Here is a 43,453-nt window from a genome sequence, read left to right as displayed (position 1 = left end):
CTTCGCGTCGGCCCTCCCCGTATGCCTGTTGCTTGGCGGCGTTAAAATCTAAACCTCACCGGGTTTCCTGTAAAATTTCTACCGGGCCCCGGCCTTTGCGGCTGGCGCGCTTTTTTTGTGCTGAAAAGGGTTGTGCGATTCTGCTCAGGCGCAGTAGCCGCCGTCCAGCAGGATGGTGTGGCCCGTGACATAGGCGGAAGCCTCGGAAGCCAGGAAGACCACCGATCCCTTGATGTCGTCGTATTGAGCCATGCGGCCCAGGAAGGTGTTGCTGCAATACTGGGAGAGGAAGGGGTCCTTCTCGCCCCCAAGAGCCAGGCCTCCAGGGGCGATAGCGTTGACCCGGACTCCCTGGGGACCCGCCCACGCGGCCAGGTACTTGGTCAGCCCGATCATGCCGTGCTTGTGGAAGTGGTAGTCGGGCGGCGTGGTCATGTCGGTGCCGGCGTAGTTACCGAAGTTGGGCGCCACCACCGACTGGATGGAGCCGATGTTGACGACGGCGCCCTGTCCCCGCTCCATCATCCGGTCCACGAACGCCCGGGAGATGGCGAAGAAACCGGTGGAGTTGACCACCATGGATCGCTCCCAGGTTTCCAGCGGGTCGGTGTAGGCTCGCATGGTCCGGGCCACCGAGTTGTTGACCAGCACGTCGACGGCGCCGAACTGTTTCCAGACCCGATCACAGAACTCCAAGATTGACGACTCGCTCCCCTGGTCCAACCCGTCGCCGCTGGCCGAGAGCCCCCTCCCTTCCAACTCCTGAGCCCAGCCCTCGCATCGCTGCCGGTTTCTGGAGGCGATAACAACGTGGGCTCCGGCCTCGGCCAGTCCCTCGGAAATGGGCTTGCCGTAGAATCCGGTGCCGCCGGTGACGACCGATACCTTGCCGGTGAGATCCAGAAGCTGCTTGACGTTCATGACAGCGCATACTTATATCACCTCATGCCTTCGAAACGGAGATTGATCCCCATCGCCAAATCTACAAGCAGAGAAGCCGTAGCAGTGGTCCTGCTCCAGATATTGGTTGCCGCAGACGTCTCGGCCGAGGAGAAACAGGGCACTGAACCGGCGGAGTGGACGACCGCCCAGAAGCTGGCCGGAAAGTACGGTTGGCCCTATGTGGCGGGGCACAAGGGGCTCTCCCGCCAGGAGATCGTCTTTCCCCGGGTCCGGGGCCTGCAGGTGATCAAGGCGGACCTCCACATCCACACCATCTACTCCGATGGCCAGGTCCTGCCCGAAACTCGTGTCTGGGAAGCCTGGCGGGACGGTCTGGATCTGATGGCCATCACCGATCATCCTGAGTACATGAGGCTGGCCCTGCCCCAGGACCGGGAACGAGCCTACGGCCGGGCCCTTCCGCTGGCCCGGGCCCTGGGTCTGATGCTGATTCGGGGTGCCGAGCTGACGACCCTTTCGGGACCGACATACAAGGATGAGGACTCGGATCACGTCGTCGCTTTCGTTCAGGACGAGAGTCCCTTTTTCGACGACTTCGACACGGCGGTTCGGTCGGCCCGCAACCAGGGAGCCATCATCATCTGGGCCCATCCCGGCCCTCGATGGGTCCGGGACGCCACCCGCCTTCTGAAGTTGGGGTGGCTGGACGGGATCGAATTGAGGAACGGCGGCCGAAAAGGGGGGAAGGGGATTGGATACCACCGGGGAGAACCGTACTTCTCCGAGGTGATGGACTGGTGCCTCGAACACGACCTGGCCGTCATCGCCTCGTCGGATGCTCACTGGCCCATCGACCAGATGGTCGACCGGAGCCGGGGAGAACGCCGGGAAATGACCCTGGTCCTGGCTGAGCGCCGGGGCGAGACGTCGATCCGGGAAGCCATCAAGGCCCGGCGCACCCTGGCTTATTTCGGCGAGATGATCTGGGGGCGGGAAGAGTGGCTCCGCGCTCTGGCCGAGAGCTCACTCCGTTTCAGTGTCACTCCAAGCATCCAGGAGAATCGGAAACGCCACTTCCTGTCCGTTGCGAACTCCTCCTCCTTCCCCTTTCGCATGAAGGTCTCCAGGGCGGGAGATGAATCGGCCGCGGGTCTCCGGGAGGTGCGAATTGCGGAGCGGGGACGGACCGTGGCTCCCGTCAGCGTGAAAGAGGGGGAGACAGGGGTTCGGCTCGTCATCACCGTCACCAACCTTCTTTCCGGCGCGGACCGGCCGCTTGTCCTGGAACGGCGACTGCAGGTTCCGGGAGGACTACCATGAGTTCCGCGTACCCCGTCCCGGCCATCGCCGCTCTTGTGGGACTCCTGCTTGCGTGTGCCCCTCCCGCAGAAACGCCCCGGATTCCTGTGCAGGAAGGCCGGGAGGTCTGGAGGGAGTCCAGCTTCGCCGATTTCGCCGACGGTACCCTGACCGACGGTGGGGCCAACACATACGTGGGGGCGGATGGGAGCGTCCGGCTCATCAACGAACTGGACCTGAACCAGGACGGGCTTATCGACCTGGTCCTTCCGGGAAGCCATGACAACAACTTCGACATGGAAGCCTGGATCTACTGGGGACGGGACGATTTGGACGCCGGCAGCCGGACCGCGCTCCCGGGGGAGGGCGGCCAGGACGTGGCCATTGCGGACCTAAATCGGGACGGCCATCCGGACCTGGTGGTGGCCAAGGGCTACAACGGCACGCGCACCGAGAACCGGTCGGCCCTCTATTGGGGAAGCGATTCCGGGTTCGATGCCGAGCGGAGGACCGATCTGCCGACGGTTTCGGCACAGGCCGTGGCCACTGGCGATCTGAACGGAGACGGTTACCCGGAAGTGGTCTTCGCCAGCAACGGCCTCTCCTACCAGTTCACCCGGGAGGGGAACGACTTCAGCGTGGTGCGGCCGGTTTCAGACATCTACTGGGGCTCGGGGGACGGCTATTCTCCCCGCCGAACCACGCAGTTGCCCACCCGCTTCGCCCGCGACGTGGCCATTGCCGATCTGAACCGGGACCGGGCGCCCGATCTGGTCTTCGCGGTTCAGGACTACAAGGGCGAACCGGGCGGAGTGCTGGTCTACTGGGGATCCGAATCCGGCTACTCGGCGGATGCCTCCCTTTGGCTGGAAGGGTTGGGAAGCGTGGCTTTGATCGCCGCCGACTTGAACGGCGACGGCTGGCCCGACCTGGCGGTGGCCAACGAGACGGCGCCCGGCTTCGACGCAGATGCCGGCGGGATCGCCGTCACCCCGATTCCCAGTTACGTCTACTGGGGGGCTTCCGGGGGTTTCGATCCGGAGCGGCGGACCGAATTGCCCGGCTGGCGGGCCCGGGGCATCGAAGCCGCCGATCTCGACCGGGATGGGCATCCCGATCTGATCCTCTCCAACCAGGCGGGCCATGCGTCCTTCATCTACTGGGGGTCGGCAGACGGATTTCGGCCGGATCTCAGAACGGCCCTGCCCACGCTGGCCGCCGGCGCCAGCACGGCTGCGGATCTCAACGCGGACGGCTATCCGGACCTGGTCTTCGCCAACGAGAAGAGCGACGAGAGCTACGACGTTTCCTCCACCGTCTACTGGAACGGGCCCGGAGGATTCGATCCCTCCCGCCGGCTGGATTTGCCGACTCGAGGCGCGTTGTCGGTGGCAAGCGGCGACCTGGACGGCGACGGCAAGGGCGATCTGGCGTTTGCTCAGAGCAAGGACGGCTATGCGTCCAACAACGCTCCCAATGCCTATATCTACTGGGGACGGCCCGAAGGGGACTATTCTCCTGAAGACCGCTGGACCTTGCCTTACTCCGGCCTGAGCGCGGCCAACATCGCCGACCTCGACCGGGACGGCTGGACCGACCTGGTGCTGGCGGGCCAGATCGACATCTTGTGGGGGACGCCCGAAGGACTCTCCCGGACCGGCGCCACCCATCTCCCCACACGGAGGGGCTTCAGCGTGGTGGTGGCGGACTTCAACCGGGACGGCTACCTGGACCTGAGTCTCAGCGAGTGGACCCACGGCCGGGACGAGATGAGCCTCTTCTGGGGCGGTCCTGCAGGCTACCGGATGGACAACCGCTTCATCCTCAAGTTTCCCGACGTGCGGCTCCACAAGGCGGCGGACCTGGACCGGAACGGCTATCTGGACCTGTTGTTTACCGGGACCAGCGACCGCGTGGCCATCTTCTGGAACGGACCCGGCGGATTCGACAACCGCAACGTCCAGTATCTTCCCTCCAAGATGGCCGTCGGAGCCGAGATCGGGGACCTCGACGGGGACGGGTACCTGGATATCGTGATCTGCAATCTGTACGACCTGGAAAAGCTCCGGACCGATGAAGGCGAGCGCGCCATCGACGCGGAGCCCCAAGCGGCCCCTTTCGCCGCCGGCACCGCCGTTTACTGGGGAGGGGAAGCGGGATTCTCGGAGAATCGCATGCTGCTCCTGGACACGGTCGGGAGCGAGGATGCCTCCATCGCCGATCTGAACCGGGACGGCCGCCTGGACCTGGTGGTTTCCAGCTACCATGCCGGCGTCAATCGGCACCACCCGTCCTATGTCTTCTGGGGCGCCGAGTCGGGATTCGATCCGAAACCGGTCCTTTTACCCACCGATTCCGCCTCCGGAGTGATGGTGGCCGACTACAACCGGGACGGGCACGACGACATCTTCTTCGTCTGCCACACCAAGGGAGGAAATCATCGCACCGACTCCTTCCTCTATTGGGGCTCGGAGGCGGGATTTTCCACCGGGAGGCGGCTCCCGGTTCCGACCCGCGGCGTGCACTGGGCGATTCATCACGACGTGGGAAACGTCTACGACCGCGCTCCCCGCTACGATTACCTCTCGTCGCCGTTCCGTCTGCCTGAAAACGGCCAGGTCGAGAGCCTGAGCTGGACAGCGAGGACGCCGCATGAGACCTCGGTTGTTTTCCAGGTCCGGGGTTCGGAGACGCGGGAGGGGCTGGATTCCACCGAGTGGTCCGGTCCCGACGGGCTGGAAAGCCACTACACTCGATCGGGCAGCCGTCTGAACGGACTGGGGGACAATCACCGCTGGGTCCAATACAAGGCGACGCTGCTTTCACCCGGTGGCGTCAACTCCCCAGTATTGGAGGAGGTGGAGATCAGCTACCGGAGCGAGTAGGCGGCGTTGTCCGCAACACCTTGGAAAGGAACATTCTTATGGACAGGGAACTGCTGACCTGGTTCAACGGCCGGCTGGTTCCGGATTCCGAGGTCCGGATACATCACACCGACTCCGGCCTCAGCTTCGGCCACAACGTGACCGACTCGGCGCGGACCTTCGGGTACCGCCCCTTCAAGCTGAAGGAGCACATCGGCAGGTTCTACCGCTCCATGTCGGTGGCCCGGATCAATCCCGGCATGACTCCCGAGCGGATGGAAGAGATCGCACTGGAGGTGCTGGAGGCGAATCTTCCCGTTCTGGACCCGGACGGTGACGTCTGGGTCACCCAGACCGCCACCGGCGGGCGGATGCGCAGCACCATCGGACGTTTCGAGTTCGACCGTCCCGGGTTGCTCATCGCCACACTGCCGCTGGGCTTCGCCGATTACGCTCACCTCTACGAGAAAGGGGCGCACGCCGTGACCCCCTCGACCCGGCATATCCCGCCCCAGTCGCTGGACGCCAAGCTCAAGCACCGGAACCGGATCTTCTTCACCCTGGCTGAATTCGAGGTCAAGGAGGTGGACCCGGAGGGTTTCTCTCTCCTTCTGGACATCGACGGCAACGTGACCGAGAACAAGGGGGCCAACTTCTTCATCTACCGTGACGGGTGCCTGAGGACGCCGCCGACCCGGAACTGCCTGGAGGGAGTCAGCCGGGCCACGGTGCTGGAACTGGCCCGGGAGGAAGGGATTCCCGCGGTGGAGGAGGACTTCCAGCCCTACCATGTGACCACCGCGGAGGAGGCCTTCTTCTGCAGCACCTCCTATTGCATGCTCCCGGTGACCCGCTACAACGGCAATGTGCTGGGCGAGGGCCGGCCGGGACCCGTCTATCGCCAATTGATCGATGCTTGGAGCCGCCGGGTGGGAATGGACATTCCAGACCAGGCGCTCCGAGGAGCGGCGACTTGGAGCGGCGGTTTCTAACCGCCGGCCAGGGGGGGTAGGGGGGACGGCAGTCCCCCCTTTACGCTTATCCACCGCCGACTCGCACGGAAAAAGGAAAAATGGGGGACTAACAGTCCCCCCTCCTAGACCTTCTCGGGAACCTCGAACGGCTTCCGGTACTCGCGCCGCAACAGCCGGCTCGCCTCCTCGTCTCCCGGGATGGTCTCGGTGACCGGATCGAACCGGACTTCCCGGCCCACCCGGTGGGAGATGTTGGCCAGCTCGCAGAAGATGCCCGACCGGTGAGTCACCTCGATGTCCGCCGTCAGGACGTTTCCGTCTCCGGCCCGCAGGGCGTTGACGAAGTTCTGGTAGTGTCCCCACCCCTCCAGATCCGGCGGGTTCGGCTCCGCCTTCTTGTTCCGTCCCAGAAAGACCTGGTAGTCGCACCCGGCGCCCCGCTTCTGGATCCTGTGTTTCATGTGGATGTAGCCGTCGGTGCCGTAGAGGTCCCAGGTGAATTCGGCCATCCATTGCAACCTGGGCTCGGGATAGATGGCGCGCCGGGGCACGACGCGGCCATGGTCCGAGTAGAGATTCCGCAGGTCGCAGGTGAGCAGGGAACCGTCCTGGAACTCGAAGGTGGCCCGATGCGTGTTGGGGGTTTCGGCCTGGTCCTCCGCTCCGAAACGGCCACCTCCCGAATGGGCCCGGACCGGAACCTCCTGGCCCATGATCCAGCGGCAGACGTCGATGATGTGGATCCCGTTGTTGCCCATCTCGCCGTTGCCGAAGTCCCAGAACCAGTGCCAGTTGTAGTGCACCAGATTCCGGTGGAAGGCCTGGTCCGGCGCCGGTCCCAGCCAGAGGTTCCAATCCAGCCAGGAGGGAGGCGGTTCCGCAGGCTTGAAGCCCAACGGATCCCTGGGACGGGGGAACTCGCAGCGCGCCCAGTAGACCCGGCCGATCAGCCCGTCCCGGACCAGTTGGGCCACCCGGCGGAAGGAGCCGCTGGAGCGGCGGTTGGTTCCGCCCTGGACGATGCGGTCGTATTTGCGGGCGGCCTCCACCAGCTTGCGGCCTTCCCAGACGTTGTGGGCGATGGGCTTTTCCACGTAGACGTGCTTGCCGGCCTGGCATGCCCAGATTCCGGCCAGGGCGTGCCAGTGGTTGCAGGTGGCGATGGTGACGGCGTCGATGGACGTATCGTCCATGATCCGTCTCAGGTCCTTCTCGATCCGGGGCCTCCTACCGCTGATTTTCTGAGCCTGTTCCGCCTTCTCCAGGGCCCGCCGTTCGTCCACGTCGCAGACCACGGCCAGATCCACGCCCTCGTTTTCCAGGATCTCTTCCACCAGGCGACGGCCGCGGCCGCCGGCCCCGATCAACGCCACCCGGATACGGTTGTTGGCGCCGGCCCAGGCCTTGGCGGTTCCGATCAGGGAGGCTCCCGCCCAGGTGGAGGACTTGAGGAATTGTCGACGCTTCACTTCTGCCATGATCGTTCTCCCTGCGGACGCTGCTCAGACGGCGACCCGCAATGAGGGGGCCCCTACGGTCCCCATAATCCCCGGCGGAACGGTTCAGACCGGCTGGCTGACGCCGGTTTCCGCTGCCTTGTAGGCGCTGAAGACGACTTTCAGGACGTGGAGAGAATCCTCTCCCGTGAGCGGCGGATTCCCCATGCCGCGTCCCAGGTCCACCAGAGATTGGACCAGGGGGTAGTAGCTGCTCGGCCCGGTCTCGAAGTCGTGAACCTGGATTTTCCGAGGCGCGTCCGGGTGGGTCGAATACCAATGCATGGGACCCTTCAGGAGGTTCATCCGGAGCCAACCCTTGGAGCCCCAGAGCTTGACGCCCAGGTGATATCCCCGGTCCAGGTAGTAGCCGCCATGGTAGGTTCCCACCATCCCCCCCTTGAACCGGAGGGCCAGGGCCACCGAATCCTCGATTTCCACCGGTTGGCCGCCCACGTTCCGGGTGACGGCGGAGACCTGCTCGATGCGGTCGCCGGTGAGGTATTGGACCAGGTCCAGATAGTGGATCCCCAGCCAGATGAGCTGGCCGCCTCCGGCCTTGTCCTTGAACGCCAGCCAGGACTCCTGGTATCGGGGCCGGGTCAGGCGGGTCTGGTCGGCGACGAAGACTAGGTGGGCGCCGAAGGGATCGCCCAGAAAACCGGACTGGATCAGCTCGCGGGCCTTGAGAACCGCCGGGTGAAGCCTCGACCCCAATGCCAGCATCAGGTTCAGCTTCCTGGAATCGGCGAGCCGGACCAGTGGCTCGAAGTCCTCGGCCCGGACGCAGGCCGGTTTTTCGGCCAGGACGTGAGCGCCCGCCTCCAGGGACTCGCGGATCGGCGGGGGCGACAAGTGGGCGGCCAGACTGACGAGGACCGCGCGCGGCTTCGCCTCCCGCAGCATCTCGCCGTGGTCCCGGAACGTCGTCAGCTTGTCGCCCAGGACTTCACCGGCCCGGTCGAAGGTGGTTCCGCTCTCGTCCGACAGGGCGACGGAGGCGACGCCCTGGGCCTGGGCCAGGGCTTTCAGGTAGATACCCAGGTGAGGCCCTCTCTCCTGCGTGATGACGCCCACCGGGATACCCTCTCCGGCGGCCCCGATCCGGGTCGCCGCGGAGAAGGCCAGGGAAGAAACCAGGGTTCCACCAGCAGTTTTCTTGAGGAATGTTCTTCGTTTCATGGTGCAGGCCGTTCCCGTGATTGTGGCTCAGTCTAGCATGGCGGGAGCGGCCCGGGCTGCTAGAGTCTCGCCAACCGCACGTCTCCCGGCTCGGTCCGCAAAGTCCACAGGTCACGTCCCCGATCCATCCCCACGACGATCAGCCGGGACCCGTCGTTTTCGAGCGAGCTGGCGGCGATTTCGACCTTTGGCTTCCTGTTCGCCCCGCAGGAAGCGAAGACCGCAACGAAGGTGGCTTCGGCGGCCCTGCGGCGCCGGATGCAGGTGGAGAGCGTCTCGGATGCCGGGTTGGACGGGGCCGAACCCAGAAACATCGGGCCGGAAGGCTCCAGTGGAAACAGATCCAGCAGTCCACCCTGATGCCGCCAGCTAAGCTTCCAGTTGTCCGCTTCCGGGACCTGGCCCTCCAGCCGGACGTGGGCGTAACCGCCGTCGCCGGTCAATGGAGAGGCCGGAGACAGGTCCAATGGTTCACTGATCCGTTCCCCGCGCACCTGACAGGCCCAGTCCAGGTCTCGAACCGTGGGACACTGCACCTGGAGCAGGTCCACGAAGTAGTGGTCCCGCCAGAGCAGGATTCTCCGCATCTCGACCCCGGCGTAGGCCCCCTCGTCCCAAGAGACGGAGGCGTCGCAGACCGAATAGTGTTCGTCGGTGTAGTAGTAGTGGATCTTTCCCTCAGCCAGCGGCTGGGACAAGCCGTCCACCAGTCCCGTGGCGTGGCTGGCCGTCTGCTGGTACCAGGTGTCGTTGAGCTCGATGCCGTATCCGGGGGTTCCCAGATCCGGCAACCAGGGGGCCCCGTGGGCGAAGAGCTGAATCCTGAGCTGGTCATGGTGTCCGTGAACCCCTCCGTCCGGACCCGCCTTGAAAATCAGATGGCTTCCGTTCTTGCGGTCCCCGCCGCGCAGCACGGCGAACCCCAGATCCTCCATGTGCAGGCTCTTCCATTCCGGTTCCCTTCCGGATGGGATCTCCCGGGCGCCGTCCAGGAGCGCCTCGAAGCAGGTTCGGGGGGTGTCCTCATAGTTCTGCTGCAGGACCCAGGCGAAAACCGGGTCCCGCAACCAGCCGTAGGCGGTTTCGTAGAAGCCGTCCGCTTCCGGGATCCCGTGGCCGACCCGTTGCTGCAGGCCGATGAAATACCAGCAGTCGTTCACGGCCGGAAGCTTCAGGTCCGGGAAGGAGATGAGGATCGGCGCCAGGAACATCCGCTTGAGGATTCCGCCGTCGTCGAAGGAACGGCCCGAAGCACGCAGGACCCGGAGGGTCCAGACCACGGCGTCCAGCATGTAGTAGTGATAGCTCAGTGAGCCCTCCCACCAGATGCCGTCCTGGGAGACTCCCTGGGTCAATTGAGGCTCCAGGCCCAGGTCGCCGCCCAGCGCCACCTCGAGCAGGTCCTCGTCCTCCAGCACCAGCGCCAGAGTGGCCAGCGCCGCATTGTTCCAATTCGTGGCGTTGTGGATCTCGGGCCATCGAACTCGCTGGATGTGCTCGGCGCCGGGCCGAAACATCTGTTGGGACAATTGTCCGGCCGACCCTTCCGGAAGCGCCTCCTCCAGAAGGGCGAAGGCCCAGCACATGCGAATCAGCCAGACCGACTCGTCCAGTCCCGACCAGGCGACGATCCCGGGATGGTTGGGGTGATCCAGGGGAGGAGGCTCCATGTGCCGGTAGCGCTCGGCGTAGGTGAACAGGATCCGGCTGGACAGTTCGCGGTCGGCTTGGGCCTGTTCGCCTTGTCCGCCGGTGAGATGGCTCCGGAAGGCGAGCTTCAGGGCGGCGTCGCTGAGCATGTCGTTCACCGACCACCGCCAGGCGCTGTCGTACGGCTCGCCGCTGTAGACGGCGCCACACACGGGACAGAGGTGACGGTGCGGCTCCCGTGGGTCGTAAACGAATTGGGCGGCGCACTCGGGACAGAAAAATTCGTGGTAGTAGCCGGCCTGGTGCGTGGGGACCTGGGGCAGGAACCGGTGGTAATCGGTGAGTCGTTGGTCCAGTGCCTCTCGGGCGGCGGAGAAGGAGGGGTCCGAGGCGCGCCGGCGCAGGTCCCGGCTCCATTCCGGTGTCAGAAGAGTCATCTTCGATAGGCCTCCAGGGTGATCTCGGCGATTCGGTCCCAGTCGTAACGTTGGATGCTCGCCAGTGCGGTCCGGTATGCCTCTTCCAGGTCCCAGCCGCGGATTCCCTGCATGGCATCCAGGAGCGCGCCCGGCCGGGCCGGGTCGTAGAGCAGACCGCCTCCCGGAAGGATGACCTCCGGCAGGCAGCCCATGTTCGGCGCGATCACGGGGCGGGACTCGGAAAGGGCCAGGGTGACGGTCCCCGACGACATGGTGGCCAAAAACGGCAGCACGACGGCGTTGGTGGCGCGCAGCACCCGGATCATGTCCGGCGTCGGTACCCGCGGCTCGACAATCTTGTCCAGGATCCGCGGGTGTCCGGCCGCCAGCTTTCGAATCTTGTCCAGGTAGGGCCTGTAGCGTCCCCCGCCGGCCAGCAGGAGCCAGGAATCCTCTCCCGGCACCCTGCGGAAGGTCTCGATCAGAGTCTCCAGACCCTTGTAGGGCAGGACTCCCCCGATGAAGCCATACGCGAAGTCCCTGGCCGGAATGCCCAAATCCCGGCGGGCCTCCCTCTGGGTGGCGATGTCCGGGTAGACCCCGATGAAATGACCGTGGGGCGCCAGGAAGATGTCGTGGGAACGTCCGAAAGTTGCCCGCACGCCCTCGGCGGACGCCGCGCAATGGGCGATGATGGCGGTGCAGAGCCGGCACATGTGGAGCCGGAACTCGTGATCGATGTATTGGTGGGTCCGGTTGTGCGGGTAGATGTTATGGGCGGTCCAGACCACCTTGTAACCCAGTTCCCGGGCCAGCTCCAGGGAGGCGGCCATTTCCTCCATCTGCCGCTGCATGATTCGCGCATCGTCGTTGTAGTAGTCGTGGTGGGGCCAGTGGAGGTGCAGGACCTGGATCCTGCCCTGGTTCCTGCGGAGGTACTCAAGACTGTAGTCCGTCTCGAAGACCATCTCCACGCCGCGCCGCTCCAGGGCTTCCGCCAGGAGCGCCCCGTAGGGGTTGTTCCCCTCGTGGTTGGCGGGAAGGCGTTTCTGCTGGTGATAGTAGAAGGCGACGCGCAAGATGAACCCGGGAGTCCGATCCGGCCGGCAAAAAGATGGCTCAGCGCGGGTCGGGCTCGATGAAGAAGACGTATTCGTTGGTGTCCCGTCCGTCGTAGATGATGCTGTATTCCACCATCAATTTGAGCGGCTCCTGGTCGTTGTACCGGTTGATGATGCAATTGTGGCTGTAGCCGTCGGGGTGCCGGGTATCTCCGCTGACGATGATCCCGCCGCCCCAGTCGATGCCGTCGTCGGACTGGTAGAGGACGAAACGGCGGCTGCCTTCCCCCTCCTGGCCCGACCGTCCGTGCAGGTAGTATTTTCCCCCCAGATAGGCCAGCTCCGGATCGCGGATCATCTTGTCCACGTAGGTCTTCCGCTGCTCGCCCCAGGTATGCCCCTGATCCTGGCTGATGCAGTAGTAGAAGTGGTGCTCGTCCTTTTCCGTGTAGGCGCCGGCCAACAGGCGCCCGTCCGCCATAACGACCATGGTCCCGTACCACTTGTCGTCGTCGAGCGGCAGCGTGCTCCTCCGGGTCCAGCTCAGTCCGTCGTCGCTGCTCGAGTAGAGGACGTGGGGACCGCCGTCTTTGCTGTCATACAGGACGTAGTTGGTTTCGCCGGACACCGCCACGGCACAGGGATACCCGACGAAGTCGCCATCGATGGGCTGGTAGTCGCTCCAGGTGGCGCCGTGATCCAGGCTCCTCATGAATCCGCTGTCCCTTTTGCCCTCGCCGAACCTGAAATGGGTCAGGAACAGGACTGCGCTTCCCTTTTCGGTGACCAGACCCTCCTCGACCCAGACGGATCGCTTCCGCTCCGCGTCGTACTGGTCGTAGGAGTATTGGAACTTGTTGTACCTCTTCCAGGTCCGGCCGCCGTCGGAGCTCTCGGCGTATTCGGTCCAACCGTCCACGTTGTGGTCGGTGGTGTTGGTATGGAAGGCCACGATCCGGCCGTCGGCATACTCCATGCAGACGGGCCCGCCGTGGGTGCAGCGTCCGGGAGCGTCGTTCTCGAGATCGGCAATGATGTCCCCGAAGATGTCATCGCCAAGCTCAGTGGACGGATCGTAGTCGTAGATTCGCGCGCCGTCGATTCGCCCCGGATCGACAGCCTCATCGGGGGATGCGTCCTGGACCACGTCGCCGGTTCCGCAACCGAAGACGATCATGACTGCGATCACGGAGACTGTTGCTCTGATGATCATCCTGCTCCCCGTCCTCTCGGGCGTCCGCATCGGTTCGCGAGATACTACCACTTCGGAAGGGAAGTGAGGAGTCGTTTCTCGCCGCTCATCTTCCGTGTAGACTTGGCCCGCAACGTCAAGTCGAGGCCGGAAAACCATGATGCATCGGCGTGATTTCTTGAGACCGTTGGGAGTGGGGGCGATGGTTGCGGCGGGAAAGGTCCGGCGCCTGTTCCCGGGAACGCTGCCGGCCGGATCGGGCCAACCGTTTTTCGAGAAGACGACCGTCTTCTATCCGGGCAAGGGTTTCGGAGTCCGGCTTCCCGGACTGTTGGCGACGAGCCGAGGCTTCGTGGTCGCCATTTGCCAACGGCGGTGGGACAACATGCTCGACTTCGGCCACGACACCGACGTCCTGGTGCAGCGGAGCACGGACGGGGGGCGGACTTGGGGGAAGCAGCGAGTCCTCTTTCGGGAGCGGGGGACCTTCTGCCTCGTCGGTCCGCTGTTCGAGGACCGGTTCAGCGGGACGATCTTCTCCGCCTTCTGGAAGCTTCCGACGACGGCTCCTCACGACTTGCGGTATTTCCCCACCTACGCCAGGACCGATGGGCGCTTCTGGCTGGCCAAGAGCACCGACCAGGGCCAGACCTGGTCTGAGCCCACTCCCCACAAGGCTCGGACCAGCGCGGACGGTTGGGACGGTTGGACCAACAACTCGGTCCACGGCATCCAACTGACCCGGGGTCCGCACAAGGGCCGGCTGGTGATCCCTGGATTCCTCTACAAGGAGGGAGAAGAGGGACAGATCCCAGGAGTCCGGGGAGGCGTCCTCTACAGCGACGACCATGGATCGAGCTGGCGCGTGGGGGGCGTCCTGCCGGTGGGTTCGGACGAGGTCACCGTGGTGGAGACGGCGGACGGGGGCGTTTACGCCAATTTCCGCAAGAACCGGCCCTATCACAATGAATGGCGGTGGCACGCCTGGAGCCGGGACGGAGGCGAGAGTTTCGAGCCGCAGGAGACGCAGCCCAACGATCTCACCACTGTCATCTGTCACGCCGGGCTGACCCGCTACCCCACCGGGAAGAACGGGGGGAAGGACATCTTCCTCTTCTCCAATCCGGCGGGTCCCGATCCCTCCAATCCGACCAAGGGACAAAGACAGCGGCTCACGGTTCGGGCCAGCTACGACGAAGGCCGGACCTGGCCGCTGTCGAAGCTGTTGGATGACGGTCCGTCCGCCTACTCCGACTTGGCCGTGCTGAAGGACGAGACGATTCTCTGTCTTCACGAAGACAGCCTCGACTGGCCCGAGTCGAAGCTCGCTGAGTGGTACGGCAGCTTTTCGAGCCTGGACCATCGCCGGCGCTGGTGCGAGCGGATCAGCATCGCCCGTTTCAACCTGGAATGGCTTAACAGCCCGTGGTAAAAGTCCTCACGGCATTCGACCGTCCCTGCATCCCGGCGGACTGTGTTGCGATTCGCTCACATACTCCCGGTATGCTCACGAATCGCGCCTTGTCCGGCGGGCGCAGGAACGGTCTCGGTGCTCGCGGGACTTTCACCACGGACTGTTAAAGAATGACGCGGAGGAAGACGTAACATGTACAGGATGGCCATCATCGGCGTGGGGATGATATCCACCAAGGCCATGATCCCGGGGATCAACCAAGCCAAGACGGCCGAGCTGACGGCTCTGGGGACCAGCTCCCCGGAGAAGGCGGAAGCGCTCTCCGCCAAGCACGGCGTCGCCCGCTGCTATCCCAACTACCAGGAGCTTCTGGAGGATCCCGGCATCGACGGTGTCTACATCGGTCTCCCCAACCATCTCCACAAGGAGTGGACCCTGAAGGCGTTGGCGCACGGAAAGCATGTCCTTTGCGACAAGCCTCTGGGGATGGACCTGGCGGAAGCGCGGGAGATGGAGGCGGCCGCCCGAGCGGCGGGCCGGGTGCTGATGGAGGGGTTCATGTACCGCTTCCATCCGCAGCATGCCCTGGTGAAGAAGCTGATCCGGAAGGGTTCCATCGGGCGCGTGTTCCTTTTCGAAGCCCACTTCCACTACTTCATGGAAGATCCGGACAACATTCGCCTGAAACGAGAGACCGGCGGGGGAGGCCTCTACGACGTGGGTTGCTACGGGATCAACAGCGCCCGGTACATCCTTGGCGCCGAACCCCGATCCGTTTCCGGCACCTGGCGGTTGGGGGCCGACACCGGAGTCGACGAGTTCTGTCACTTCACCCTGCGGTTCGACGGCGGCCCGGTGGCCACCGTTACCTGCGGGACCCATCTTCCCCGGGAGCAGGGGTACAGCGTCTACGGTGACCGGGGAATCATCAAGGCGCCCCAGGGCTACGTACCCGCGCCTCACAAGCGGGTCCACGTGACGGTCATCGACCAGGATGGCAAACACGAGGTGCACCGGGTCCGTGGCGTCAACCAGTATGCCGACGAGGTCGACGCCTTCGTCGCCGCTTGCGGCGGCACGGCGGACGACAGGATCGAGGCGGGCGTCGAGAACATGGCCGTGCTGGACGCGGTGCGGAAGGCTTGCCAATCGGGGGCCGTCGAGAGTTGCAGCGCATCCTCCTGAGAAAACAGATGGGGGCATCCTGGGTGGGGAGACAGTCTTGTCTCCGTCTTCAACACCTGATCATTCTCGTCGTCGCTATGGGAGCCTCCGCCCCGGGCGCTTCCGCGGAAACCGTCGACGTGGGCTCCCGTCTCGAGCTCATGGTGGATGAACATCTCATCGACCGCATGTCGGGAGGAGCCCGGCTGCAGGTCCACCGGCCGGTCCGGCGGAACGTGGCCCTGGAGACCGGTGAGCCCTGGGAGGGAAACGCCTCCTTCTACCGGACGGTGTTCCAGGACGGAAGCGTCTACCGGATGTACTACGGCGCTTGGCACTACGAGACGACGGAGACGGGAATGACCTACCCCCACCGTCCGTACCTCTGCTATGCGGAGAGCAGCGACGGCATCCACTTCCGGAAGCCGAAGCTGGGGCTGGTGGAGTTCCGGGGCAGCACGGACAACAACATCGTCCTCTCCGAAACCACGCTGAGCTCGGTCGAAGCCGACCCCGGCCACGCCGCCGTCTTCATTGACGACAATCCCGACTGTCCCGAAGACGCCCGCTACAAGATGATCATCCGGTCCCGGGGCGAAAAGGGCCTCTTGGCGCTCAAGTCGCCGGACGGATTCCGCTTCACCCCCATGTCGGACCGCGTCGTGATTTCGGAAGGGGCCTTCGATTCCCAGAACCTGGCCTTCTGGGACCCCGTGCGGCGAGAGTACCGGGCCTATTTTCGAGGATTCCGGGAGGGGATCAGGGACATTCTGACCGCCACCTCGGCCGATCTCCTGAACTGGACGAAACCGGTCTGGTGCGAGTATCCGGGGGCTCCGTCGGAACATCTCTACACCAACCAGTTGCGGCCCTACTACCGGGCGCCCCACATCCTGGTGGGTTTTCCCATGCGCTACAAGGACCGGGGACCCACCGAAGCGACTTGGCGGTTGCCGGGGCGTGAAGCCCGGGAGCACAGATCCTCCGTCAACCAACGCTACGGAACAGCCGTGTCCGACGCCCTCCTGATGACCGGCCGGGACCGGCATGACTTCAAACGTTGGGGAGAGGCCTTCATTCGACCCGGGCCCGCCCGGACCGACAGTTGGGTCTATGGAGACAACATGATCGCCTGGGGAATCGTCCAGACCCGATCGGATCGTGTCGGTTCTCCCGACGAACTCTCCATCTACGTGGTGGAAGGGTACTGGGTGGGGCGAGGCATCAACGTTCGGCGTTACTCCCTCCGGATGGACGGATTCGTATCCGTGCGGGCGCCGTTGGCCGGTGGGGAGATCGTGACCCGTCCTCTCCGCTTCGACGGCAATCGGCTACGCCTCAACTATTCCACCTCCGGCAGCGGCGGAATCTGGGTCGAACTCCAGGATGCGGACGGCAGGCCCCTGGAGGGTTTCAGCCAGGCGGATGCGGATGAGGTCTTCGGAGACCAGATCGAAGGCGTCGTGACCTGGAAGGGGAACCGTGACGTCAGGTCGCTCGCCGGCCAACCGGTCCGGATCCGGTTCGTTCTCAAGGACGCCGACCTGTACGCTTTTCACTTTGCCGCCGACTAGGAGGGGCGACTTTCAGTCGCCCTGTGGGGGGAGTAGGGGAGACGGTAGTCCTTCCACTGCAGTTGATGCACAATCGATTAGAGGGACGAGCCATGGAGAACGAGCCGATCATGAACGACCAAGGCTATCGCCGCACACTCAAGGCGATTGAAGGCCTGATGACTGCCAAGCGCGGCACTCCTGAAGGCGACCGGCTGGATGTTCCAGTAACGTCGGTCGAGGCTTGGGAGGCGCTAGATTTTCCTGCGGACACCGGGATCGAGACGTGATTAGAGAACCTGGCCGCGATGGACGCAGTGCGGAGGGCTTGCCACTCGGGGGCTATCGAGAGTTGATGTGCATTCTCCTGTGGGAATGCCGGCATTAGAACCAAGGAATTCAGGGAGGAATCCGAAAAATGCCGCTATTCGTGATCTTGCTCGTACTCGTCACCGGAACCGCCGTCATGGGCGCCTCCGACGGGGTCGCCGACGTGGGTTCGCGTCTTGAGCTCATGGTGGATGAACATCTCATCGACCGCATGTCGGGAGGAGCCCGGCTGCAGCTCCACCATCCGGTCCGGCGGAACGTGGCTCTGGTGACCGATGCGGCCTGGGAAGGGAACGCCTGCCATTACCGCTCGGTGTTCCAGGACGGAAGCGGCCACCGGATGCGCTACCGGATGTACTACGGCGCCTATCAGTACGAGGTGACGGAGACGGGCCAGACCTATCCTCACCGCCCGTACCTCTGTTACGCCGAGAGCAGCGACGGCATCCACTTCCAGAAACCGAAGCTGGGACTGGTGGAGTTCCAAGGCAGCACGGACAACAACATCATCCTCTCCCAGACGACGCTGAGCTCAGTCGAGGCGGACCCCGGCCACGCCGCCATCTTCAAGGACGACAATCCCGACTGCCCCGAAGACGCCCGCTACAAGATGATCATCCGGTCCAGGGGCGAGAAGGGCCTGTTGGCGCTCAAGTCGCCGGACGGACTCCGGTTCACCCCCATGTCGGACCGGGTGGTGATCTCCGAAGGGGCCTTCGATTCACAGAACCTGGCTTTCTGGGACCCGGCGCAGCGGGAGTACCGGGCTTACTTCCGTGGGTTCCAGAACAAGGTCAGGGACATCCTGACGGCCACCTCTCCCGATTTCCTGAACTGGACGGACCCGGTCTGGTGCGAGTATCCGGCGGCGCCCCGGGAGCATCTCTACACCAACCAGTTGCGGCCCTACTACCGGGCGCCCCACATCCTGATCGGTTTCCCCATGCGCTACAAGGACCGGGGCTCCACCGAAGCGACCTGGCGCCTGCCGGGCCGGGAAGCCCGGGAGAACAGGTCGAAGGTATCCCAGCGCTACGGCACGGCCGTGACCGACTCGCTTTTGATGACGGGCCGCGACCGGCTCCACTTCAAACGCTGGGCAGAGGCCTTCCTTCGGCCCGGTCCTGCCCGAATCGACAGTTGGGTCTACGGAGACAACAGCATCGCCTGGGGAATCGTCCAGACCCGCTCCGACCGCGCCGGTTCTCCGGAAGAACTTTCCATCTACGTGGTGGAAGGATACTGGATGGGCCGGAGCCTGAACGTGCGCCGCTACTCCCTGCGAATGGACGGTTTCGTCTCCGTGCAGGCGCCACTCGCGGGCGGAGAGATGGTGACCCGTCCTCTTCGCTTTGACGGCAATCGGCTGCGCCTCAACTATTCCACCTCGGGCAGCGGCGGGATCTGGGTCGAGCTCCAGGACGCGGACGGCAATCCGCTGGCGGGTTTCCGCCAGGCGGATGCGGATGAAGTCTTCGGAGACCAGATTGAGGGCGTGGTGACCTGGAAGGGGAACCGGGACGTCAGCTCACTGGCCGGCAAGCCGGTCCGGATTCGTTTCGTCCTCAAGGACGCGGACCTGTACGCTTTCCGATTCGCCACAGACTAAGCAACGATTCGGCCTCCAGGAGCGGCGGTTTCCTAACCGCCGAACTCCAGAGGAACGGCGCGTACGAATGATCCACGAAACTGACAAACAGACGACCCCAGCTTGTCCTGCGGGGTGACTTGCCAAGAGTCTCGACGGCATGCATCCTGCCTGTGGGAGGACATTCGAATGAGATCAAGTCGTTTCCTGGGATTCATCCTGTTGTTGCTCATTCTGCCGGCGCCGGGTCCGGCCTGGGCGGGGTCGAGCCACGATTCCGATACCCGTGAGATCGGCTCCCGCCGGGAGCTCTTCGTCGACCACTATCTGATCGACCGGCTGCGGGGGGTCCGGCTGCAACTGCAGGAGCCGCGACCCGCGGAGCAGGTGATCCGCATCGACCGTCCCTGGGAAAACGAGTTCAACTACGGGTACAAGGTCTTTCAGGAGGGCGGGGTCTACCACCTCTTCTACCTGGCCCGGACCACACTGCCGGCGGAGCAGAGGTTCCGCCGCGCCATCAGCTACGCCCGGAGCCGGGACGGTATCCACTGGGAGAAGCCGAACCTGGGACTGGTGGAGGTGGACGGCAGCCGGGAGAACAACGTGGTCATGCTGGGACGGCTGGTCCCCTTCGTGGACAACCGGCCGGGCGTGCCGGCCAACCGGCGCATCAAGGCCACCAGCTCCCATTACCGGGACCGGCCCGATTGGAAGAACGAGCATCCCCTGGACGGAAGGAGGTACGTGGACCTGTTCCTCTACGAGTCCTCCGACGGGTTGGATTTCCGCAAGGTGCAGGAAGATCCGGTCTTCATCACCACGCTCCCCAACGGCTTCGACGGCATTCAATCCATCTTCTGGTCCGAATCCGAGGGGAAGTATGTTCTCTACTTCCGATTCATGACCTCCAACAAAGGCCCCCGAAAACGCTCCGTGGCCCGGAGCACATCCCCGGATCTTCTGAGTTGGACCGATCCCGTCCCCATGGAGTACACTACGGGAGGCATCGTCCCGCCCGAACATCTCTATGAGCACCAGACGGTCCAGTATTTCCGCGCTCCCCATATCTACGTCGCCTTCCCGCCGCGGTTCATGTATGGCCGCTCCGCGCTCACCAGGGAACAGGGCGAGGCCGCCGGCATCGTCTCGGACGCCACCCAACCGAACAATCCGAACTGGCTGACCCAGGATTGCGCGGACGCCGCTTTCATGACCTCCCGGGGGGGCACGCTCTACGACCGCACCTTCATGGGGGTCTTCGTCCGTCCGGGTCCGGACACCCTCAACTGGGTGTCCCGCACCAACTATCCGCTTCAGGGCGTGGTCCGGACGGGGCCGGCCGAGATGTCCATCTACGTGGGCCGGCACTATGGGCATCCCACGTGGCACATCCAGCGGTTGACCCTGCGCCTGGACGGATTCGCCTCCGTCAACGCGCCCTACGCCGGCGGCGAGATGATCACGAAGCCCCTGAAGTTTTCGGGGAGCCGTCTGGAGATCAACTACTCCACTTCGGCCGTCGGCGGATTGAGGGTGGAGATTCAAGACGCCGAGGGGAAGCCGATACCCGGATTTTCACTTGCGGAGTGTCGCGAGATCATCGGAGATGAGATCGCCCGGGACGTGTCCTGGGAGAGTGGCGGGGACGTGGCCCGTCTTGCGGGGACCGCCGTTCGGCTCCGTTTCGTGATGAAGGACGCGGACCTCTACTCCATCCGCTTCCACGACTGACGCCGGAGCCCGAGTCCCGGGCGGCAGGGGGCATCGGTCAGTCCTCCAGCATGTCTCCGGCCTGGATGTAGGCGATGAGGTCCGCCATCTCCTGCAGGCCGATGTTCTCTTCCAGGCCCTCAGGCATGAGGGAAACCTGGGACGCCCGGATTTCGGCGATGCGGGCCCTGAGAATCGTCTCCTCCTCCCCGGGACCGCTGCGCAGGGTCAGGCTGCCGGGACCCTCCGCCGCCAGGACGCCGCCGTAGACCAGACCCTCGCGAGTGGTCACGATGTAGTTCTGGAACAGGCCCAGAATCTGGGCATTGGGGTTCAGAATGGCCTGGAGCAACTCCTCCCGGGTGTGTCCCTGCACCCCGACGCGTAGATCCGGGCCCACCGCGTCCCCTTCCTGGGGTTGGTGGCAACGGGCGCACTCCCGTTCGAAGACCTGCTCCCCCCGCGATGAGTCGGCAGCCAGGTCCAGAACCTTTTGGTAGTGCCGCACCACGCGGTCCCTCTCGTCCGGCGTGTCGGGCCGGTACAAGTTCAGAGCCCGTTTCCGAATCGTTTCATCCGGATGCTGGGTGAGCAGGACCCGGTGGTCCTGCTCCAGGGCTGCCGTCTCCACGGTCCCCCGTTCCAGCGCGTCCAGCAGACGGGACGCACGACCGCGGTGGGCGATCAGGGAGTGAAGGGCGGGTCTCCGCTCCCGGGGAGAGAGGGTGCTCCAACGGGGAAGGATCAGGCCGGCGGCCTCCACGTCGTCGTATCCTCCCACGACCTTGAGAACTTCGGAACGCAGGGCGGAATCGGAAACGGAATCCAGAAAGTGTCCGAAAATGGGACGCGCGTCCCGAAATCGGACAGTTGCCAGGGTGCGGACCGCCCCCATCCGATGTTGGTGCGGGAGGCCGGGGTCCAGGGCTCGACGGCGCGCCCGTGCCGTCAGCCTCGGCATCCGGAAGTACCGGGCCACGCGGACCGCCGCCGTTCGGAGACGTTCAGAATCACTTGCCAGGAGTTTGCGGAACATGGCTCGGATGCCTGCCGGATCCAGACCGGCGGCCTTTCCCATTTCCAGACCTCGAGCCAATCCGTCGAGTCCGGCTCGCTGCCAGGCCTCGTTCTCCAGACCGGATGATCGGAAAACCATTTCCAGGATTCGCCTGATTTCCGCCGGCCGTCGACGGGCGCCGGCCACGGCCGCGAGTTCCTCCAGGAAATCTCTCCTCTGTTTCCGATTCTCTGCTCCGAAGAAGTCCGATCTCAGGAGATGCTCCAGAAGATCCGGCGAGGAACCGGCCTCCGAGCTCAGGATGGCCGCACGAAGACCGGGCGTCAGGCTCTGGTGGAGAGCCAGATGTGACAGGGCCCGGGTGACGGCCTCGCCCTGGAACCGGCCGAGACTCAAGGCCAGTTGGAATCCGACCCGCGGCTCCTCTCCCGCCGCCATGTCTACGAGTCGCGGAAGCAGCTCGGGAAACTCCTCGGCCATTCGGACGGCATGTTCCCGGACCCCGGGACTCGAGTCCCGCAGGGCTGGGGCCAGGATCTCGGAATCGACGGCGGAGAGCCCTTCCAACGTGTTCAGCGCGTGCAGGCGGCCTTTGGCCGACTCCCCCCGGCGGACGACGTCCTTGAGCCCGGCGACCACCGAGATCTCCTGCCGTTGGACCAGAAGGCGCTGAGCCGTGAGTCGCCACCAGCGGTTGGGATGGGAGAGAAGCCGAACCAGGCTTTGGGGGTCCGTTCCCTCCAGAGCGGGTTTCCGGGGTGCCGGACCCGACGCTCTTGCGGGGACGACCCGATAGATTCGGCCCCGGTCCGTTCCCGCATAGAAATCCAGATCCCGCTTGATGGGTTCCGGAATCGACTCGGGGTCCTCCACCAGCTTGCGGTAGATGTCCACGATGTAGAGATTTCCGTCCCAGCCGGTGGTGAACTGAACCGGCCGGAACCAGGGATCGGTGGAGGCCAGGAACTCCCGCTGCTGCTCCTCCGGCGCCCGGCTGGCCACGAAACTGATGCCGCTCGGCGCCAGCAGATCCCGGTGAACCAGATTCCCGGCGACTCCTCCGGTGAAGAGATTCCCCCGGTACGGCGGAGGAAGCCGGTCGCCCGCGTAGACGGTGCCTCCGGTGGCTCCGGTGAAGAAACCTTGCACCCGGCGGGTGCGCCCCAGGCCCATCTCGTCGGAACGCTCCTGTCTCACCCGGGTACGGAGTTCGCGCCACTTCTCGGGGGCCGTCCGGGAATAGATGCGTCCGTCGTGGTCCGAGACGTCCCGGATGATGTCCCTGGGCGCCGCCAGATAGGGATTTCTCTCCAGGTAGCGGCGGGGCAGGAGCACGTGCAGGACGTGGGTCCCGGTGCGGGTGACGAAGCGATGGCCCCAGTCGTCGAAGGTCTGTCCGAAGCGGGCCGCTCCCGAAGCCGCTTCGAAGATGCCCCGGCCGGGGCGAAACCGGAAATCGGTTCCCAGGACCGAGACCGGGCCGGCCCCCGGCCGTTCCGGCGACCGGACGATTCCCGGGTGTCCGTCGTTGGAGACGTAGATCCAGTTGTCCAGGGAGTAGCGGAGGTTGCTGACCCGGCCCTGAGGCTGACCCACCTCGAAACCGGTAAACAGGACTCGCCGTTCATCCGCTCGGAGGTCGCCGTCCGTGTCCTTGAAGAAGAGGAGGTCCGGCGCCGCCGAGGCGATCACGCCTCCGTCCCACAAGGCCAACCCCTTGAGCTGGAGAATTCCGTCGGCGAAGACCAACGAGTGGTCCACTCTCCCGTCGCCGTCCCGGTCCTCCAGGACCCGGATCCGGCTCCTGGGCGGTTCGCCCGGCGGCGGATCGTAGGGGTAGTCCAGCATCTCGGCGACGAAGGCCCGCCCTTCCTCGTCGAAAACCAGGTCGACCGGGTCCCGCACGTACGGTTCGGCGGCGAAGATCTCGACCCGCACGTCTCCGGGGTGCTGAAAACTGGCCAGGGACTCCTCCGGCGAGAGCGGACCGGTGTCAGCGCGCTCGCCGCAGCCGGAGAGCAGCAACAGGCCGGGCAGGAGACGGTGCCATCGCATGGGCGCTGATTTTCTCCCGTGGGAGTCGGCTTCGGCAACAGACGGGCCGTCACGAGATTCCTGGGATGCCCGCAATTCGATTCTGATAGGCTGACCCCATGGTCAGAAGCGCTGCCGCCACCGTTGAGGATTATCTGCTGGAGCTCTCCCCGGACCGCAGGGAGGGCATTCAGGCCGTGAGACAGGTGTTCCTGGACAACCTGCCGCCGGGTTACGTCGAGACCATGAATTGGGGGATGATCACTTATGAGATCCCCTTGGAGCGCTATCCCAAGACCTACAACAGCCAACCCCTCATGTACGCGGCGCTGGCCTCCCAAAAGCGGCACATGGCTGTCTACCTGATGTGCGTCTACAGCCACGCCGAATCCAGGACCCGGTTTGTGGAGCGCTTCAAGGCGAGCGGGAAGAAGCTCGACATGGGAAAGTCGTGCGTCCGCTTCCGGAGGGTGGAAGACCTGCCGCTGGATCTCATCGCCGAGACCGTCGCCGGCACCTCGGTGGAGGACTACATCAAGTTCTACGAGGCGTCCCGCAAGCGGTAGAAGGACGCCCCTGTGATTCTGCCTCTGAATGCCGGACGGCTCCGTTCGGCCGACTTTCTGCTATCCTAACAACCCTTGGGGATGGGTCGTCGCACTCTGGAGACCTGTTTCAATTTCGTTTGGGACGTTTCCTCCCGGGCTTCCGGCCAGGAGCGGCGGTTTCCTAACCGCCGAACCGTGGAGCGATCGTGTGGAGTATGGAGGAAAGGGCGATTGGAAATCGCCCCTCCTTTTTCAAGGAATGGAGCGGCGGTTTCCAACCGCCGGATCCCCGTGGAGCTTGGAGGAATGGGCGGTTGGATATCGCCCCTCCTTTTTCGTAGAAGGGAAACCAGACTCATGAGCACAACCGCAGTCAAGAACGAGTACAAGGTCGCCGACATCCGCTTGGCCGGCTTCGGACGCAAGGAGATCTCCCTGGCGGAACACGAGATGCCCGGGCTGATGGCCGTCCGCAAGGAATACTCCGGCAGCAAGCCGCTGTCCGGCGCCCGGATCTCCGGGTCGCTGCACATGACCATCCAGACCGCCGTGCTGATCGAGACCCTGGCCGATCTGGGCGCGGAGGTGCGATGGGCGAGCTGCAACATCTTCAGCACCCAGGACCACGCCGCGGCCGCCATCGCCGAAACCGGGGTCCCCGTTTTCGCCTGGAAGGGGGAGACGCTGGAGGACTACTGGTGGTGCACCGACCAGATTCTGAAGTTTCCCGGGGGCGGACCCAATCTCCTGGTGGACGACGGCGGCGACGCCACTCTGCTGATTCACCTGGGATACGAGTTTGAGGAGGCCTTCGCCGCACAGGGGACTCTTCCCGATCCCGGAACCGCCGACTCGGTGGAGATGAAGGTGGTTCTGACACTGCTCCGGGACCGTCTGCTGGAAGATTCCCGGTATTGGCACCGGATGGCGGGACGGGTCGTGGGTGTCAGCGAGGAGACCACTACCGGCGTGCACCGTCTCTACCAGAGGCAGAAGGCCGGGACCCTCCTCTTTCCCGCCATCAACGTCAACGACAGCGTCACCAAGAGCAAGTTCGACAACATCTACGGTTGCCGTCACTCCCTGCCGGACGGCATCATGCGCGCCACCGACGTCATGATCGGCGGCAAGACCGTGCTGGTCTGCGGATTCGGCGAGGTGGGCAAGGGGTGCGCCCAGTCCATGAGGGGACAGGGAGCCCGGGTGCTGGTGACCGAGATCGATCCCATCTGCGCGCTGCAGGCGGCCATGGAGGGGTTCCAGATCGTGAGGACGGAGGATGTGGTATCGGACGTGGACATCTTCGTCACCGCCACCGGCAACTTCGGCGTCATCCGGCTGGATCACATGGCCCGGATGAAGGACAAGGCCATCGTCTGCAACATCGGCCACTTCGACAACGAGATCGACATGGCCGGACTTCAGGACTCCCCCGGAATCCGCAAGGAGGAGATCAAGCCCCAGGTCCACCAATGGCACTTCCCCGACGGCCACAGCATCCTGGTCCTGGCCGAGGGCCGGCTGGTGAATCTGGGCTGCGCCACCGGCCATCCCAGCTTCGTCATGAGCAGCAGCTTCTCCAACCAGGTCCTGGCCCAGATCGAGCTCTGGCAGAACCGGGAGAAGTACGGGAGAGAGGTCTACGTCCTGCCCAAGCACCTGGACGAGAAGGTGGCGCGGCTCCACCTGGAGAAGCTGGGGGCCAAGCTCACCGAACTCACCGCCGAGCAGGCCGACTACATCGGCGTCCAGGTGGACGGCCCCTACAAGCCGGATCATTACCGCTACTGAGACCGACCCGCTCCAGCGGCTTCATTCCCAATGGCTTGTCGACCTTGATGTCAGGCATAGGTCTTGGCATTTCTTTGACTCATATATTATGAGTCACATATACTAATAGGATATGACCAAAAGGATGCAGGTGTTGTTCGCCGATGATGAGTATGAAGAGATTCAGGCTGCGGCCCAACGGCAACGAATGACTGTCGCCGAGTGGGTCCGGCAGTCGCTTCGGAAAGCACGGTACGATCAAGCCCGTGACGTTGACCTCAAGTTAAGAGCCATCGCCGAAGCAGCGCGATACGAGCATCCCACTGCCGACATCGATGTCATGCTTGAAGAGATCGACGCCGGGCGAGGTCTTGAGTGATCTTCATCGACTCGAATGTGCCCATGTATCTGGTCGGCGCTTCGCATCCAAACCGGGAACGCGCAATCGAGATCGTGACCAGGCTCGTCCGTGAGAGGGAGCACCTGATTACGGACGTGGAGGTCTATCAGGAGATTCTTCACCGATACACGGCGATCAATAGACACGATGCTATTGACGCTGCCTTCCGGACATTGGACGCTATTGCCGACGAGGTTCTCAGTTTCGGCCTGGCCGAGGTGAGGGCCGCCCGACGGCTGATCAGCCTTGTTCCAAGGGTCTCATCGCGGGATGCGTTGCACGTTGCAGTGATGCGTCAGGCTGGCGCCAGCCGCATCCTCAGCTTCGATCGCGGTTTCGACTCCTGCCCCGGGATTGAGCGCTTATGTTGATTCTCAACGGCGACCGATACGGTTGAGAGCGCAGATTTTCAAATTAATTCTGTCACCGGCTGCCCGGTCTCGTCGTCGATGGAGTTGGCGATCTTCACGGGGCGCCCGATGGGGCTCATGTATTCCTTGTGCCAGTCGATGCCGAAGGCCTTGTAGAGGGTCGCGAACAGGTCTCCGATGGTGACCCTTCGCTCCGCCACGTAGGCTCCCCGGTCGTCGCTGGCGCCCACCACCTTGCCCCCTTCGATTCCGCCGCCTCCCAGCAGCAAGGACCAGCAGTGGGGCCAGTGGTCCCGTCCCGCCTTGGAGTTGTGGTGGGGGCTGCGTCCGAACTCGCCCATGACGACGACGATGGTGGACTCCAACAGGCCGCGCTGGTGGAGGTCCTCCAGCAGGACCGGCAGGGATTCGTCCAACTTTGCGGTCTGCTTGATGTTGCGGCTGTCGTTGTTCGAGTGGGTGTCCCAGCCGTTGAGATCGTGGCCGGCGGCGGTGATGAACCGGCTTCCCGACTCCACCAGGCGCCGGGCCAGAAGCAGGCTCTGTCCGAAGCTGGTCCGTCCGTAGGCGTCCCGGGTCTTTTCCGATTCCTGGCTCAGATCGAAGGCTTGCCGCACCTCCGGCGCCGTGATCATCTCCAGGGCCTGTTGGCTGAAACGGTCCATCTTGGCGTGCTCGGCGGTCCGGACCTTCTTCCGATAGTAGCTGTCCACCAGGTTCAGAAAGGTCTGCCGTTCCTCCAGGTGTTCCCGGGTGAGGGTCTTGGGAAGGCTGAGGTCGGGGACCTGGAAGTCCTTCCCATTGGGGTTCCCCACCAGCATGGGATCGAATTCGGGTCCCAGGTACTGCCCCTTCTGGTAGAGGTAGTGCTGTTTGCCCGCTTTGGCCGGGACCACGACGTTGGGCGGCACGTGGTTGATCCGTCCCAGCTCACGGCAGACGATGGACCCGACGCCGGGAAAGTCCATGGCCGGCGTGGGCCGGTGGCCGGTGAGGCCGTAGTAGACCGCCTTTTCGTGGTTGGGCTCCAGGGACTGCATGGAGCGGATGATGGAGACCTTGTCCATGTGCCGGGCCAGGTTGGGAAGCAGTTCCGAGATCCGGATGCCGGGCACGTTGGTGGATATGGACCGGAAGCTGCTGTTGGGCTTGGGGTCCCAGGTATCCATCTGGGCAGGTCCCCCCTCCAGCCAGATGAGGATGCACGAACTCGCCTTGGCCGAGTCGACGTCCTTTCCCGCCTTGGCCATGAGGTGGGCGGCTTCCAGGTAACGGTTCAGGGACATCCCCAGGAGGCTCAGCGAACCCACTTTGAGGAAGGATCGCCTCGCCAGGACCTCCGGAGTCGGCAACAGGCACCCGGTGTATTTCATGTCGCTTCCCTCAGTCCGTTCTCTCAGTGGTTGTGGGCGAATTCCCGCGAGGCCAGGAGCGCCCAGACCAGGTTCTTCAGGCCCTCGCTGCGGGAGGAGCTCCGCTGGACCAGTTGCGCCAACCCGTCCCGCTCTTCCGGACGCGGATAGCGGGACAGGCCCGCGAGATAGAGTTCCTCGATGATTTCCCCGTCGGACGCGCCCGCATCCAGCAGGCGCGCCAGGCGGCTGCCCTCACCGGCCAACCGCTCCGTGTAGGTCGATCCCACCAGGAGGTGGAGCGCCTGGTTGAGACTGGGCTCGACGGTCCGCTCCGGGACCTGCTGGCGATTGGTTCTACCGTACATGTCCAGAAAGGCCGACGGGTAGAGGTCCGGCATGGTCAGCTCGATGGCCCGGGTGCCCGGGGGCGCCAGTCCCTTGTCGGTGGTCTCGAAGGTCTGGGCCACCGCCGTCACCGAGGTCATGGCGTCCAGGAGGACCTCGGCGTCCAGCGGCCGGGGCAGGGAGTGGGAGTAGTTGATTCGGTCCCCTTCCGAGCCGGGATGGGGCGTGGAGGAGAGCTGGTAGGTCTCCGACAGGACCATTCGCCGGAGCAGTTGCTTCAGGTCGTATCCCTGCTCCCGGAAATCACGGGCCAACGCCTTCAGGAGGCGCGGATGCGTCGGAGGGTTGGACGATCGGAAGTCGTCCACCGGTTCCACCAGTCCTCGCCCGAAGAGTTGGCCCCAGAACCGGTTGACCGCGGCCTCGGCGAACCAGGGGTGATTGGTCACCCAGCGGGCGAAGGTCTGGCGGGGGCTGGTGTGGGTGTGAGCCGGCACCGGTGAACCGTCGGGCAAGGCCGGATCCGCTTCCCGGCCCGTCCGTGGATGGATGGTCTTCTTGCTGTCGGGACCGGCGCCGAAATCCGGATCGGGCCCTTCCGGGTCGTCGTAGATCAGGGCGGTGCCGAAGCCAGCCCACTCGGACCGCGTGACCCGCTTGAAGAAGGCGGCCAAACCCCAGAATTCGTCCTGACTCCACGACTCGTAGGGATGGTTGTGGCACTGGGCGCAGTCCAGGCGCCGTCCCAGGAAGACCCGGAACTGTTCGGCCATGGAGTTCTCGGCCCGGGAGATGACACCGTTTTGCAGGAAATGGCGCGAGGCGCCGTCGTAGCCCTGAGCCGTGATCCGTTCCCGGGCCATTCGGTCATAGGGCTTGTTGGCCGCCACCGAGTCCCGGACCCATTGCCAGTAGACGTGGCCGTGCTCGGCCATTCCGGTGGAGATGTGACCGACTCGGAACAGGTCGGCCAGCCGGAAGGTCCAATAGTCGGTGAACTCCAACGACTCCAAAAGGACGTCCACCAACTTCTCCCGCTTGTCCGGGTCCCGGCTGGTCAGAAACTCCCGGACCCGATGGGGAGGGGGCAAGGTTCCGGTCAGATCCAGGCAAATGCGCCGGAGAAACTCGGAGTCGGTGGAGCGGCGCGCCGGCCGGAGGTGGAACTTCCGCAGTTTGGCCAGGATGTAGTCGTCGATGTAGTTGCGCGGGACGTAGGAGGCGGAGTCGGTCACGGCATCGGCGATGACGCCGATCCGGGCACTCACCACGTGACCCGGAGCCCGCACCAGGATAGTGGTTTCCCCCGCGTTGACGGCCCGAACCGTTCCTTCGGAATCCACCTTCACGGTCTCCAGGTTCGAGGATTCATAGCGGACCTGGTCCGTCACGTCTTCACGGGTGCCGTCCGGAAGATCCGCCAACACCAGCAACCCGTGGCGGCCTCCGGATTCCAGGACCACTTCCGAAGGGAGGACCTCCAATCGACGGATCTTCCGCGCCGCCTCGGCCGTTTCGTCGCCGTAGCGGGCGCCCTGCCGGATCCAGTCCAGCAGCGTCCGGTAGTCCGGGGAGTCCGCGGTCATGCGTTCCCCGCCGCCGTGGGGGACCTGGAGCGACGGTTTCTGCAACAGGAGGCTCCGGTCCGGGGCGCTCATGTCCACGCGGGGCTCAATGGCGCCGCCCGCCTCCATGCTCATGACCTGATAGTCTCCGCCCTGGACGATCCACCGGTAGTCCTCGCGGGGATGAAGGGCATCGATGGAGAGCTTGAATCCGGCTCGGCCCTTGACTCCGCCGTGGCAGTCGCTGGCATTGCATCCTCGTTTGGTGAGGATGGTTCCGATGTCCCGGGAGAAGCTGAAGGGTCTTTCCACCCCGTCATTGGAGACACGAACGGGAACCTGGGCAGTCAGGCCGCCCAGGCGAGCCCTCAGGGTCGTCTCTCCATCCGTCAGGGAAGTCACTCGTCCCGCCGGGTCCACCTGGGCAATTCCGCGTGAAGCCAGGAAGAATCGGCTCTGGGAGGTGACGTCCCGCTCCAGTCCGTCGGCTCCCCGTCCCAGGACCAGGACGCGTTGAGTCGCTCCGGGACCTGAGAGAACCACCTCTTCCGGCAACAGACGCAGCGACAGGACGGTCGATGAGCCGGCCGCCGCCGGCGTCCAAGCGCCGAGGAGAACGGCCGCCGTCACGCAGGAGCACAGAATTCGGACCACGCTCGGAGATTTCATGGCGCCAATGCCACCTCCTGCTGGCCGGTGCCGGTTTCCGCGATCTCAGGAGAATCCAGGATCAAAAGGGGAATCCTGCCCGCCATGAGCGGGGGGCCGGTCCGGTTCGCCGACATGGGCCGGGCCCGAATCCTCAGGAACCGGGGCAGGGGAGTCGGTTGAACCTGGGGGCCTGCTTGCAAAACCAACGTGACCGCCTTCCGCTTGGGTCGATGGCTCTTGGGGTCGACGATGTGTTCGCCCGGCGGCCGGTATTGGATTCCCTGAACCAACAGCCCACTCCAACTGGCGGGAGTGGAGGCCTGGACCCGCATACCGGCGGGAAGGCCGTCGACTTCCACCAGGACCTCTCCGTCGAATCCTTCCTCCAGGTCGGCCACCAGTGTCAGGCGCCTGGATTCCCCCGGCTTCAGGTTGAGGCGGTCCGTCATTTCGATAAGCTGGGAGGACACCGAGAAGACGCCTAGCGACACCTCCATTCGACCCAGATGAGGAACCTGCGGCCGGATCAGAACCCGGTATTGGTATTCGTCTCCCCAGGCATGGTCGGTCACGTCCCGGACCAGCAGCCAGTAATCCCCTTCCTTGTCAAAGGTGTGCAGGGTCTTCCGCTCGATGGTCTTGTTGGGGTCGATGCCGTTGCCCCCGTATTCCCGGTAGATGTTGTGGGTCACCACCTCCCCCTTGGCGTCCAGCACCTTGAGCCAGGGGCTGAAGTGGGGGGGAGCGAGCCGGGGCGTCTCGACCTCTATTGCCACGGATTGACCCGCGCCGACCCGGAATCGGAAACGGTCCACGTCGCCGGGAAAGTCAATGCGCCCTTCGGCGAAGCTGGGAAGGGGCAGCTCCTGGGCGGCCTCCGCCGAGTCGTTGGGTTCTTGGTCCCGAGTGGAGGCCATGGTGGGGGAGGCATCGCTTCCGGACGAGGAGGCGGTCACCGAACGGGTTTTCAATTCGGCCAACCGATCGTCCCCGAGTCTCCGGTAAAAGCTTCCGAACTGACGCAGGGTCGTGGAGTCCCTTTCCAGCCAGTCGGCCGGGTCGGCGTGGGCCGGCTGGCCGAAGGCCCCGATCACACGGCGCGAGACAGTCTCGTTCCGGGCCGGTCCGACCCGCAACTGATAACTGTTGTCCCAACTCCGGCCCAGAAACGTGCCCACGGAAAGCAGATAACGTCCAGCCTTCTCGAAACGATGCTCCAACAGAGGGTAGAGGACGAACTGGGCCACGAAGTCACGCCGGTCGAACGAGGTGCTCCGAACCCGGATCGGTTCCCAGGAAAGCCGAGGGCCTTTCAGGACCAGAGGACGAGCCCGATCGGTCCCGAACCAGCTCTGATGAGGTTCGTAGAGCCGGATCTCGGTCTGGGCCCAATAACTGACGCCCAGCTCGAAGCCGGACAACACCTGGAAGGCCAGCGTCTCGCCTGCTTCCACCTCGAAGGAGTAGTAATCCAGTTCTCCCTTCTTTTCGATGGTGCCGTTGACGACGGCCGGGAGGCTGATTTCCTGAGCTTGGGAAGGTCGATGGTGAGGCGATTCGGCTTCATCCTGGAGTTTCTGATTCACCAGGTGGAGGCTCAGGGAGTTGGAGACGCCGGTGGGACTCACGAGCCGGAAGTGGTGAAGTCCGGGACGAGTTTCGGACGAAGTCGCCACTTCGAGCACGGCCAGAAACTCCGGTTCCTTCGCATCCTGGCCCAGGAGTTTCAACGCCCTCCTCCTGTAGTATTCGTCCTCGTCCTTTGCCTCGTTCTCCGTGACCTCGGTCACGGTAAGGAGACGGGCGCGCACGTCGTCACACTCAAACCAGACGGCGTGAGTCCCCTGCAGGCGTTTCCCGCGCACCTGGATTTTGAACGGAGATCCGATGAGCCCGCCGATTGGATGGTGCGAACGCATCTCAGGGTCCCGGGGCTGGGGCTTGTCATTGGCGTGGACGCCTTGAGGGCTCCACAAGGCAAAGCAGAGAACGGCGCAAGCTGGAAGAAGTTTCCGTTTCATTCGTACGAAACACTCCTGTCGGAAAAGCGTTGCACGATTATATCCCGCCACCGCGACTTCCTTCCACCTGGGCGGGGGACTGTTAGTCCGCCCGTCCCCTTTGCGCCAATCCTCCAATTGAAGTTCGGCGGTTGAAAACCCCCAGTCCCTCTCCACGGTCCCACTCCCGGGCCATGCGCTTCAGTTCCGCCACCACGCCGCCGTAGCCGGGGTTGCCGTACAGGTTGCGCTGCTCCCAGGGGTCGTTCAGGAGATGGTAGAGGGACCCGTCCTCGTCGGGCACCCGCTCGTCCATGAAGAAGACCAGCTTCCATTCCCGGGTCCGGACCATGACCCGCCGTCCCCCGCCGCGGCGAAGTTCCTCGTAGGCATCTTCGCTGTGATCGTGCTCCGAGAAACAGGCCCGGCGCCACTCCCGGACCTCGCCCCGGATCAAAGGCAGCAGGCTCCGGCCCCGAATCCCGGAGGGCGGGTCGAAACCGGACAACTCCAGCAGCGTCGGCAGGAAGTCCACCATCTCCACCGGCTCCGTCACCACCTTGCCCTGAGGCAGCAGCCCTGGAGCCCGAAGGATGAACGGGACCTTGACGTTGGAGTCGTAGAAATCCCGTTTCTTCCAGTTGCGGTGCTCTCCCAGTTGGAAACCCTGATCGGAGTTGACGACGATGATGGTTTCAGCCAGGCGTCCGGCCTGTTCCAGGACCGAAAGCAACCTTCCGACCTCCCGGTCCACGGCCCGGATCATGCCGTAGTAAGTTCCCCGGGCGAGCCCGATCTCTTCCCGGCTCAGGTGGGGAGCGCCGCTGTAGACATGGATGTTCTCCCGCTCGTAACGGGGCTTTCCCCGGGTCTCCCCGGGTGTCGGGAAAGGCAGATCGATGCGGCTGGGATCGACGAACCAGGAGGGCGTGGTGGAGCAGGCGACGTGCGGCGCGTGGAAGGAGACGCGCAGGAAGAAGGGCTCCGGCGATCGAACCAGTTCCCGCAGGCGGCCGAGCGCCAGGTTCCCCAGCCGGGCCGTGCGGATCTGGCCGGGAGGAATGTCGAGCAGGCCCCCGATCATCCATTGATGGGTCTGGGTTCGAACCACCGACAGGAGGCGGCGGCGCCACTCGGAGGGCAGGTGCGAGGTGGGCCGTCCCCGGTTGTCGAGATACCGGGGAGCGTCGCCCAAGAGACGCCAATCCTCCCGGAAGGCGTGGGCCTTGCCCACGTTCTCGGGAGTGATGCCGGCCTCGTTCCACGCCTTGAGCAGGTTTGGGGTTTCGTTCAGTGACCGGGTGCGGTAGCGTCCCGGATTCGAAGCCGGCATTCCCATGGCCATGACGCCGGTCTGGTGCGCGTAGAGACCGGTCTTCATCGAGGTCCGCGATGGGACGCAGACCGGATTCTGGACGATGGCCGTCTCGAAGCGGACCCCCTCGCGGGCGATACGGTCCATGTGCGGCGTATCGGCCCAGGGCCGGCCGTAGCAGCTCAGCGTATCCGCCCGCCCGTCGTCCAGCATGATCCAGAGGACGCTGGGCGGGGAGGTTGAGGCCGCGGCGGCGGTTCCACTTCCGGCGAGCAGAAGGAGATAAACGGAGAGGCCGTATCGGGTCACGGAAACTTCGGCTGTCCGCCCCTCCGCTGGGGCCAGGGCTGGTTCAGATCCATTGCCACGGGATCCTCCACTTCCTTCTGGCGAACCCGAAGCCGGGCCCACATTTCCCGAACCTGGTCCTGGTAGTCCGGAAGAAAATAGAGGTTCCGCATCTCCTTGGGGTCGCGGCCCAGGTGGTAGAGCTCCCCGTCGCCGGCGGAGCTCACCGTGAGCTTCCAACCCTCGGGCGTGACCAGGGTCCGGTGCTGGTAGACGTGCCGCCGGTTCCAGGGATGGCTGAAACCCTGTTCGTCGCTGACGACCAGGATGTCCCGGTCGGGGAACTCCCGTCCCGAGCGCAGGTCAGCGGCCCAGCTCTCTCCCTGCAGGTGCTCGGGCAGCGGCTGCCCCATCAGGTCCAGCAGGGTCGGTGTCACATCCACCTGGCTCACGGGCTTCCCGACGCGCCGTGAGCGGTCCCACAATCCCGGGATCGAAAGCAGGAACGGTACCTTCGCCGCCTCCTCGTAGCTGTTCATCTTGGACATGAGGCGGTGGTCGCCCAGCATCTCGCCGTGCTCGCTGGTGAAGACGACGATGGTGTTCTCCTCCAGCCCCAATTCCCGAAGCCGGTCCAGCACGCGGCCCACCATTTCGTCCACCAGGGTGACCAGGCCCCAGTAGCGGGCCATGGCGTCCCTCAGCTCCTCGACGGTCTGGGGATAGGCGATGGGAAGCTCGCCCCGGATCAACGCCAGCCGCATCTGCCGCTTGGCGAAGGATACGGTGGGGTCCATCGGTTGGAAAAAGGAATCGGGGATCGGCATGTCGGCCGGGTCGTAAAGGTCCCCGTAGACGTTGGTGAAGGGCGGCCCCTGCTTGTGATCGGCGAAGGCGTGGGGCGCCAGGAAGCTCAGATAGAGGACGAAGGGCCGGTCCTTGTGCTGCTCCAGGAACCGGATCCCCCGCCGGGCCAGGTAGACCGGCTTGGAGAGTTCCTTGGGCAGGCGGTTGGCCAGGTCGCGGGAATGGCCGTAGGGGGTATCCGCCTCGATCCCCTTCTCCTTCAGGAAGTGGTAGTAGCCGGAGCGCCGGGAATGATCCTGATCCTCGGACCACCACCTCTGATAGATCTCGGTGCTGTCGAAGTCGGTGAAGCCCCGCTGCCTGAAGATCTCGTTTCCCAGGTGCCACTTGCCGTAGTAGGCGGAGGCGTACTCGGGGTCGTGCAGCATTTCCACCAGGATCGGCACCTTGGGATCCAGGGGGATGCTGTTTTTCCACGAGCCGTGCTTGTGGGGGTAGAGCCCGGTGAGCAGGCTGGCCCGGGAGGGAGTGCAGACCGGGTTGGACACGTAGAAGGAGTCGAAGACGAAGCTTCGCCGGGCCAGCCGATCCAGGTGGGGCGTCCGGATCTGCTTGTTGCCGTAGACGCCCAGCGTGTCGACCCGCTGCTGGTCGGTGAGGAATACGATCAGGTTCGGCGGTTTTTTTTCAGCCTCGGCGCCGGGAGAACCATGGAGAAGGGCCGCGGCCAGGAGAGTTAGGATCCAGCGTTGCATGTTTGTCTCCGGGAAGATTCGCGATTCATCAAATTACCCTGTTGCGGGGGAGTCCGGCGATTAGGAAACCGCCGCTCCAGGAGGGGCGATTTCCAATCCCAACCGTCCCTCAGTCAATAACTACTAAACATTAACGTTTTCAATGGATTACCGGGTTCTTCGCCGAATCGGTAAAGTGGTTGACTCCCCATGTCTGGCGTGCTGAACAGGCAACAAACAGGCAGTAGAATTTGCTCCTGAAAGCCGACACGCTCTTTTCCCTTCCCTCATGTTCTCGATGCTCGAAGACATCGTGAATGCGATTCGACGATCGTTTGCCAACACCGCAGCCGCCTGGAGGTCCGCCTTTTCAAGACTCGCGTCCAGGGCGCGGGCGACGGCGTAGCAGACCCCGGCGGCGACGGCGAGGAGAAGCGCAAGGGCCAGAATCATGGGTTGGACGCTACCACGAAATACGCCGCGCCGCCATTGTGCGCAGGGTTCCTTCTCACGCCTCCGAATCAAAGGTGCCAGACCCTTCGTCCGCCTGTTTCAGGTCAACAGGGGCCATCCTACGCGTCCAATGTTTTGACAGTTGGGCGTAAAACCGCCGTGCCGATCGGTAACGCCGAAAAAGCCCTGGTTGCCGCTGATTCGTCTCTTGTGGCGGGGTGACGGCCGCACTGAAGCGGGCGGTCGAGAGACAACCAGCGGCGGAAGGCCGCTCCTTCCAGATCGTGATTGACGGTGAACGCACTTGGCAGTCGCAAGGGCCAATGGAGGCTCGTTTCGGCAGTGCGAAAAGAGGGTCTCGCGCCCGATCCGGGATGTGAATGGGACAAAGGGGGTGGATTCACAAAAAGCGGTCCCGGTGATTCACAAATGCACTCTCCCCGATCTTGTTTCCTTTCAGTCAGTTGCGGCCCCATTTCCGGCCACCGGGTGGCCGCACGGGGAAAATGGAGGTGGACGGGAGCGACCCCCCCTTTTTGCTGCCCGGTGCGGGCGCGGGGGTGTTGCGCCATTCACATTTGCGCAACACCCCCTGGGAGGGTCGCTCCCGTCCCATTAATCCCTGGCGGGAAGGCAGAATGAACACCATATGAAATGGCCCTTCGCAGTTCTCCTCGTGGCCCGCGTGGTAGCGGTGGTCTGGCGCACCCGATTTGATCCCTTTCCCGGGCCTGGAGACAATTCCGTGCTGCACATGATCTCCTATCCCGTTCCGACCCTCCATGCTGCGTGGCAATGGCCATTGAAGTATGTTAGGGCTTTCGGTCTGCCATGGGATGGGTACTCGGATGCAGCGATGGTGAATCCTTCCTTCTATTGAGCAGGACATTGCATCGCACAGGCGTAAAAACATGCGCTGCCGGCCTGATGGAGCGGTTCGGCCATTGCCTGAGAACTGGTGCCATGGTAACAGTTGTTATGGGTGCCACGTAAAGACTCCGATCCGTACGAAGTGTTGGGCTTGGACCATGGTGCGACGGAGGCTGACGTCAGGGCGGCGTATTTGCGTCTGGCCAAGAAGCACCATCCCGACAAGAACCCGGGCGACAAAGCGTCAGAATGGATCTTCAAAGAGGTTCAGAGCGCCTACGAGACCCTGCGTGGAGATACGGGAGTCCGCCCGGTCGGACAACAGGGACCGCCGTCTTCGCAGCCCGATCGAGCGGAACGTGACCAACGCGATGGAACCGAGTATGACCATCGACGGGAACGGCCTGATCGAGAGGAGCATCGGCGCTGGAGGCAGCAGCGCCAAGCTGCGCGTAAACACTCGGCACGTGCGCGAACAAGACCCACGAGTCATGAGCGTGGCCGCGCCGATTCCACCATCCGGCGGACCTTGCGGTGGGCCAAGTGGAACATCTACTGCTCGAACGCACTCCTTTGGCCGTCGGCGATGGCGGGGCTGCTGGAATGGCTGCCCGATCGGGTCGGAGTGCTGGTCTTTCTGTGGATGGCGCTGGGCGCGTTTACGTTGGCGTGGAACGTCTTCCTAAAGGGCGCGATCAAGGACGAGGTCGAGCAGTTCCGACGCGAGGCTCGGAAACCGCCGGATCCTTCTCGGTAGGCACCCGGCAGAGACTACTGAAGCGTCGGAGCAGGAGTCAATGAAAAGGAGTCGCTGGACAACAGAAGAACAGAGAAAGCAGATTGGTGCGGCAATGGCAATTGCCACGACTGCCAACCTGCTGTTGGGGTTACGGTATGCAGAAACGGGGAGGGCATACGTAGACTCGATGGTGACGCACGGAGGATTGGACAGGGATCTGTGCGATGGAGGAACACGGTACATACTGATTCCAATGCTGCCGTTCGCTGTTGAGTTGTGCTTGAAGGGAATAAAGTCGCAAGGAATGCGAGAGTTTCTCTGGACTCACAACCTCCAGTCACTGTGGACGGATCTGGACGCAGTAGAACAAATGGGAATACGAAAACGAGTGGAGAGCCCGGCGTGGAGAAACGAAGCGATGCGACGACGAGATGCCCTTGATATCACGGGCAAAGTGAGAACAATCGATCAAGTCATAAAAGTGCATCAGGATGACTTCGAGCGCTGGAGATACGTTGTTGATGGAGAGAGGAATCTGACGGAGGAAGGCGCGCGCGTGAGCATCGACGAAGCGATAATGGACTTGTACGGCATCGTATTTGCTTGTGTCGAGTACCACCAAGCCCGGGATGCGCAGTATCGGTGAGTTGGTCAAGGACTCGGCCGGCGCGGTTGCTATCGGCCTCGACCTTCGCCGCCGGCCGTCGCGCGTGGAGGAGGTGCTTCGAATCGCTTGACCCGGTGAGTGCGCTCGTGTGGCCCCCAATGGCGGGGCTGACAGCCGACAACGCCTGCTGGAAGGGACGCTCCTGAATCGTCCGGTGCCGGTGTTCGGCACAAGCGCCACCTCCATAGCATGCCCACCGTCGCCGAGTTTGGAGCCGTCGTAGTTGGTGCCCCCCGGTTGTTCTAGTGACAACATCGGCCTCTGCGGTTCGCAGGTTTTTTCGTCGTCCATCAGCCGATGCCTTTCTCGCGAGTTCAGCCCGTGCGGTCGATCGCCAATGACCTACAATCCCGCCATCAGGCCGATACCGGCACTGTGCTCACGGTAGCTGCGAATGCCACGCAGAGTCACCAATCCGTACGAGGTGTTGGGCCTGGACAGCAGTGCGACGACAGATGACGTAAGAACAGCTTACCTGCGTTTAGCCAAGAAATATCATCCGGACAAGAATCCGGGAGACAAAGCATCAGAATGGATCTTCAGAGAGATTCAGAGGGCGTATGAGACTCTCCGTGTCGCCAATGATATGCGGTCGGGGGAACAAGAGCGCCCGTCAACCGCACAGGAGAACAATGTGCGGAGGCAGGCCGAGCGTGCCCGCCAACGCCAGCAACAGGCTGAAGAGGCTGAAAGAGAAGAGTACGAGCAGTGGGAGCGCCAACAGGCCGAGGATGCGCGTCGCCGCTCGGAATGGGCGCGTGCCGAGCACGCCGCTCGCGGAGAGGACGGAACCGAACCCGTCTGTGACGACTGTGAAAGTGTGGTTCGCCGGTGGACCAAGCTGCCTCTAATCGTCCAGCTTAGCTGGGCGTGGACGAAGTGGACGGTGGCCGTGGTTTTCTTGGGATTCATGTTCTCAATTATGGTGATGGTAGCTCTATTATTGCTCTGGTCGGGAGTGTGGTTGATGCTGGTATTGGCGTCGCTGCTTGTGGGGCGGCCGCCGCCATCGCCGTCGGCCATAGAACCACGAGGTGACATGGTTGGAGTGCTGGCGTTTGTGCTGGGGTATTTGCTGGTGCTCAGAATGGCAATAAAGGCGGAGGATAAACCGAAGGTGTGCCCGTCGTGCGGCCGCGTCTCCTAGGGGTGAGATGCTCAGCCGAGAACAACTGCGGATTGCACGAACGAAATTCGTTCACCGTTGGCACGCGGCGCAGACGATCGGTGAACGGTTCGGCAACGATGGCGTTGGCGAGCACTTCAAGCACATCAACCACGCCAAGTCGTTGGCAGAATATATCTGGCGCTACGGCCTCTTCGAGGAATCCGTCGACGGATCCGGCAGGGAAACGCGACGCGGCAGCGTTACATACAGTCTGCGGGATGTCATCGCACCCGTCGCCGCCAAAGGCCGCCCGCATTTGCTCAACGCGATCCGATACGCGTATATCTCGGAACAACCACAGTACCATGAGCTTCAGCGGTACGCCGAACAGCACCCCGATATCCAGGTCTTCGCGAATCGTATCGTCGCCTTACACCGAGGGATGCTTCGGTATTACGTCCAGATGCGGTTGTTCACACCGGCCGAAGCCGAGTACTGGAGAACCCACTCGATCCCGTTGTTATCTCCACTCGTCGGCGGCGACCCAGATGCCGAATGGGGGCCGGCCGAAGAAGCAGGCAAAATCCCGGAGGATTTGACTGCCGCTCTTCGCAGTGCCTTCGAACGCAACATCTACAATGCCCTGGTCGCTCGCGCGAAGGCCGAGCTATTCGAAACGCTCGTCCGGCATCCACAGGGGAGTTCTATTGCCCGCAAGGCGACGAGGGGCGAGCGACGCTACACCACGAGTGCATTAATCCAGGGCCGTCGGACACGGTTCACGATCCACGACGAGGCCGTGACAGTAATGCTCCAGAGCCTCTACGAAGACCCGATGCCTTCTATTATCCGCTGGCTCGCAGCCTTCAAGTCCGCCGTGTCCGCGATGATCACCACGATGCCGATGTTTATCGTCAAGAATTTCTTTCGCGATACGTTGTCGGGCTTCGTGGCCGGGCGTTACTGGCAGGTCCCGTTCTTTTCCACGCTCACGGGAAGCGCTCATGCCATCCACGACCTCGCGACCGGCCGATCCGAAGTGATGCGCGAGTATCTGCTTCAAGGTGGATTCTTCTCGGCCTTGGTCGAATCCGAAACGCACTTTGCTGACCAGCGGGTGGGCTCGGCCACCCTGACGAAGCTCACGCGCCGGGTTTCCCGCATTGTCTACCTGCTCACGCGACCGGCGTGGATTACGGAGGCAGGCACGCGGGTCAGCCAGTTTAGGAAGGCTCTTGAGCATGGCGCAACGAAATACGCGGCCGCTCGAGCGGCCCGTATGATTTCCGCCGATTTCGCCAACATCGGGGCCTCGCGGACTTGGCGGATGTACGTACACACCGTGCCTTTCCTGAACGCTGCGATCCAAGGCCTCGATCAGCTCTATCAGATCGGTCGACGTCGGGCGCGGGCTCACCGTGGCGACCCGTTGCGGAGCCGCGAGCAGACGCGACATATTCGAAAGGTGCTGGCCGCCGGGCTCTGCCTTGCGTTGATGACCGGGGGCGTCTGGTACTACAACACATCGGATGAAGCGCGCCTTGCCGCGTACCAGGCGGAGACTGAATACGAGAAGGCGTCTTGGGTAACGTTGTACGATGTGGCTGGCGACCGCGACATTCGCCTCCCGACGCCGTTCCAGATCGGCGCCACATTCATGAAAGTGCCGGAAGTGGCACTTGACCTCGCCGCCGGCACCGACACGCTGGCAGGTCCCCGGTTCATCTGGGCGCTGATTCACGGCAATCTGGCGATTGGGTGGATTCCCGCAATCGCGCAACCGGTCGTCGAGATCCGAACCAACCGCAACTTCTTCGGTGGCGAGATCATCCCGGCTTACATGCAGGATTGGCTGCCCGAAGAACAATACTTCCCACGGTCGACACCCGAGCTGTACCGGGTGGTTGGCCAAAGTCTCGGCGTGTCACCGCTGCACGTACAAACGTTCGCCCGCGGGTGGACCGGCCATCTTGGAAACGTGGTGGTGACAGGCATTGACGAATTAATGTGGAGTGCAAACCAGAAAGGGCCGAAACCGTTTCCCCGGTTCGCTGGTCTGATCACTGGCTTCGCCAGCCTGGAGCCGCCAAGGTTCAGAACATACACGCGGTACAGCAACGAATTTTACGAGATCTCGGATTGGTTCCGCGCCTTCGCGAGGACTCGTCCTCGGGTCCGAAGTGTCAGAAACTACATGGATCGTGTCCGGCGGGTGGCTTCGAGAACCCGCCGCACGGGAGATCGCATCCGGATCTCGAAGAAGATGAGCCGTGAGGAGAAGGAAAAGCGCTTGATTGAACTTTACGGCCGGATTGACGAAAGATTCCGTCGAGCACTTCCGCGAATGCGCCAACATTACAAGAAGTGGCGTTGAACATCCGTCGGAGGTCGGCTTCTGGCTCGACTGCACCGAAGAAGCAGACGGCTTCGAGTAGACACGAATGGAGTGCGATCATTGCACCAGAACAGGGGACCAGACAAATGCGCACAGAGGTGACATTCGAGCAGATCGTTACTGACGTTCGGTCCAAACTTGAGGATGACGGGGCACGGATTGCAGACACCCCTTGGCCGTTTCGCGAAACGTGGTGGCCCGGCACAACCGTTATTGGGCAAGAACTACTTTCTGACTACGGGGTGCCCACATCGTTCCCCGAAATCGAGAGAGATTTCTATGATGAAGTTGGTGCCATTCGCGATTCGCTGAAGCATGTAGGTCATAAACCAACGCTTGCGGAGTGGCAGAAGGGATCGATAGACGCCGGGCGGAGGTTGATGACGTCCCTCAATCTCCGAACAGATGCGCTCCGTGTCTGGGACAAGATCGCTTTTCCGGTGAGAAGACGGGGCGACCTAGTCTTCCGAATACTTGCGCCACGCGATGTAACGGGATCACCCATCGTCCAAGCCCTACACGTTGACGACTATATTCGGGGCGTCAGCATCAAGACCGCCGAGAACGCTGCATGCATTAGCGGCCTTACAAAAAAGGTCAATCGCTGGCGCTTGACCTCGTTTGTCCTGGTAGCAATCGTCGCTCTGATCTTCGCTTGGCGGGTTGTGGGCTAATAAGCCGCAGGCTATAAATCATCTTGCGGTACGCACTAAGGGTGAAGATTCTCCGCGTCTGTATGAGCGACACTGGCAAGCTCCCCGACGATCTTAGTCGGGTGCTCCTTCGAGATCACGCTCCGTCGGGGAAACACCTAGACCGCCACCGTGTTGGAGATCATTGAGTGCCGGGAGGGTTTCGTCCACGTTCGCGATTCGAGAGGTAGACTGGAAGAGAGGAAAATTAATGTCATCTGAACTTGCCCAGTGGGTTACTCCCGCCGTCATCGTGGCGGTTCTTCTCTACATCCACCGATATTTGCGTCAGGACATGGCGCAGTTGCGTCGCGACACGACTCAGATGGAATCTCGGTTGTGGTCCCGGATGGACCGGATGGAGTCGCAGTTCGTGTGACTCCGAGACCGCCCGGGACGAATCGAGGGCAGGCTCGATGAAATCCGGGAGTTCTTTTTCTGCACTGGAGGCACCGCCGCGTGAGGTACTGAGGAAGGTCTGAGTAAGTCCTCATACGGGGCGAAACAGACCTTAGTATCTCTGCCT

General features: G+C 63.4%; 29 protein-coding genes and 1 pseudogene. 18 read left to right on the top strand and 12 right to left on the bottom strand.

Annotation, left to right across the window (positions count from 1 at the left end):
- Nucleotides 1-144 precede the first annotated feature (144 nt).
- Nucleotides 145-921, bottom strand: coding sequence for an SDR family oxidoreductase (locus OXT71_02090; protein MDE2925170.1), 777 nt, complete (start codon nt 919-921; stop codon nt 145-147).
- A gap of 84 nt (nt 922-1,005) precedes the next feature.
- Here OXT71_02090 and OXT71_02085 point away from each other — a divergent pair, with 84 nt between their 5' ends.
- From OXT71_02085 to OXT71_02075, 3 genes are read left to right on the top strand one after another with little or no spacing between them, the layout of a single operon-like run.
- The gene (locus tag OXT71_02085; protein MDE2925169.1) at nt 1,006-2,223 is read left to right on the top strand and encodes a hypothetical protein; all 1,218 of its coding nucleotides are present in this window, start codon (nt 1,006-1,008) and stop codon (nt 2,221-2,223) included.
- Complete coding sequence (locus OXT71_02080) at nt 2,220-5,087, top strand: VCBS repeat-containing protein (GenBank protein ID MDE2925168.1); 2,868 nt, start codon at nt 2,220-2,222, stop codon at nt 5,085-5,087. The genes OXT71_02085 and OXT71_02080 overlap by 4 nt, the downstream gene beginning before the upstream one ends.
- Nucleotides 5,088-5,125: 38 nt before the next feature.
- A complete protein-coding gene (locus tag OXT71_02075; GenBank protein ID MDE2925167.1) occupies nt 5,126-6,058 on the top strand; it encodes an aminotransferase class IV in 933 nt (310 codons plus the stop codon).
- Nucleotides 6,059-6,162: 104 nt separating this feature from the next.
- Here the strand turns inward: OXT71_02075 and OXT71_02070 are convergent, their stop codons facing one another.
- The 5 genes from OXT71_02070 to OXT71_02050 all read right to left on the bottom strand — a co-directional run bounded on the left by OXT71_02070 (nt 6,163) and on the right by OXT71_02050 (nt 13,061).
- Nucleotides 6,163-7,518: a Gfo/Idh/MocA family oxidoreductase gene (locus OXT71_02070; protein MDE2925166.1), complete on the bottom strand. Its 1,356-nt coding sequence runs from the start codon at nt 7,516-7,518 to the stop codon at nt 6,163-6,165.
- 84 nt (nt 7,519-7,602) lie between these two features.
- The gene (locus OXT71_02065; protein MDE2925165.1) at nt 7,603-8,718 is read right to left on the bottom strand and encodes a Gfo/Idh/MocA family oxidoreductase; all 1,116 of its coding nucleotides are present in this window, start codon (nt 8,716-8,718) and stop codon (nt 7,603-7,605) included.
- Nucleotides 8,719-8,777: 59 nt separating this feature from the next.
- Nucleotides 8,778-10,805 carry a heparinase II/III family protein gene (locus OXT71_02060; protein ID MDE2925164.1) on the bottom strand — a complete coding sequence of 676 codons (2,028 nt, stop codon included), beginning with the start codon at nt 10,803-10,805 and terminating at the stop codon, nt 8,778-8,780.
- Nucleotides 10,802-11,866 (bottom strand): glycosyltransferase family 4 protein, encoded by a 1,065-nt coding sequence (locus OXT71_02055; GenBank protein MDE2925163.1) that lies wholly within the window; start codon nt 11,864-11,866, stop codon nt 10,802-10,804. The genes OXT71_02060 and OXT71_02055 overlap by 4 nt, the downstream gene beginning before the upstream one ends.
- Nucleotides 11,867-11,906: 40 nt before the next feature.
- Complete coding sequence (locus tag OXT71_02050) at nt 11,907-13,061, bottom strand: sialidase family protein (GenBank protein MDE2925162.1); 1,155 nt, start codon at nt 13,059-13,061, stop codon at nt 11,907-11,909.
- A 136-nt stretch (nt 13,062-13,197) separates the two neighbouring features.
- Between OXT71_02050 and OXT71_02045 the strand changes: the two genes are divergently transcribed.
- From OXT71_02045 to OXT71_02020, 6 genes are all read left to right on the top strand, one after another.
- Nucleotides 13,198-14,472 (top strand): sialidase family protein, encoded by a 1,275-nt coding sequence (locus OXT71_02045; protein MDE2925161.1) that lies wholly within the window; start codon nt 13,198-13,200, stop codon nt 14,470-14,472.
- Nucleotides 14,473-14,646: 174 nt separating this feature from the next.
- Nucleotides 14,647-15,639 carry a Gfo/Idh/MocA family oxidoreductase gene (locus OXT71_02040; GenBank protein MDE2925160.1) on the top strand — a complete coding sequence of 331 codons (993 nt, stop codon included), beginning with the start codon at nt 14,647-14,649 and terminating at the stop codon, nt 15,637-15,639.
- 8 nt (nt 15,640-15,647) lie between these two features.
- The gene (locus tag OXT71_02035) at nt 15,648-17,192 is read left to right on the top strand and encodes a hypothetical protein (GenBank protein MDE2925159.1); all 1,545 of its coding nucleotides are present in this window, start codon (nt 15,648-15,650) and stop codon (nt 17,190-17,192) included.
- A 92-nt stretch (nt 17,193-17,284) separates the two neighbouring features.
- A complete protein-coding gene (locus OXT71_02030; protein ID MDE2925158.1) occupies nt 17,285-17,461 on the top strand; it encodes a hypothetical protein in 177 nt (58 codons plus the stop codon).
- A gap of 128 nt (nt 17,462-17,589) precedes the next feature.
- The gene (locus OXT71_02025; GenBank protein MDE2925157.1) at nt 17,590-19,110 is read left to right on the top strand and encodes a hypothetical protein; all 1,521 of its coding nucleotides are present in this window, start codon (nt 17,590-17,592) and stop codon (nt 19,108-19,110) included.
- 168 nt (nt 19,111-19,278) lie between these two features.
- On the top strand, nt 19,279-20,823 hold the full coding sequence (locus OXT71_02020; protein MDE2925156.1) for a hypothetical protein: 1,545 nt from the start codon (nt 19,279-19,281) through the stop codon (nt 20,821-20,823).
- A gap of 37 nt (nt 20,824-20,860) precedes the next feature.
- On the opposite strand, the gene OXT71_02015 is transcribed toward OXT71_02020, so the two are convergent.
- Nucleotides 20,861-23,875, bottom strand: a complete 3,015-nt coding sequence (locus tag OXT71_02015) for a c-type cytochrome (GenBank protein ID MDE2925155.1) — start codon at nt 23,873-23,875, stop codon at nt 20,861-20,863.
- Nucleotides 23,876-23,973: 98 nt separating this feature from the next.
- On the opposite strand from OXT71_02015, the gene OXT71_02010 reads away from it, so the two are divergent.
- The 4 genes from OXT71_02010 (at nt 23,974) to OXT71_01995 (ending at nt 26,943) form a co-directional block, all read left to right on the top strand.
- Nucleotides 23,974-24,420: a DUF1801 domain-containing protein gene (locus OXT71_02010; GenBank protein ID MDE2925154.1), complete on the top strand. Its 447-nt coding sequence runs from the start codon at nt 23,974-23,976 to the stop codon at nt 24,418-24,420.
- Between the two features lie 339 nt (nt 24,421-24,759).
- Nucleotides 24,760-26,193, top strand: a complete 1,434-nt coding sequence (gene ahcY / locus OXT71_02005) for an adenosylhomocysteinase (GenBank protein MDE2925153.1) — start codon at nt 24,760-24,762, stop codon at nt 26,191-26,193.
- Between the two features lie 124 nt (nt 26,194-26,317).
- Entirely contained in the window at nt 26,318-26,551 is a 234-nt protein-coding gene (locus OXT71_02000) for an antitoxin (protein MDE2925152.1), read from the top strand.
- Nucleotides 26,548-26,943 carry a type II toxin-antitoxin system VapC family toxin gene (locus tag OXT71_01995; protein MDE2925151.1) on the top strand — a complete coding sequence of 132 codons (396 nt, stop codon included), beginning with the start codon at nt 26,548-26,550 and terminating at the stop codon, nt 26,941-26,943. The genes OXT71_02000 and OXT71_01995 overlap by 4 nt, the downstream gene beginning before the upstream one ends.
- 38 nt (nt 26,944-26,981) lie before the next feature.
- Here the strand turns inward: OXT71_01995 and OXT71_01990 are convergent, their stop codons facing one another.
- The 5 genes from OXT71_01990 to OXT71_01970 form a co-directional block, all read right to left on the bottom strand.
- The gene (locus OXT71_01990; GenBank protein MDE2925150.1) at nt 26,982-28,316 is read right to left on the bottom strand and encodes a DUF1501 domain-containing protein; all 1,335 of its coding nucleotides are present in this window, start codon (nt 28,314-28,316) and stop codon (nt 26,982-26,984) included.
- A 23-nt stretch (nt 28,317-28,339) separates the two neighbouring features.
- A complete protein-coding gene (locus tag OXT71_01985; GenBank protein MDE2925149.1) occupies nt 28,340-30,877 on the bottom strand; it encodes a DUF1553 domain-containing protein in 2,538 nt (845 codons plus the stop codon).
- On the bottom strand, nt 30,874-32,880 hold the full coding sequence (locus OXT71_01980; protein MDE2925148.1) for a hypothetical protein: 2,007 nt from the start codon (nt 32,878-32,880) through the stop codon (nt 30,874-30,876). Before OXT71_01980 ends, OXT71_01985 begins: the two co-directional genes overlap by 4 nt.
- A gap of 82 nt (nt 32,881-32,962) precedes the next feature.
- Nucleotides 32,963-34,483, bottom strand: coding sequence for a sulfatase-like hydrolase/transferase (locus tag OXT71_01975; protein MDE2925147.1), 1,521 nt, complete (start codon nt 34,481-34,483; stop codon nt 32,963-32,965).
- Complete coding sequence (locus tag OXT71_01970; protein ID MDE2925146.1) at nt 34,480-36,024, bottom strand: sulfatase-like hydrolase/transferase; 1,545 nt, start codon at nt 36,022-36,024, stop codon at nt 34,480-34,482. Before OXT71_01970 ends, OXT71_01975 begins: the two co-directional genes overlap by 4 nt.
- 1,414 nt (nt 36,025-37,438) lie before the next feature.
- Here OXT71_01970 and OXT71_01965 point away from each other — a divergent pair.
- The 5 genes and pseudogenes from OXT71_01965 (at nt 37,439) to OXT71_01945 (ending at nt 43,306) form a co-directional block, all read left to right on the top strand.
- Nucleotides 37,439-37,615, top strand: a pseudogene (locus OXT71_01965) (DnaJ domain-containing protein).
- 508 nt (nt 37,616-38,123) lie between these two features.
- Nucleotides 38,124-38,711, top strand: a complete 588-nt coding sequence (locus OXT71_01960; protein MDE2925145.1) for a hypothetical protein — start codon at nt 38,124-38,126, stop codon at nt 38,709-38,711.
- A gap of 415 nt (nt 38,712-39,126) precedes the next feature.
- Complete coding sequence (locus OXT71_01955; GenBank protein MDE2925144.1) at nt 39,127-39,879, top strand: DnaJ domain-containing protein; 753 nt, start codon at nt 39,127-39,129, stop codon at nt 39,877-39,879.
- Between the two features lie 7 nt (nt 39,880-39,886).
- Nucleotides 39,887-42,214 (top strand): hypothetical protein, encoded by a 2,328-nt coding sequence (locus tag OXT71_01950; protein MDE2925143.1) that lies wholly within the window; start codon nt 39,887-39,889, stop codon nt 42,212-42,214.
- A 924-nt stretch (nt 42,215-43,138) separates the two neighbouring features.
- Nucleotides 43,139-43,306, top strand: a complete 168-nt coding sequence (locus OXT71_01945) for a hypothetical protein (GenBank protein MDE2925142.1) — start codon at nt 43,139-43,141, stop codon at nt 43,304-43,306.
- Nucleotides 43,307-43,453: the final 147 nt, after the last annotated feature.

The organism is Acidobacteriota bacterium (assembly GCA_028874215.1).
Taxonomy (GTDB): Bacteria; Acidobacteriota; UBA6911; order RPQK01; family JAJDTT01; genus JAJDTT01.
This window is presented reverse-complemented; position numbering and strand designations above follow the sequence as displayed.

Coding starts and splice junctions, on each gene's coding strand:
- OXT71_02070 (MDE2925166.1), bottom strand. CDS start 7,518: ATGGCAGAAGTGAAGCGTCGACAATTCCTCAAGTCCTCCACCTGGGCG.
- OXT71_01970 (MDE2925146.1), bottom strand. CDS start 36,024: ATGCAACGCTGGATCCTAACTCTCCTGGCCGCGGCCCTTCTCCATGGT.
- OXT71_02025 (MDE2925157.1), top strand. CDS start 17,590: ATGCCGCTATTCGTGATCTTGCTCGTACTCGTCACCGGAACCGCCGTC.
- OXT71_01950 (MDE2925143.1), top strand. CDS start 39,887: ATGCTCAGCCGAGAACAACTGCGGATTGCACGAACGAAATTCGTTCAC.
- OXT71_02010 (MDE2925154.1), top strand. CDS start 23,974: ATGGTCAGAAGCGCTGCCGCCACCGTTGAGGATTATCTGCTGGAGCTC.
- OXT71_02065 (MDE2925165.1), bottom strand. CDS start 8,718: ATGAAACGAAGAACATTCCTCAAGAAAACTGCTGGTGGAACCCTGGTT.
- OXT71_02020 (MDE2925156.1), top strand. CDS start 19,279: ATGAGATCAAGTCGTTTCCTGGGATTCATCCTGTTGTTGCTCATTCTG.
- OXT71_02035 (MDE2925159.1), top strand. CDS start 15,648: ATGGGGGCATCCTGGGTGGGGAGACAGTCTTGTCTCCGTCTTCAACAC.
- OXT71_01980 (MDE2925148.1), bottom strand. CDS start 32,880: ATGAAACGGAAACTTCTTCCAGCTTGCGCCGTTCTCTGCTTTGCCTTG.
- OXT71_01985 (MDE2925149.1), bottom strand. CDS start 30,877: ATGAAATCTCCGAGCGTGGTCCGAATTCTGTGCTCCTGCGTGACGGCG.
- OXT71_02050 (MDE2925162.1), bottom strand. CDS start 13,061: ATGATCATCAGAGCAACAGTCTCCGTGATCGCAGTCATGATCGTCTTC.
- OXT71_02045 (MDE2925161.1), top strand. CDS start 13,198: ATGATGCATCGGCGTGATTTCTTGAGACCGTTGGGAGTGGGGGCGATG.
- OXT71_02080 (MDE2925168.1), top strand. CDS start 2,220: ATGAGTTCCGCGTACCCCGTCCCGGCCATCGCCGCTCTTGTGGGACTC.
- OXT71_01955 (MDE2925144.1), top strand. CDS start 39,127: ATGCCACGCAGAGTCACCAATCCGTACGAGGTGTTGGGCCTGGACAGC.
- OXT71_01960 (MDE2925145.1), top strand. CDS start 38,124: ATGAAAAGGAGTCGCTGGACAACAGAAGAACAGAGAAAGCAGATTGGT.
- OXT71_01945 (MDE2925142.1), top strand. CDS start 43,139: ATGTCATCTGAACTTGCCCAGTGGGTTACTCCCGCCGTCATCGTGGCG.
- OXT71_02060 (MDE2925164.1), bottom strand. CDS start 10,805: ATGACTCTTCTGACACCGGAATGGAGCCGGGACCTGCGCCGGCGCGCC.
- OXT71_02090 (MDE2925170.1), bottom strand. CDS start 921: ATGAACGTCAAGCAGCTTCTGGATCTCACCGGCAAGGTATCGGTCGTC.
- OXT71_02040 (MDE2925160.1), top strand. CDS start 14,647: ATGTACAGGATGGCCATCATCGGCGTGGGGATGATATCCACCAAGGCC.
- OXT71_02030 (MDE2925158.1), top strand. CDS start 17,285: ATGGAGAACGAGCCGATCATGAACGACCAAGGCTATCGCCGCACACTC.
- OXT71_02000 (MDE2925152.1), top strand. CDS start 26,318: ATGCAGGTGTTGTTCGCCGATGATGAGTATGAAGAGATTCAGGCTGCG.
- OXT71_02075 (MDE2925167.1), top strand. CDS start 5,126: ATGGACAGGGAACTGCTGACCTGGTTCAACGGCCGGCTGGTTCCGGAT.
- OXT71_02015 (MDE2925155.1), bottom strand. CDS start 23,875: ATGCGATGGCACCGTCTCCTGCCCGGCCTGTTGCTGCTCTCCGGCTGC.
- OXT71_01990 (MDE2925150.1), bottom strand. CDS start 28,316: ATGAAATACACCGGGTGCCTGTTGCCGACTCCGGAGGTCCTGGCGAGG.
- ahcY (MDE2925153.1), top strand. CDS start 24,760: ATGAGCACAACCGCAGTCAAGAACGAGTACAAGGTCGCCGACATCCGC.